We start from the raw sequence: 57671 nt of genomic DNA, 5'->3' as shown, positions 1-57671 counted from the left end.
TCGCACGGAGTAAACTTCAATGAACGCACGCGAACGCTTCCACGCAACTATGCACTACCTGCCCCGGGACCGAAGCCCCATCATGGATTTCGGCTTCTGGGACGAGACTTACGTCGTCTGGCGGGAACAGGGATTACCGAAGGACATCGATCCCAGCGACTACTTCGGCGCCGATCCCCAGTGGATCGACGTGGGCATCAACCCCGGTCTGTTCCCCGCGTTTACGTATGAAGTCGTGGAGGATCACGGCGATTCCGAGCTGGTCCGCGATGAGGAGGGAGTGCTTAAGGAACGCGGGAAGTTCATGGGTTCCATTCCCCGCCAGATCGGGCACACGCTCACCGACCGCGAGTCCTGGAAGCGGGAGTTCCTCCCGCGGCTCGACCCCGCGACGCCCGGGCGATATCCCGCCGATTGGACCGAGCGCGTGAAGCGCTACTCCGATCCGAATCGCGACTACCCGATCGGCCTGAACTGCGGATCCCTGTATGGCTGGATCCGGAATTGGATGGGCATGGAGAACCTCTCCATGCTCGTCTATGATGACCGGCCGTTTTTCGAGGAAATGGTTGAGACCGTCGCGAATTGCATCATCGCCACGATCACGCCGGTCCTTGAATCGGGTGTCCAGATCGACTACGCTTCCTGGTGGGAAGATATGTGCTACCGGGGCGGGCCGCTGCTGTCACCAGCCATCTTCAAGCAAGTGCTTGTCCCGCACTACAAGCGGATTACCTCCCTGCTGAGGAAACACGGAGTAGACGTCTCCGTGCTGGACTGCGATGGCGAGATCACCCATCTGCTCCCGCTGTGGCTCGATGCGGGAGTGAACTGCATGTTCCCCATTGAAATCGGCGTCTGGGGCGCCGATCCGGTCGCCTTCCGGAAGACCTACGGCAAAGAACTGCTGATGATCGGCGGCGTTTCCAAGGTTACGCTCGCCCAGAGTTACCCGACGATCTCCGCTGAGGTGGAGCGCCTGGCGCCGCTTGTCGAAGAAGGCGGATATATCCCGCTGCCGGATCACCGCGTGCCGCCCGACGTTTCACTCTCCAATTACGCGTATTATGTAAATGAGGCGCGTCGCGTCTGGGGCAAGGGTCTGCCGAATATGCGGCCGTTGCTGGCGGACAGGAAACCGGATTCCCGCGTCCCGGGGGAGATTCTGTGAAAGAAATGACATCGAGAGAGCGTTTGCTCACCGCGCTGGATGGAGGCGTTCCCGATCGGGTGCCCGCCAGCGTTCACCAGTGGCAGCCGTACCACCTGAACCACTATCTGGGCGGCATCAGCGACATCGAGGCATTCCGAAAATTCGGGCTCGATGCTTCGCTCGGCCGTCTGCCGTATGTGGACAAGCCGAACCCCAAATGGGCGGTGGAAGCCCACAGCCTTGACGCGCCCGCGGGCGAAACGCTCACTCAGTACGTTGTCACGACGCCGGGCGGCAAACTCGACTACACCCTCGGCAGCAATGAGATTACCGGATTTATCACTACACATCTGGTAAAGCGTGAGGAAGACCTGGAGCTGATCGAGCGCTATATGCCGGCTCCCAAACTGGACGTGGCATCGCTTCAGCGCGACTTTGACGAGATGGGTGATGACGGCATCATGCGTAGCAGCGTGTGGGGCGATCAGGCCGGCCCATGGCAGCACGCCGTGTGCCTCATGGGGACGACAGAGATGATTATGGCCGCGGCGGACAGCCCCGGCTGGGTGCACGAGTTCCTGGAAGTCCTTTGGAAGAAGAAGGAGAAGTGGATCCTGGAGAACCTGGATGGCGCCCCGATTGACCTGGTCGAAACCGGTGGCGGCGCCGCATCCTCCACGGTTATCTCGCCGAAATACTTCAAGGAATTCTGCCTCCCGTATGACCGCAAGATGCACGATTTGCTCCACAGCCTAGGGCATCGGGTGGTCTACCACACCTGCGGCGGAATGATGCCGATCCTGGAACTCATCGTGGAAACCGGCTGCGACGCGGCCGAGACCCTGACCCCGAAAACAATGGGTGGCGACGCGCGCGCGGCGGAAATGAAAGAACGAATCGGCGACAAGGTGGCGCTCATCGGAGGCATTGACCAGAGCAACGTGCTGGAAATCGGCACGCGCGAGGACATCTTCCGACATGTGCACGAACAGTTCGACGCCTATGGCCCCAACGGGGGCTACATCATGAGCCCCAGCGACCATTTCTTCCATATACCGGTCGATAACCTGCAGGCCTATGCGGATGCCGCGAAGGAGTGCGTGTACTCGTGAGGGGTTCGGGGTTCAGGATTCGGGATTGCAAAACCATAAGACTACCCGGAACAATCGCGACATCGCTCTCGGTTCTCTCTCTGCTTCTGGCGTTCGGCCCGGCAGGCGGTGCTTCGCCGATCAAGTGGCAGCCAATGGGCGAGCCCGGAAGCGGCGGCGCTAATACATCGGTCGCCATCAGCCCGTTCGACGCCAGGCGCATGCTCACGGGCGGCGATATGCTGGGTATCGGACTGACAACTGACGGCGGGCAGACCTGGCAGGCAACTTTCGGCCTGAAGTCATATGAGATCGGCGATATCACGTTCAGCCCGACTGACCCCAACACCGTTTGGGCCGGCACTATGGGCGGACCGTGGCTCTCCACGGACGGCGGGCGCAACTGGCACGAACGCCGCGCCGGGATGCCCGGGCCACAACGCGACTTCGGATACACGGCGCCGATAGAGAAGGTGCTCTTCGACCCGCGCGACTCCAGGCACCTGCTGGCCTTCGGCGGTTCGTCACGGCGATGGGATGTTCACGGCGCCGACGTATGGGGCGCCGTATGGGACAGCGCCGACGCCGGCATGAACTGGAAGCGCCTCACCACCCTTACCGGGGACGGGACGAGAGGACTCAACATCGTAGGCGCGGCTTGGGGCAGACAGGCCCCCCCCTTCCCCCTCTATGCCACCACGGATGCCAACGGATTCTGGGCCAGCACGGACGGCGGCAAGTCATGGGAGCGGCGGAACACCGGTCTCCCCCATCTCAACGTAGAGCGCGTCTTCGTCGATTCGAAGAACAAAGACACCGTGTTCGTCTCGCTCTCCCCGTCTCCTGAAACCCCGGGCGGGAAATGCATTCCCGGCGGTGTGTTCAAGTCGCCGGACGGGGGCCGGCACTGGTCGTCCATTTCGAACGGACTTCGCCAGGTCGCCCACGCTCAAAGCGTCTTCACCTCAAGTTACAAGGGGTTCGCCGTCGCCGAAAGCAACCCTGACATCATGTACGTGTCGGACACGGCGTGGGACACCGGCACGCTCTACGCCACCAGGGACGGAGGGCGGAACTGGAAAGCGGTCGCCACGAAGATGAATGTTGGCACAGAGAGCGGCGATCCGGCTCGCAAGTCCCTTTTCCAGATTCGCGCTGCATACCCCGCCGGCATTGGAGAGCCCTGCCTGACAGTGGACCCGAAGAACCCGAACGTGTGCCTCGGCGCCGGCGCCGAAGAGATGATCATCACGCGGGATGGCGGCAATACGTGGGCCTCCGCCTCGTCAGATCCTGCGGGAAACGGCGCTTTCAAGGGTCGCGGTTTCTCCGGCCTGTGCAGCATGAATTTCCGGTTCGACCCGAATCTGAAGGGACATGCCGTTCTGCTGGCGATGGACGCCGGCAAGTGCTGGGAATCCACGGACGGCCTGAGGACATGGACCTTTCGCGGCGCCGAGCCATCGCCGTGGGGCGGCGGCAACGACGCGAGTTTAGCTGGCAGACACGTCTACGTTACCACCGGCCAGTTCGGCCGGAACGTCAGCGTCGTTCGAACCAGGGACGGGAAGACGTGGGACACGGTGACGGGCAAGGACCACGGCCTGCCCGAATTCAGCGACCCCGGTACCACCGGAGGCATTTATGCCCGGCCCGACAAGCCGGAGAAGGTGTGGGTGGTGATCAGCGGGAGCCTGTACCACTCCGCAGATAGCGGCGACCACTGGAGCATCGTTCACCGCGGTCCCGGCCTGGCGTGGATCGCCGCTGATCCGCGAAAGGCGAGCGTTTTTTTCGTCTCCGGCGAGAAGGACGTCTACCGCACCGAGGACGGAGAGCACTTCAGCGCGATCGGCGGTCCGCACCAGGCCGGACGCATGGTGGTCGACGGTCTGGGCCGCCTCTACGTCGCAGCAGACAAGGGTGCTCGCGGCGGCCTCTGGCGTTACGCCGAGGGAAAGTGGACCCGGCTCTGGGACGACCAGTGGATCAAGAACGTGGCCGTGGACCCGACGAACCCGAAGCGCATCGCATTCACGACGAGTACAGATCCGTATGTGGAGTACGGACACGAATCTGGCGTGTGGGTGAGCGGCGACGGCGGCGCAACGTTCGAGCAGGCGAACAACGGCCTCGCGATGCTGCGCGGACACGCGATCGCGTTCAACCCCTTCGCTCCGGAATATATGGTCTTCGGTTCGTTCGGCCGCGGCTTCTTCACCGGCAAGTGGCCCAAGGACTACATTCCGAAAGGCCGCCACTATCAGAACACGGCTGAGGACTCGCGCTTCGCTGCGGTTGACGGCACACCGGAACCGGTCGATCCTGCCAAAAGGCCGATCGCGCTGCAGAACGGCTCTATGACCGACGGGCAGGAGGTTCCGACCTCGTGGAATACCCAGTGGGTCGGCCGCGGCAAGATCAGGGTGTCGCGGGACACCAAAACGTTCAAGATCGGTCCAGCGGCCCTCTGCGTCGCGAGCGAGGGCGGCGATGCGATGGGGCAGACGGCCCAAACGCTGGACGCCGGCGCCGGCGCGAGGTTCACGCTATCCGGATACGCCAGGTCAGCCGGAAACGTCAAAGTGAACGTCGCCGTGCAAGCCTACAGCACAATCTGGTCGCCGATCCAGTTCATCCAGGCCCAGGTCCTGCACGGTTACGCCGACTGGACCGCTTACAGCAAAGAAGTGGTGCTTCCGCCCGCTACCGAGCATATCGGCATAGTGCTCTTGCTTGACGGTACCGGCGAGGCGTGGCTGGACGAAGTCGCCATAGCACCGGCATCCAACCCCTGAACCACAAACCCTGAATATGCGATACAAACTCATCAGTTGCGAAGTGTTCTACCGTGAGATGTGCGCCACCGTGGCGCGAACGTCCAATATGGTCGATGTGGAGTTCATGCCCAAGGGCCTCCATGACATCGGCGCGCCCGGCATGCTCGCCCGCATGCAGGAAGCCGTGGACCGCGTGGATGGATCGAAGTACGACGCCATCATTCTAGGCTACGGCCTCTGCAACAACGGCCTGAACGGGCTGGAGGCGCGCGACATCCCCATTGTCCTGCCCCGCGCGCACGACTGCATCACCGTCTTCCTCGGAAGCAAGGAACGCTATCTCGAGTACTTCAACAGCCACCCCGGCGTGTATTTCAAGACGACCGGCTGGATGGAGCGCGGCGAGGCGGCCGGCGAACTGAGCCAGTTGTCGATCCAGCACCAGACGGGGATGGACAAGACGCTGGCGGAACTGGTGGAGAAATACGGCGAGGAAAACGCGCAGTACATCTTCGAAACGCTGAGTCAAACCCACAACTACGGCCAGTTCACGTTCATCGAGATGGGCGTTGAACCCGATGCCCACTATGAGCGCGAAACCCGCGCCGACGCCGAATCGCGCGGCTGGGTCTTCGAGAAGGTCCTGGGCGACATGGGTCTCATCGACCGCCTCGTGAACGGCGACTGGCGTGAAAACGAAGTGCTGGTAGTCCCACCCGGCGGCAAAGTGGAAGCGTGCTTCGACGAGGGCATCGTGCGGGTGGAGGCTGCCTGACCGTCATCTGGGCGGATAGCCGACAGGCATAGTTCTTAAGTCTGGTTGGCAGGGTAACATTACCTATTGCCCCCCCCCCCCCCCCTCATTTCTATTCATGATTCCTGTGGAAGCATCACATTGCCGTTGATATCCTTTCCACCAGGGTTAGAACCCTCAAAGACTGAAAGATGAGTCACCGGTAAGTCACACCGAAACGATGCTCCACGTTTCTCGGGCAGAATGCGCGAGAGAAAGGACCGGATCATGTCTTGGAGGAAAGCCCTGCTGGCGATTGCCTGCACACCCCTCTGCGCGGTCTATTGCAATGCCGATCCAATAGACGCTCAACTGGATTCCGTTCGAAACGTCTTGGCCAAGGGGGACTCCGCTGCCGCATTGGTGGCGCTCGACCAAGTCGTCAACCCAACGCCCGCACAATTGCTGCGAGCACGCTATTACCATGCGTATGTTCGCTACCAACAGAAGGACCGAGCGGCAGCTGAAGCCGAGTTGATGGCGCTGTTGCCCCGTGCTGATGGCCCCCTCAGCGACCGAGCGGCGTTCGTAGCACTTGGCGGCGCATATGGCGAGAAGGCTAGTGCGTTACTGGGTGCGGTCTACAACGAATCTGGGCGGTTCGATTTGCTGATTCCTCTTTACAGAACGATGCAAATGGACTATCCGACCAACGCTGAGTGGCCATATGTGGAGGCGGATGCGCTCTTTGCGACCGGTCGGTATAGCGAGGCAGCAGCGCGATACCGGAAATGCGTGAACGAACGTCCGGATTATGCGCGCGCCAAAGACGCACGGTTTCGCGTGATTGAGTCCCTTCGTTCCGCCCAGCGGTATCAGGAAGCATACGACGCGATTTCGGATATTCCTCTGACCGACATCGATTCTGAGATTCGCGCGGCCGCGCTCAAAGCTGAACTCCTGGCAAAGTACCTGCACAAGGACTATGACCTAGCCCTTGAAATCTGTACGTCCATGGTCGCGAAATACCCCGATGACCCAAGCATCTTTCATTGCCGTTGCCAGCTAGCGTGCCTCTATCTTACCGATCTACCGCCGGGGCGACGGGATTACGCCAAGGCCCGTGGAATGCTTGAACAGATCATTCGGGACTATCCGAAGGATGCCATGGTTTTCGAAATGAAGCTCGGAATAGCCAACGCCTATTTCTACGAGGGAAACATGGCAAAGGCTATTGCCGAATACCGTGCGCTGCTTGCGGCCTATCCGGACAACTACCCCAAGGATAACTGGCATGCCTTCACGCGGTTCATGATGGCATGCGCTTACCGTGCAGGCAACGATTCTGAGGCAGCAGCATCAGTGTTCAATTCGATCATCAACGATTACCCTGGGGATTGCTGGGCACAACTCGCCAAGACCCACCTAACGATTAGCGCAAAGCAGTAGCCCCAAAAGCCTGCTCAACATTGCTCATCACATAGCGACGGAGGATTACTAATTGAAGATCACGAAACGTTTGGCCTACGTGATAGTCCTTGTAGCCGGTGCATGCCGCGCACTCGGCGAACCTGCGAGTTGTACCACCGGGCCCTGTCAGGCTGGCGCGCCCATCACGGTGACAACCCAAAGCCCTAGTAGTGGCGCCCTAACGCTCGGCGTGGGCCAAACGCACACGAGCAGTGCGTCTGGCACAGACACAGATGACTGCGGGGACCCCACCGCATGCAATGACCCTGTCCCAACGGTTTCACAGGTGATAGGACCGTTTGATTGCCCACAGACCATCACATAATTTGTATCTCTACGACACGCACAATGCACCCCTTGTCGCAGATGATCCCAAACAGGTACCTTTCGAAATCACCGTCCAGCGGACCGCAAAGATCGCCAGTTATAGCCTATCGCCGACCGGAACGATCTACGCCGATGGGAGCACGGTTACCGTTACGTTCAATGTAACCGATTGCGCAAATCGCCCATCGAATACATGCAACTTTACCGTTGGATCGAGTTTCGTGGGTTTCATGCAGAATACCCTATGTGACACAGTCTTAGCCCAGCCCGCTGTCATATCCAAGACTGCGAGTGACGGTCACGTCACCGTGCAACTCAGCGTTCTCAATCTTGAGACACCGGATGGCGGTGGTGAAACCGAGCTAACGCAGTATATCAACACGGACATTACGTGTGGTGGATATCGGTACCTGGAGATTAGGATTCCGCATCCGGCCGAAGGCCAACTGTAGAGGCAGATATGAAACTCTTGCTCGTTGGGTTACTTACTGTCGCGTCTCATCCAGTCCTAGCACAAGACGGGGTACCGACAGTTGGCAACACCCTTCTCCAAACAGGACAGCCGTCCAATGCCCAGGCCGGCCAGGCCGAAATCCGACCTGCGCCAAAGATGCATCAGCCTGCCTTCTATCCGGAACCAGGCGTTACGATTGGAGCTTGGCTTGTAGACCGTGCGCCTTCCGAGACGAAGGCGAGGCGGATGCTTCTTGACTACACCTCTTCGATGGCGCATCAACTGAAGTACAATAAGGGGAACCTCGCCGGATGGGGTTTCGATACTCCCACGGTGGTAACCACCGCCACGAACAAAATTCTCAGCCTAGAGGGCTGGGATGAAACCCTTCGACAACTTCACCTGCTGCGTTTCCCGGCGCCCGCAAATGAGCATTTTATCGTGACGTTCATCGCGCGGGCAAAGTATCGCCTAGATAAACCGCTTCCGGTTCACGTCGAACTACATCACGACAAGCTGTTGTTACCTGCAGGCAGCCTTCTGGGTGAAGCACTCGTTGATCCTGCGACCCTTCCCCGAGAATGGAAAGATGAGGATGTCGGAACCGCGGGTGCGAAACGCGCAGCCGATGGCGCTCGAAAGACGGCGAAAGCCATCGGGGTGGCAGAACCCTACGCGTCCGGGCACGTAGGAGTGGGCATGGTTGAACTGAAAGCATTAGGGGCGTTCCTCAAGCGGGCGACCCAGCCAGTACGGGTGTCACTCTACTCTCGAAGTCCAGTCTGGCGTTACAGCCGCCTGGGTGCCAACGTAAAGTTTTCCACAGTCTGGCCATCACGGTGATTCGGTAATTGGGGTTGGGCGGCCTCCTTGTTTGCCCGCCCGTTAGTGAGTGGCCCTTACGCGACCGCAGGGGCCACTCGCGCCCCATATGCTGTCGTCTAGCTCAACGTATTGCAGTGATTCTGCTTCATGAAGTGCTGAAGGCTGCCCAGAGAACCATCTTTGTCCCCGAAATATCCCGCGCGGGAAACTCGACCCGATGCAAGCCCGCGCTATCATTTCCATGTGTTGTCCATATTCGTGTTGGGACACCGGAGTATTCTCAAGGCCGCACCGTTACCAAGGTGTGGCGGCACCCGTAAAGAAAACTCGTCGGTCCCCAAGAGCGCCGAATGGGTTCTGGGAGGCAGGCAAACAGGTAAAGCAATGCCGTGTATTCGATGGTATGGCAGCGATGAGCATTCCCGCGGATTCGTCGAATGGCCCGGCCCCACATACAATTAGAGCGTTGGCCCAATGTTGCGAAAGCTGATTGACGAATCCTGCATACGGAACGAGATCGCACGCCTCGTGCTGGTTGTCGTTTGCTCATTGTTCATTGGACACAGACCCGGTTGCACCTACGCTGTTTCAGGAATGAGGTATCTTAGCGGCGACACATCGGACGCTCAGAAGCCTTTTCCTCCCCGTTCTACTATAATCCAGCTGTCCACTGAATCGCCGCACAGAGGTAGCCTGTTGGTCTCGGGGAGACGCCTTCTCTACATCCGGGGTGGCACGATTCGAACCGCCTTCAGTCCGAAACCGAAAGCAGTTCAATCGTTCGTAGAGCGTGGACTCGGCTGCGGCGGGATAAACGGGGGATTCTTCACTGGAATCAGTCAATCGGGTACAGTTTGTCGGATGATTGGCCCCGTAATGTGCAGTGGAAACGGGTTCTATTGCGCAGCGGACCCCTACGATGTGCCACGCTGCCTGGGCCGCCCGCTATTGTTGCTTGGGCAACATCAGGCAATGATTGTACCGTTTGAAGCTTGGATGGGGGAGAGTGCGGTCGCGCTTCGACGCCTTTTTCCAAGCACGAGAGACGCTTTTCTAACCGGGGGATGGCTTATTCACAACGGAATTGCGGTCAGCGCGGACAGTATTAGGCTGAGATGCATTCCGGACGCAATGGGCGAGCGACGGCGCACATTCCTCGGTATCGACCGGAACGGACGATTAGTGATCGGGGCAACAGACTACCGCGTAGACAGTCTGAACTTGGCAAGGTCTTTGGCCCCATTAGGAATCTCGGAAGCAGTGCTACTTGACGGCGGATTCAGCACATCCCTCATGTGGAAGCGACGTATCCTCGTGAGTGGAGACTCACGTCGGTACTGGCGAAGCCGCGCCGTACCTCATGCGCTAGTGATCCGTTAAGCACCCGTCCAACGGTCGCACCCGGCGGCAAGGTGGAAGCCTGCTTCGACGAGGGCATCGTGCGGGTGGAGGCGGCCAGGTAACCTGGACGAAAGCGACACAACCCACCATGGATCGTGACGAAGCGCTGCGCCATCTCAACGAACCGTTCGATGTCCTGATCATCGGCGGCGGCGCCACCGGGCTGGGGATGGCGGTCGATAGCGCATCCCGCGGATACTCCACGGCACTGGTGGAGGCCGGCGATTTCGCGCAGGGGGCCAGTTCGCGCAGCACGAAACTGGCGCACGGCGGCGTGCGCTATCTCCGCCTGGGCCACATCAGCCTCGTCCGAGAAGCGCTGCGCGAGCGCCGGTTGATGATGCGCAATGCGCCTCACCTCGTCCACGAGACGCGCTTCCTGGTTCCAACAACGTCAGTTTGGGAGCGCCTCTACTATGCCGTTGGCCTCAAGCTCTACGATGCGCTAGCCGGACGGCTGAACCTGACGCCTTCCCGCGTCGTGGACGCCCGCACCACTCATGAACTGGCTCCAACGCTTTCATTCAAGGACTCCTCCGGCGGAATCGTGTACAGCGACGCCCAGTTCAACGACTCCCGGTACGCCATGAGCCTGGCGCGCACGGCGCACGATTCGGGTGCGGTGCTGGTCAACTATGCCCCCGTGACCGCGCTGACTCACGACAACGGAAAGGTGTGCGGCGCCCAGGTCACGGATCTGGAATCGGGCCAAACGCACACCGTCCGCGCGAAGGCCGTGGTAAATGCGACCGGCGTTCAAACGGATACCGTGCGCTGCATGGACCACGCGGACGCGCCGCCGATGGTCAGGGCGAGCCAGGGCATTCACGTGGTTCTGGACCGGTCGTTCCTGCCGGGCGAAACCGCCATCATGGTACCCAAGACGTCGGACGGGCGCGTGTTCTTCCTCATCCCCTGGGAGGGCCGGGTGCTGGCCGGAACCACGGACACACCGGTGGATATCAACGGCAATGAGCCAACCGCGCTGGAAGAGGAGGTGGAATTCGTGCTCTTCCACGCCGGCCAATACCTCACCCGCAAGCCGCAACGCTCCGACGTACTGTCCGTGTTCGCCGGTCTGCGCCCGCTGGTGAAGGATGGCGCCGCGAACACAGCGAAAATGAGCCGCGACCACACGATACTCGTGAGCGATTCCGGCCTTGTTACCATCACCGGCGGCAAATGGACCACCTACCGGAGGATGGCCGAGGAAGCCGTGACCCGCGCCGCTGCGACGGCCGGCCTACCGGCACGGAAATGCGTAACCGAATCGCTGACGCTCCACGGAGCGGCCGGTACCAACACTCCGTGGCGGGAGTTCAGCGCGACAGACGAGGAGATCACCGCGTTCGAGATCCGCTACCCCGGCTGCCTCCACCCGCGGATGCCGTACAGCAACGCCATGGCGGCTTACGTCATCGTGAACGAAATGCCTCTACACCTCGCCGACGTGCTGTCCCGCCGGCTCCGCGCGCTCCTGCTGGACGCCCGTGCCGCGGTGGAATCCGCGCCGCGGGTCGCCGCACTGATGGCTGAGATTCAAGGGCGTGACAGCGGCTGGGTTGAACGGGAACTGGCCGGGTTCGCCAGCCTCACACAGCACTATATGCTATCACCGGAGACACCTGATGCCTGATTTCATTGCGGCGATAGACCAGGGGACCACGAGCACGCGGTGCATCATCTTCGATCACGGCGCCCGCATCGCCGGTCTTGCACAGCGCGAACACCACCAGATCATGCCTCGGGCCGGCTGGGTGGAGCACGATCCGGTCGAGATCCTCTCGAACGTGGACACTGTCATCCGCGAAGCGCTTGCGGCGGCGGGCATCGGGACCGGCGACCTGGCCGCGGCGGGCATCACCAACCAGCGGGAAACGACGGTCGCCTGGAACCGGCGCACCGGCAAGCCGCTGTGCAACGCCATCGTCTGGCAGGACACGCGGACGGACGCAATCTGTGATGCACTGGCCGGCAGTGTTGGCCAGGATCGCCTCCGGTCTCAGACCGGATTGCCGCTGGCGACGTACTTCGCAGGCCCAAAGATGCGCTGGATGTGGGACAACGTGCCGGCTGTGGCCGAAGCTGCGAATCGCGGCGAACTGGCCTTCGGAACCGTGGACTCCTGGCTCGTCTGGCATCTCACAGGCGGCACGTTCATCACGGACGTGACCAACGCATCGCGAACGCTTCTGATGGACCTTCAGACCCTCGACTGGGATCACGGTCTCCTCTCGGAAATGGGCCTCTCCCGCGACTGGCTGCCCGATATACGGTCGTCCAGCGATGTGTACGGTACGGGTACCGGCATCCTGGAGGGAGTTCCCGTGGCGAGCGCGTTGGGCGATCAGCAGGCGGCGCTCGTGGGGCAAACCTGCTTTCAGCCCGGTGAAGCGAAGAACACCTACGGTACCGGCTCGTTCCTGCTGATGAACACGGGTACGGAGCCCGTTGTGTCCCGGTGCGGGCTGATCACAACCGTCGGCTACCGGTTCGGAGACGCGCCGCCAGCCTATTGCCTCGAGGGCTCCGTTGCGGTAACGGGCGCGCTGGTCCAATGGCTTCGCGACAACCTCGGCCTTATTCGGAGCGCCGCCGAAGTGGAGGATCTGGCCAATACGGTGGCGGACAATGGGGGCGTGTACATAGTGCCCGCGTTCTCCGGGCTGTTCGCGCCGCACTGGCGCAGCGACGCGCGCGGCGTAATCGTTGGACTCACACGTTACGCCAACAAGGGCCACATCGCCCGCGCGGCCCTGGAGGCCACCGCCTATCAGACCCGGGAGGTTGCAGAAGCGATGGAGGAGGACTCCGGCATCAGGCTGAAGGCGCTACGCGTTGACGGCGGAATGGTTCGAAACTCCACGCTGATGCAGTTCCAGGCGGACATGCTTAACGTTCCGGTGGAGCGGCCCAAGATGTGGGAGACAACCGCGCTGGGCGCCGCCTACGCCGCCGGTCTGGCGGTCGGTTTCTGGCGCACGCAGGACGAGCTGCGGGCCAACACGGTGATAGACAGTACGTGGACGCCGGCAATGGACGCCGCGGCCCGCGAGCGCCTTTACCGCGACTGGAAACGCGCGGTGGAACGTTCACTGAATTGGGTGGAGACGAACACAGGATGACGAGCAGAGAGCGAGTACTGACGGCGATGCGGCGCCAGGCGCCGGATCGCGTGCCGCACGAGATCGGCATCAGCCTCACGCCGCAGAAATATGAGGAGTTCCGCACGCGGACCGGCCAAGAGGATGCCGCGGCCTATTTCGGCTGTGACACGCGTCCAGTGGGAATCCTTAGGACTTCCCACCCGCTTGACCACGCCAAGTACCACACCGATTCGCCTCCGGGAACGACGTGGGATGAGTGGGGCATCGGATATCTGAAGACCCGGAGCGACGCGCCGGAACACGCCCACCTCCAGGCGTTCGTTCACCCGATGATGAAACTGAGCAGCGATGCCGATGCCGCATCGTATCCCCTGCCCGACGTCGAGGCAGACTACCGATACGCAGACCTCCCCGGCCGCATCGCGTCGATCCAGGGTGAAGGCCATGCGGCGATGGCGTCTTCAGAGTGTTCTATCTTCGAGATTGCCTGGTATATGCGCTCAATGGAACTGCTGCTGCTGGATTTCGTTGAGAACCCCGGCTTCGCGGAAACGCTCCTGGATCGGATTACGGCGAAACGCGAGATACAAGCTGCCCGGTATTCGGCGCTCGGCGTTGATGTGATCCGCCTCGGAGATGACGTGGCTTCCCAGCACGGGATGATGATGAGCGTTCCGATGTGGCGTCGCTGGCTGAAACCGCGCCTGGCTCGCATCATCGCTGCCGCGAAGGCGGCGCGCCCGGACGTCCTGGTTTTCTACCACACCGACGGAAACGCGACCGCCATCGTCCCAGACCTCATCGAGATCGGTCTCGACATCCTGAATCCCATCCAGAGCGAGTGCATGGACCCCGCTTGCCTCAAGCGTGAATTCGGGCGAGACCTGGCCTTCTGGGGCACCATCGGCACGCAGAGCACGCTGCCGTTCGGGACTCCGGAGGATGTTCGCGCCGAGGTCAAGCTGCGCATGGAGACGGTTGGCGTGGGCGGCGGACTGCTGTTGGCGCCAACGCACATGATCGAACCGGAAGTCCCCTGGGAGAACATTGTGGCCGCCGTGGACGCCGTGAACGAGTTCGGCTGGTACCGCTAGAAGGGAAATGAGGAAATGGGGACATGGGGAAACGCCCCAGGTTCTTCATTTCCCCATTTCCTCGTTTCCCCTCCGCTAGGGGTTCGTTTCGAGGCCCGCCGCCTTGCGGGTGATGCGGGTCGCATCCAGCAGGTCAACCCGTCCCGCGCCATCCACATCAAGCCGAGTAATGTCTCCGTCCGTGGCCGAAACGAGGCCGCCGGCGATGGTCAGTGTGCGGATCACCTCGGCGAAAGTGTAGGGACCGCTACTGACGACTTCGAAAGCGGCGCTATCAACGTTCGGTAGCGGCGGACTGCTCATGGTGAGCACGTATCCTGTCGCCGGCTCGTTTATGGCCAGGTCCGTGAAGGCGCCGATGCCTCCGGCCATGGCGATCGAGACGGTACCGTCCAGCCAGGCTGTACTGGAGCCGGCGCCTTGTTTGATTTCGACGTACAAGGGGCCATTGTAGTCCGTCGCGATTTCGCCGGACACGTTCAGGGCTACCACAACCGGCTGGCGGGCGAACGGACGCCCGGCCCTGGCGCCACCGGGCTGCGCGGTAAGAGCCAACCTCGTCGCGGACGTGCGAATATCGAACGCGTACGAATCCGTTGCGATCAACGAACCGCTCACAGCGTGCAGGCGGTATGCGAAGCCCACCTTGTCGATTGTTAGGCCGTCGAACGTGGCAACTCCGCTCAATGCGTTCACGGTAAGGGTTCCATCGAGCGCCGCGCCCGGAACACCGGTGCCCGCCGCGATCGACAGCGTCACCGGTCCGCTGAACGAGAGAGCCGTGTTGCCGTCGTCATCGGTCGCGACGACGACCGGACGTGGCGCCAGCGGCTGCCCGATGACAGCTCCGGAGGGATACGCCGAGAACGCCAGGCGCGTGGGGACGACCGCCACGGCAAAAGCATCGCTCTCGCCGGACGACAAACCCGTGGCGGCAGCCGTGAGCACATATCCGGCGCCCGCTTTGCTGATCGACAGGTCGCTGAAAGCTGCTACACCGCCTACGGCGGACCGTGAAAAGGCGCCATTCAGGGCGGCTCCGGCAGCTCCGGTCCCGGCCTTGATCTGAAGCGTAACGGGCCGGGAGAAACCCGTCGCCACATTGCCGAACACATCCATTGCCGCCACTGTAGGCTGGGTTGTGAACGGAACTCCGGTAGAAGCGCCGCCTGGCTGCCGGCTGAATACCAGGAGAGTCGGCACCACTGCAACCTGGAAAACACTGCTGTCTGCAGACGCGAGACTTCCGGACGAAGCCGTCAGCGCGTAATCCGATCCCGGCCTGTTGATGGAGAGGCCGGAGAACGATGCGACTCCGTTCACGGCGTTCACAGTAGCCGTCCCAACAAGAGCGGCGTCCGGTGCGCCGGCTCCGGATTTGATCGCGAGTGTAACCGGTCCGTTGAACCCGCTGATAAGGCTTCCCGCGGAGTCCCTGGCCACGACTACCGGCTGCCTGGTGAACGCAACGGATGTGGCCGCGCCACCCGGCTGAACGCTGAAGGCCAGTTGCGTTGCGGGAAGCGGCCCGGCGAGAGTGAAGTCTACGGTGGACACGGCCGCAGATGTCACGGAGACCGCTTGGATCTGATCCTCATGGTTTGCGGCGTGGACCTTTACGTAGTAAGAGCCGGGCGGCACATCCACAAAGCCGTAGAATCCCGTACCGTCTGTCTGCATGGTCCTCACGGGATTTGAACCGTCTGCTTTGGCGGACAGGTACACTGTGGCGCCGTCAACCCAGCCAGGTGAAGCCACCAGCGAACTTACCACCGTTCCCTTGATGTGCCCCTTACCGTTGGTAAGGCGGGGCAGCGCTGGGACCACAGCCGGTTGCGCATACAAATCGGCCTTGAGGGCGTTGAACCAGCCCACTGGGTCGGCCACGGATGCGGTTGACTTCCCGCAGAGACTCGCATAGGGGTATGCATACGAGTAGTTGTTCTGGCCTGCCCCGTACTTCCCCATCGTTGAGCTGGGCTGCCGCGTGCGCGCGTACTGTGCCAGGTTGTCCGGGAGGAGATTCAGGTACCCGCCAGTCCCAATAACACACTGACGGCCGAACTGGTTGTCCTTGGTGAAATCGCACCACTTGTCAAACGTAGTCCTGTAACTGCACTCGTAGAGGTAGGCCATGGGCATCGCGATATCCAGAATGCCCTCTTCCATCCAGGAACGCCAGTCCTGCAGCACGCTGGTAAACGCGGCCGACGTGGATTCGAAGTTGGTCCTCCACGTCTGCAGCGGGTTCGGATCGCCGACGAAAGGCCTGGCGGGGCTGGGAGACCACATAATGGTGTCCGCGCTGATCTTCACGTTCGGCTTGATCGCGATCACGCTCAGGTAGATCTTGCGGATCACGTTGGTGATCTGATCGCGGCGCCACTGCTTGAACTCAGCATCATCGGTTGTCGGCGTCCCGCTCTTGCCCTTTATGGCGTTGTATCGCCGAACGCTTATGGCGTTGAAACCATCGTTCGCATTCGACAGCCTGATGTAATCGAAGTTGAGCCCATCGACATCGTAGTGCTTAACGATGTCCATACAGTTATTCACGAGTTGCTGCTCGGAACCGGGATGTCCCGCATCAAAGTCGGTTGACGAAAGCCCGCCACCATTTACTGTGATCCACTCCGGATGGTTCACCCGTATCGCGCCGGCGGAGCGGAACGCAACCATCCAGGCCCAGACGTCCAGGCGGGCTTTCCCACCCGTGGTATCGTGGCACTGCGCGATAGACTCACCCAGGGCGTCATAACTACCGCCTGAATTGGTTTCCGCCTCGCTGCTCAGATCGCATTTGATCGACACCCCGTTCGATACAATCGTACCAGGGGAACCAAGGCTGGGATATTCAGCCGGGGTTGGACTCCAGTAGATATGTTGGTACCCGCTGTTGACGTACACCTCCGGCACGAAGACATTGACGTTTCCGGCTCGGAGGTTGCCGATCGTGCTGGTCAGTTCGTCCTGCGACATAAAGCCGGGATGGAAGGCGTCTACCCAGGACGCGCGGTATTCGGGGGTTTGGGCGCCCGCCTGGTGACAACAGGCGAGGAGAGATAGGAAAAGTGCGATCCGCAGTCGACGGCTGACCAGCATATGGACTCTCCGCAATCCTTGGGTTGCGCCGGCGCGAGGCGCGGGCGCCAGTTCATTGTACCATGAATCGCCTTGTGCCGGCTCGCTTGCCGGCCTCCATTCGAGGAGTCCTCTCATCACGGAACCTGGACGCGCTGCCCCGTTTCGAAAGATCGGATGGCTGCATGGGCTACGGCGAGGGCGCGGCGGCCGGCGCGGGCGTGGACGGGCGGTTGGTTGCCGGCGCGAAACGCCGCAATGACCGCATCCAGGTGCGCGTCAAACGTACGGTGGAACTCGCGGTCGCGATCGTTGAAGTATCCCGCTTCCCAGATTTCGGCAGTCTCGTTCCCAGCTTTCTGATACGTGTACCGGCGTACCGTCTCCTCGATCAACAGCCTGCCTTGGGTGCCGTTGACCTCCAGCACATGTGTGTCGCGATATGCATATGAGGAGTCGTACGAACCCAGAAGCGTGCCCACGGCGCCATGTGCAAAGCGGAGCGCCAGGGCGAGGGTGCGGAACCCGCCTCCGGTCATGTCCGTCATCTGCGCCGCCACCGATTCGATAGGCCCGCACAGGTGCTCCAGCATGTCGATTCCATGGCATTGCGTTTCGATGAGATTGGCGTGCGGGTGATCGCTGCTGCCGTCTCCTCCGAAGCGCCAGTGCGCGAAGACGATGTCACCGAGCCGTCCTTCATCGATGGCCGACTTCGCCATCCGAACCGGTCGAGCGTAACGGTGGTTGAAGTTGATCGCGAAGAACAGGTTGCGCTGTTCCGCCTCGGCCAGCAGCGTATCGGCTTCCGAGAGGTCGAACACCAGCGGTTTCTCGACAAGCAGCGCAAATCCACGCTGGATGACATGGAGTGTCGGCTCGAAATGCGCCTGGTTTGGCAGGCAGACGCTGACCAGGTCCGGGCTTTCGCATTCAAGCATTTCATCGATGTCAAGATACGCCGTGGTCCCAAACTCGGCCGCGCGATGCTGTGTGCGTTCCGCCGACCTTCCGGCAATACCGCACAATTCCACGTCCGGGTGGGCCGAAAACACACGGGCATGCTGGTAGCCCCAGCCGCCGGCGCCTATGATGGTGACTCGCACTTTTGCGTCTTTCATTGTTCCACGACCACCTTTCCTGTCTGGCCGGCGAAGAAGGTCGTGAACGCCTCTTCGAGCCGCTCGACCGGAAATCGGTGCGTGATGATCCGGGAGAGGTACTCGCGGTTGGCGCGAAGCCTTTCCAGGTTGGCCGGCATTTCGTTGAACCGGAAGTATTCGCTGCCCAGCACAGCCCTCTCGGGCCCGATCAACTGACTCGAGACATCGAGTGACAACCCCTCGCCGTGCCCAACGCAGACCAGAATGCCACGTTTGGCGACCGCTTCGAACGCCGACTGCCTGGCAGCCTGCTTACCACTCGTATCGATTGCCAGATCCGGCGCCGCGTGACTCGAAAGGGCGCTTTCGACCGTCCGCGAACGCAGGTCAACAGGAATGCCGCCCAACTCCTCCGCGAGAGACAGGCGATACGATGCGACGTCCGTAATATGAACGGGCACTTCGTGCCCGAGAACGATCCTGCACATCGCCAGCACACCGAGCCCGATCGGCCCGGCTCCCATCACGAGGACCGATTCCACCAACGGCTGAACCAATCGCCCGCGCTCTATCGCGTGTGAGCCGGTACCCACAATGTCCAGGAGAAGCGTAGCCTCCGCGCCGTACAGGTCCGGCCCGGTGGGAAAGAACAGGCGCTCCGGCACGATCTCGTACGGACCGTATCCGCCGTCTCGGCTGAAGCCCATGTCGCCCTGTTTGTTGAGGCATTGGTTGGTGAAGCCCTGCCGACAGTTGCGGCACTCGCCGCAGTACACCATAAGAAACACCACTCCGTGTGTGCCGACAGGCACCGTGGCGCCCTCTCCGACAGCAGTAACAACGCCCGCGGCTTCGTGTCCGGGGGTCGTCCGGCAGCCATCGTAGAATTGGCCCCGCTCGGATCCGCACAGTGCGTTTGCTTCTACTCGGATCAGGAGTTCCCCCGGGCCGGGGATCGGCGCCGGTCTTTCAATGTATTCGATCCTGCCTCCGCCGACAAAAACCGGACACTGCACCATATCGCCCATCACACCGCCTCCTTCCAGAGCAATGAATCCTCGCGCACGTTCCACCTCTCCGAAGTGGCCTCGAAGGTTGCGCTGGCGATGTAGCCCTGCTCGGAAAGGCGCATTTCGGGTTGGGTAACACCTTCACATACCGGAACAGCCAGATCGGACATATCCCCCGCCCAGCGACCGTTCGCCTCGCGAAAGGCCCGCTGCGCATGGTATACGTCCATCAGATACATACGGATAGGCTCGGCGGGGTCCCGGCAAAACGCGTCAGAGCCTGGCGCCGCGGTTGAGAATTGGACGTAGCCCCACGTTTCGGGACGATGCATGTCGATGACGCCCTGCGGGCTCCATACCCAGTTCTCCTCAGGAATTCCCTTGCGCTTCTCATAGCGGCCGTCCAGGATTTCCACGTGCCACTCGACCCTTGAAAAATCCACGCGCCATTGGTCGCCGGGACGCGGCGGACAAGGGCATTTTGCGAACTCTCCCAGCACAACCCACGGAATCGCCATTTCCACCGACCAACCCACATCCGTGTCCTCGGGATCGTTGATTGTACCATCAACATGGACCGCCGAACGGAAACCGGGTATCTCCCACTCGTCGATCGCCGGCCCCCCGTCGCGATACGGCTTGGGCAAGCGGAGGTCCCACTCCGTGTTCAGCGCGTTGATCTCGATCTCGTAATACTGGTGGTTGTCGCCGTCCGGATCGATGAATACTTCGAAGTCCGGATCCTGGTAGATGACCGAATCGTGCTCCGTGAGAGTGGCCCAAACGTGAGGCTCCTCGAGCTCGGCGCCGATATACAAATACTCATCGTCCCACAGCATCTTCGCGCGGGTGCGAAGGGGTGGACGCGGTCTCAGGTCCCCCTCGATATCCACGAAATCCTCGGTCCAGGGCGCCGCCTGCCAGACGCTCTTATCGAGTCGGCCGTCGATATCGAGAGGCGCTTCGGCCCGGTAGCAGACGTAGCCGCGCGGGATGATCCTCATTTCGCTGCCTCCTGCCACTCGATTTCGCCGTTGCGCGCCGACCAGTCAGACCCGAGGAATCCCGCGGCCACCACGTTGGCCCGGCCTTCCTGTATGGCCCCGGCGGAAAGTAACAACACGTCCGGGTAGCCGGTCATGGGCTGAAGATAGCCGAGCGTGTCTGCCAGCCGCATCCCCCGGATTCCGGTCGCGGAGACGGCGGCCACGCACGCAACGGCGCTGCCCGGGCGCGGCTGAAGAAACAGGCACGCCAGTCCGTCCCCCATCACTTCCTTATCGCCCATATGCACGCCGCCGGGACGTACCTGGACAGGCGACCCGCCGAGCAGCGGTCTCCACGCGGCGTTTGTTGTTGCGTTTCCATAAAGGATGACGCCTCGGTCCGGCTCTCTCGTCGGATCGAAGGCCGTGTCCGGGATCACGTCCACGGAGCCGTTCCCTCGATACCACCAGCACTCTGCGTCGTATCGCGCCTTCGCGAACGCCCAAGCATTCTCTTCCGGCGTTCCGGCGGTGCCGTACACCATCTGGAACCGGTTGTCGAACGCCGCCCGGAACGGTCCGTATCGGGCCGGATTCTTGTGGTCCGGTGATGTGGCGGGGCCGACGCCCCACCCGTCGCCCGCGCGGTAAAGATGGATCGTCGCCCGCCCCTCAACATCCGGCAGGTTCAACTTGGTGCCATCGATTTCGACGGACACTCCCTTTCCCGGCATAAGGGCCCGCAGTTCTATCGCCAGGCTGGAAACATTGATGGTAGTCCCTTTGTATCTCCGCATCTGCGGATCGCAGTGAAAGTGAACCTCCGAGGGAATGCCTTCGCGAGTTTGTCCTTCCACGGTCAGCCACTGACAATGCGCCGAAACGCCGGGGTTAACGGTGACGAAATCGACCTGGCGCACACTTTCGATCGGCGGCAGGGTGTGTTTCGCCAGGAAATCCCACATCGGCGGCCAGTCCACGCAGTCGGCGCCCGGTTCGTCGGAAATGTCCCACCAATGTCCCTGTCCGGGCTCTTCGTGGAAGAGGAAGTCCTTGTGGAATCCGGACAGTACATCCCGCATGCGCCGCGCCTCGGTCACCGGCACGTTGTCGTCATCGGTTCCATGGAGGATGTATACGCCCTCCCGCGCGTAGTTCTGCGCCAGCGCGAGGGTGTCCATGGCCGCGCCCGACCGGCGCAAGATGTCTTCAACGGGCGTTGATTTGTTGGTGACCTTCGCGCCCGTGTACGTGTAGGCGCTGATCCAGCCGGCGCTGGGGGCGATCGCCGCGAAGCGATCCGGGTATAAGGCGCCAAGCTGCCAAGTTCCATGCCCTCCCATCGAATGGCCCACAAGATACGTCCGGCTGTTGTCCAGCCCCATCGTACGCTGGGCGATGTCCAGCACTTCCATCGCGTCGATGCGGCCCCAATCCTCCCAATCGTAACCGAACGGCCGACGGTTGGTCGGCGCGACCAGAGTCGCCCAGGACTTGGGACCGTACGCGTCGGCCTGCCCGATCGCCTGTACCGACGCGCCATGGAGGCTCAACACGAGTGCGGGCCGGCAACCCGACTCAGGGCCTGGCTGAGCCGGGTTGACGGCGAAATACTGCACGCTCCCATCCATGCGGCTGACAAACGTCTGCTTGAAGGTCTGGCCGGCCTTTCTAACCCGCAAGTCTACTGTCGCGCGCGGCGTGGCGCCCGCACCCTTCACGGCGACCATCAACCGGGCATTTTGCGCCCCATTCGGCGGTGCGGGCCCCGCGATTCGAAATCCAACCTTGCGGATGCTGAGCGGTTCAATGCGTGGCGCCGGGGTTACAACCGGCTGGCCACCCGGAAGCTGCGAGACAATGCTCAGGCCGGTCTGAGCTTTCTCGGACGCATTGATGACCACCACGGCGCCCCATGTATCGGACCGGCTACCGGCGTGGAGGTCCGGAAGCGTCGCGTCGGTGGTGTCGATCGATACCGGCATCGGAGCGCGTCTCAACCGGACGTGGAGGTCGCCACGCCCGGCTTTGAAGAGGAACCCATTTTCGCCCTTGCGAAGCAGCACCGGCAGCCGTACAAAGCCGTCGCTATAAATGTCACCCGTCCTCGGTTCGCCGTTCACGAAGACCATGGAATGACCGGACGCCTCGAGGATGGCAACACCACCGTCCGCCTCGGTCACGCTCCAGAACGCATATCCGCCAGTAATGGCCGATTGCGGTACGGTATTGTCCTTACCCGGCGCGACCGCTTCCCATTTCGCCTTCTTCCCGCCCGAAAGGGCCACTTGGTCGCCGGCTTGGGGCGGCGCGAACGTGCCGGCGATCCGGGCGGCGTCAACCGGGTCCGGCGCGAACTGCCCGTCGCCGAGCCTGCCAAGTCGCTTCACACAGACGAGCTTATCCGGCGTGATCCAATCCGAAGCCACAACTGGCTGCGCAGTCAACGGTTCATTCGACATATTTGCCACTGCAATCGCACACAATAATAAGGTCCTCCGTTTGAGCATCAATGTCCCTCCCGCGTCATTATGTCTCGCGGAGCGTAAAATCGTTGAGGCGCCGCGCGCCGAAAGACGAAAGAGAGACCCCATGGCCGCCACAGCACGAGAACTTGTTTATCAGACGGTTCGCCGGGAAAAGCCCGCCCGGGCGCCGCGCCAACTTTGGCGCCTGCCTTGGGCGGAGTGGAACTATCCGGCGGAGTTATCCGCCATCCTCCGCGATTATCCCGACGACATCGTGCATATCGATGGTCACGTCGCCCGGCCGGCGCCCACTTCAGGCGATCCGTACCGCGTGGGCTCATTCGTGGATGAATGGAACTGCACGTTCCGTAATATACAGGACGGTTTGATCGGAGAGGTCAAGGAACCGCCCGTCACTAACTGGGACACCGACGCTCAAAACGTTCACATCCCCCGTGAAATGCTGGCGATCGACCGCGACGCCGTCAATCGGGACTGCGATTCCACGGACAGCTTCACGATAGCCGGCACTTCGGCCAATCCCTTTGAACGGCTACAGTTCATCCGCGGAACCGAAGCGCTCTACATGGACCTGGCGGACCGGACGCCGAAAATGCTCGATTTCCTGCATGACATGCATGCCTACTACTGCGACGTGTTATCCGCCTGGGCGAAGACCGACGTTGACGCCCTGATGATCGGAGACGACTGGGGATCGCAGCGAAGCCTGCTCATACGGCCCGCAATATGGCGCGAAGTATTCCGGCCGCTTTACCGGGACTACATACAGATTGCCCACGGCGCAGGCAAAAAGCTCTTCCTGCACTCCGACGGCCATATCCTCGCTATCTTCCCGGACCTGATCGATCTGGGCGTTGACGCCGTCAACTCACAGATCTTCTGCATGGGCGTGGAAACGCTGAGACCGTTTGCCGGCCGGATCACGTTCTGGGGAGAGATTGACCGACAGCATCTGCTTCCGCACGGAACGGCTGCGGACATCGACCGGGCGGTGAGAAGCGTCCACAATGCGCTCTGGGCGGATGGCGGGTGCATCGCACAATGCGAGTTCACAGCGGGATCTCGTCCCGAGAATGTGCGTCAGGTGTTCGCCTCCTGGGACGCCGTGACGGGACAGCCGTAACGGCCCGATCTATCGAGTCAATAGCGTCAGGCCGCCGAACTGAACGTGCGCCGAATGCGCGCGGGTGCTGGCGCTGTCCAGCAAAAACACGCTGTCCCACTTGATCGGCCGGTGGATAACGCCATCTTGTGGGCCGCCCCATGACCCGACCGACGGGTCATCCAGTCGCATCGTGATCCAGCGCCACCCTTTCCAACTCACCGCCCCGAACGTCGGCTGATATGTCTGCCCCTTGCTGTCCCAGTAACGGGCGCGGATGTTGTCTCCGCAGCCATCACCGTTGACCCACATCCCAAGTGCAACGGCGTTATCCGGAATCGCTGTCCGCTCGGGCGTCACCACGAAGTAACGCCAGCCGTCAGGGAATTCCGCCTTGAGATCGGCCACGATGCCGCGTGCGCCGGCTTTCGCCGCTCTCAGCACCACCGAACCACCGGGCTCTCCCTTCCCCTCAGGGTGAACCGCCAGGCCCTTCGGTTTAGCGCCAGGAATCGACTTTGCGAGCGGACCGACAGGGACCAGTCTCAGCGGGGGCATCGAAGCGATCTCGCGCCCGTGCTGATTGGTCACCGAGACGCCAAGTCCCCTGAGGGCTGGAAAGTCGATGTGCAGTTGTGTCGCGTACCTGTAGGTTCCGGGCCGTACCTTGACGGGTCTGGCGGCGCCGACCGGTCGGCCCGACGCGTCCGTGATCCTCACCGATAGCGTCTCGCCGGTCCGAACACCGGGGGTTCTCAAGTCCACGGTCACCATATCGCCCAGAGGCGCCGCGCTGACCGTAACCGGGTTGGCGACTATCAGTGGGATAGCGGTGCGCCTGCCGTTGACGGTTACCACCACAGCCGATGCCTCGGCTCGTTTCCAGAGGTCCAGCGTCACAGGAATCCTGGCAGTCTTCCCCGGTGCGACCGCCGCAAAGGCGCGCGCCGGGCGGGCGGCGCCGCCAGCCACACTGATTGCGATGGCGTATTTGCGCGTCGCCTCGCCCGTGTTTCGAAGAGTTAGAGTCGTCCTGACCGGTTTGCCGGCAACGACAACGGTGTCCGGCGGGAGGTAGGACCAGTCCGCCATGACGTCCATTTCCGCCGACCTGCCAAGCAGCACATAGCGCGGGGACGGGCCATAGGGAATCGATCCCAGATGATTGCCATCTGTGGAGATCGACTCCAGATGTCGACCGTCCATCTCCACCCCGTCCAGCCGATCTACCAAACGGCTGAGTTTGTACGCAGCTGTCGGTCCGATGGTCCACAACGCGAGCGCGGACTCACCTTTGGCGTTGCGGAGAAGCATCACGTACTTGTCCGGTCCGTCCTCCAGCATGCGGACGAACTTGTAGCCTGCCAGCGTCTTCGTCATCGTCCGAGCGGCTATGTAAGCCGGCTTGGGCGAAAAGTCCTGGTGCGTGCTGCCGAAATGGTGCTCGTTTTCGTCGGGGTCCGGCCCATCCTCCTTCCAATCGTACCAGATGGATGTGAGGATACCACAGCGCACATTGTTGAGGCGCTGGCGAACGAGGTACTGGGCCTGGCGCAACTCCGGGATGCCGGTCTTCCGGTTTGTGCTGTAGCCCCACTCTCCGCTGATGATCGGAACATCCCGGTTCGGCGAATATTGCGCGATCAGCCGCCGAAGGCGAGTGTAGTCCTGTGTGGCGGTTTCAGGGTAGCCGCTTCGATACGGGTGAACGCTCACCGCGTCGGCCCATCTCAAGCAGCCCCGTTTGAACACAGTTTCAATGTAATCCCACGGGAAGCCCGCAAACGCGCCGAGGAGCAAAGTGGCATTTCGATCGGCTTTGAGGATTGCCGGAGCGGCCGCGTTCACCATTGAGGCGTACTCCTCCGGATCCGGGCGGCCGCCCCAGAACCCCGTGCCGTTCGGCTCGTTCCAGAACTCCCACATGATCTTGCGGCCCTTGAAGTGCCTCGCGGCTGCTACGCAAAATGCCGCATATGCCTTGCGCTGCTCCGGAGTCCGCACAGGACCTTTGCCGTACAGATCATTGCCATAATCGAGGATGAACAGCGGGCGGACGCCGTTCGCCTCCAACTCGCGCGCCAGCCCATCGTAGTCAGCGAAATCGTACTGTCCGCGCACCCTCTCAATGCTGCCCCAACCGAAATCCATGCGGGCGACCTTGTAGGCCTGCGACAGGGCCTCCACTTCCCCGGGTGCGCCTTTCGTAAAATGGATGTTCACACCGAAAGCATCGGGAAATGTCTGAGAAGGGATGGAGCGGGGGTTCGCGTCGGAGCGACCGTCCAGCAGGGAAACGGCCGCGAGCACGAAAATGATGGCACGAAACATGGGCAGTATCCTCCTGACGGCAGTATAGACACGGTTTGCGCCGCGGGCTCATCGCATAAACGAACGTTGACCGGCCGGCCCGGAAGCCGCTCACAATGGCGTAACTCGCCGGTTCGGAAAGGACTCAACATGAAATACTGGTTGGCTGCGATTATGCTCGCGCTCAGCTCCACCGCGTTCGCGCAATCGCCGATCGCCCAATGGTCCGCCTCCTCCACCGGCGATGAGGAAAGCGGTCTGCGCCTCCTCACGGGGGACGACGGCGTCGTGGCGCGCGTCACGCGCGGGGGCGCACCTTGCGTGACGACGGAGCCGGCATCGGCATTCCTCTACTTTGGCGTAGACGCCGCCGCCGGACTCCGCGGTCCGCTGTACCTTACCGTCGAGTACTTCGACGATGCCGCGGGGGGCGCACTCACGGCCGAATACGACGCCGGCCCGGGAATCCCCAGGTCATACACAAAATCCGAGGACGGAGTGAGCGGCATGGCGTACGGACGCCGAAAATGGGTGAAGTGCGGGCTGCTCCTTCGCAACCCGGATTTCGCCGGACGCCAGAACAACGGCGCATCGTTCCGCCTCACCGGCCTGCCCCTCTTTGTGCGGAAAGTCCAGTTGCTCGATAGGAAGCCGGCCGATTGGGAGAGTTTGAAGGAGTCTGTGCCGATGGACATCAAACCGGTCGTCAAAATCGGCAAGGGCGGTGAGCTGATCGTCGGCGCATTCGACCCGGCCAGCAAGAACGATGTGCCCGGCCTGACCCGCGCGCTGGAAGTCAATCTCCCCGGGATGAAACAACTGGGTTTTACCAGCAACGAAGTGTACGTTCGCTGGAATCTGTGCGAGGTGGCGCCCGGCGTGTTCGACTGGAGCGTGTACGACCCCTACGTTGCCCTATACAAAAAGTACGGGTTCAAATGGGTACCGTTCCTTATCGTCGGTTCGCCCTACAGCCTTCCCGATTGGTACTTCAAAGGAAGCCAGCGGCAGGGGTACGTGTGTCTTGAGCACGGCATCGAGAGCCACGTTCAGTCTCTCTGGAACCCAGCTATGCGCGAGCACGTGAAGACGTTCATCCGGGCATTCGCCGACCACTATCGGGACAGCGGGGTGATCGAGTCCATGCTGCTAGGCGTGACAGGAAACTACGGAGAGGCGATCTACCCGGCGTCGGGGAACGACTGGACGAACTCGGTCCACGGGGAGTACCACACGCACGCGGGCTTTTGGGCGGGCGACAAGTACGCGGTTGCGAGTTTCCGGTCGGCGATGAAGAAGAAATACAGGAACATCGGCCGTCTGAGCGCAGCCTGGAAGAAGGAGTACGCTTCGTTCGACGACGTGAAGCCGTTCATCCCCCGTGGAAACGAATGGGGGAATCGGGCCAGACTCGACTTCATCGACTGGTACATAGGCAGCATGACCGACTACGCGCGGCTTTGGCTCACGGAAACACGGGACGATATGCCCAAGATTCCGATATACCTCTGTACCGGCGGACACGCTCCGGCGGAGCACGGCGCTGATTTTGGCGAACAGTGCAAGGCCGCCGCGGCCGTCAGTGGCGGCGTTCGCATCACAAACGAAGCCAGCGACTATAGCCTGAACTTCGCACTGACGCGCTGGGTCGCTTCGGCCTCGCGTCAGTATGATGCGTATTTCAGTTTTGAACCGGCCGGCAATGTGGATCCGGGCGGTGTGGTGGCACGCGTTTACAACGCCGGCGCCTCGGGAGCGAAGGGCCTCCATTACTACATGCCAAACGTTTTCGGCGCGGCCTCCGCGCGCAACTCGTTCGTGGCGAACGGCAGCGAGTTCCAGCAGCGTAAACCGATTACAGAAGTCGGGCTCTACTACCCCGAAACCGACATCCGGCTCACGGGCCAGTTGTTCTTCGAGAAGGTGATTCCGCTCCGCAGCGTGTTCGATCCGTTCTTCCTCAGCGACGGCCAGATCGCCGACGGCGGCCTCAAGCGCATCAAAGCACTGGTGCTCCTCTCCGGCAGCGTCGCCGAAGCGAAAACATGGGACAGGATCTCTAAATGGGTACGTGATGGAGGACTGTTGCTTTACGCGACCGGCATCGGGACGCCGGTAACGGTGGACGGGGTTCCAGGCGCCCTCGCTCCTCTGCTAGCGTCCGGCGCGAACACCGGCAAAGGACGCGTGGCGGTGTATGGCGGTGCGCCCGAAACAGAGGGCTATCGCACCTTCATCAAGATGACGTTGTCTAAGGCCCCGGAACTGACCGCTAACGCCCGCAAGGCCATCGAAGCCGGCTCTGCCGGGGTATTCGTCACTCTCTGCGGACCCGATGCGACGCATGCCGGTCCGTACGAGCTCTGGTACAACTCAACGGAAAACACTGCGGAGCGCATCGGGCTGGATGGCAGGACGGTACGCGTGCCGGCGCACGGGATCATGTAAGGGCTGCCAGGCGATCTCAATTCCTGTTACAATAGGGGAGGAAGGAAGACCCCAATGGACCAGACTTTCATGCACTCACAGGTTGCAGGGCAAGCGCTTGGCCTTATCGCGCGGTGCGCCGGAACGGCCTCCTGGCTGATTACTGCTTTCGCCCTCCTCGCCGGTATGGCGGTAGCCGCTCCGCCGGCGGGATACACGCTTTCGTGGGCCGAGGAATTCAACGGCGCGGTTGGCTCAAAACCGGACGCCACCCGGTGGAATTACGACTTGGGCGGCGGTGGATGGGGCAACAGCGAGCTTGAGACCTACGTCAGCGACGCTACCCATGCGCAGATCGTGGACGATCCCGCGGCAGGCGACTCCCGCGCGCTTCAAATTCAGGCGACGAAAGACGCGCAGGGCAACTACACATCCGCCCGACTGCTTACTAAGGGAAAAGTCTCCGCTCAGTATGGGTACATCGAAGGCCGAATCAAGATACCCTACGGGCAAGGTGTGTGGCCGGCGTTCTGGATGCTGGGTACGGACATCGGGACGGTCGGCTGGCCGAGTTGCGGCGAGATCGACATCATGGAAAACATCGGGAACGAGAGATCTACCGTGCACGGTACGATTCACGGTCCCGGATATTCCGGCGGGAGCAGTCTCGGAGCGCCCTACACGCTGCCGAATGGGCTGCAATTCAAGGATGCATACCACACTTTCGCGGTGTGGTGGCGCCCGGACGCCATCACCTGGGACGTGGACGGCATTACCTACGAGACGCGCACCAAGGCTGCTATTCCGTCCGGCGCAACCTGGGCGTTTAACAAGCCGTTCTTCCTGCTCCTCAATCTGGCCATCGGCGGCCAGTGGCCCGGTTACCCGGACGCCACGACCGTATTCCCCCAGAACCTCCGAGTGGATTACATCCGGGTGTACACGCATAACCCGCCGTTCGGCCACACGGTGACGCTCAAGTCCCTCGCAAACAACAAATTCGTGTCCGCCGGCGCCGGCGGAACGTCCTCCCTTATCGCCAGCCAGACCTCGGCAGGGACGTCGGAGCAGTTTCAGGTCATCGACGCCGGGGGCGGTTCGGTGGCTCTCAAATCGCTGGCAAACGGCAAGTACGTCACCGCGCCGAACGCCGGCGCCAGCGCGCTGATCGCAAATATGCCCACCGTAGGGACCTCGGAGCAGTTCCTTTGGGTCGAAGCGGGCAGCAGCATCATCGCCCTGGAGGCGCTCGTGAACAGCCGTTACGTGACGGCGGAGAACGCCGGTGCAAGCCCGCTGATCGCCAACCGAACCGCCGCCAGCACATGGGAGAATTTCACGGTGGGAAGCGTCGGCCCACCGGACCCCGGCGTGCTGGCGGACGCCGGGTCGGCGCTCCAGGCGGCGGGCGGCGGCCTGTCGCTCACCGCTTCCGAAGCCCTACGCCTGAACGTTGAGAAGACCGGGGGCTCTGCCTCCGCCCTGGACCTTTCCGATGCCGTCCGCCTCGTCCGCCGCGCGAACGGCCTCGACACATTCTGAAACGCATCCGGCCCCGGCAGGTTTACACTCTGCAAGGATTGGGCGACAACTTTCAGCAAACGCCCGCCCGCGACCGCCGTCCAAGGAGTCTCCCAATGCGCATCGCTCGTGGTCTGCGGAACACGGGTCTCGCCGATTGACTGGCTCGCTTCTGCCGGACCCAGACTGATGGCGGCAATTACCGTCTCCAGGAGGCACACGGATGGACTTCACATTTCATATCCCGACCAAGATCAACTTCGGACCTGGCACGCTCGAAACGCTGGCGAGCGAGAAGCTGCCGGGCAAGAGGGCGCTGCTGGTAGTCTCGGCAGGGCCAACGATGCGCAAACAGGGCTATCTCGACCGCACGATTGAACTGCTCAAGCGGAACAACGTAAGTTGCGTGGTCTTTGACAAGATACTGCCCAATCCGATCAACAAACACGTGATGGAAGGCGCCGCCATGGCAAGAGCGGAAGGCTGCGACTTCGTCATCGGTCTCGGGGGCGGCAGTTCCATCGATGCCGCGAAGTCGATCGCCGTCATGGCCGTGAATCCCGGCGATTATTGGGACTACATTGGCGGGGGCACCGGTAAGGGCCTGCCCGTGCCGAACGGTGCGCTGCCGATCGTCGCCATCACCACCACCGCCGGAACGGGCACCGAGGCAGATCCCTGGACAGTTATCACCCACGAAGAGCGCAACGAAAAGATCGGCTATGGCCTCATCCCCGAGACGTTCCCAACGCTCTCCATCGTTGACCCCAAATTGATGCTCAGCGTCCCTCCACACCTCACGGCATACCAGGGTTTCGACGCATTTTTCCACGCTGCGGAAGGGGTTCTCGCCAACATCGCCACCCCGCTCGGGGACGCCCTCGCGCTACAAAGCATCAGCCTGATCGCCAAATGGCTTCCTACAGCCGTCAACGACGGGGCAAACCTGGAAGCGCGCACGCAAATCGCCCTGGCCAACACGTTGTCCGGGATGGTCGAGAGCGTTTCGTCGTGCACGTCGGAGCACTCGATGGAACACGCCTTGAGCGCCTACCATCCGGAACTACCGCATGGCGCCGGCCTGATCATGTTATCGCGGGCGTATTTCACGTACTTCGCCGGCAAGACCCCGGAGCGCGTTTCCCGCATGGCTACGGCTATGGGCGTTGACACTCACGGTCTGGATGACGCACAGGCCGCTACGGCGTTTGTGAACGCCATGGTCGCGCTTCAGACCGCCTGCGGGGTGGGCGGTCTCAAGATGTCCGATTACGGCATCGCTAGAGATGACGCACCCAAGCTGGCGGCCAATGCCTTCGCCAACATGGGCGGCCTGTTCACGCTTGATCCATACACGCTGACGATGGAGGACGCGACGCAGATTATCGCGGACGCATGGCGATAGCGCGGACAGGTATCAGTGGTCAGGAGCGGACTGCATTGAACGGTTGTAGGCTGCTATCCATTGTGATTTTCGCCGTGCCGGCCGTTGGCGCCGCGGCTCAGCCCGTGGATCCTCTGGCGGGCTCGGCGCCGTTTCGAAGGCTGTTCCTGGACGCGATGGTCGTAGAGGAATCGAATAACCTCGCCCGGGTGTTTCACGCTGCCGAGAAGTATCCTGGCAACCCCGTTATCAGGAAGGACAAGCCGTGGGAGGGCTGGGGCCCGTATCTCTACGGAACGGTCCTACCAGACGGCGGGAAGCTGCGGATGTGGTATCAGTGTATCGGAAACGACAGCGCGGATGTGTGCTACGCCGAATCGATGGACGGTATCCATTGGACAAAACCCGACTTGGGCATAGTCGACTACAAGGGCTCGACGAAAAACAACATCGTCGCTCCAAATGGAGTGTGCCACATCCCGAGTGTCATCCGCCTGACGAACCCGGCCTCCGCGGACAAACGCTGGGCGATGTACGGTTACGCAGGGAGCGCAGGCTCGGCGGTTGCTTACTCTGCGGACGGCCTCCACTGGAACTGGGACCGATCGCCGGACCAGAAACACCTGTTTGCTACTTCCGACGTTACCAACTTCTTCCACGACCCGTATACCAATCGATTCACGGCCACGTACAAGACCATGAACCGGCGGCACCGCGCCGTGGGAGTCGCGATTTCCGACGACGGCTTGAAATGGCGCAAGCCTGTGGATGGCGCGGTCTTCGGCGCGGACGACCTCGATCCGGACGCGACACAGGTCTACGGCATGCCGGCATTCCCTTATCAGGGGCTATACGTCGGCATTCCGTGGATCTACCACGCACGGTGGATCAAATATGGCAAGTACACCAAGCCTGAGGTAATGTATGAAGCTCAGGAGGGCAGCGCGCGCACGGTAGATGTGCAACTGGCATGGAGCCACGACCTCCTTCAATGGACCCGGACGCCGGACCGTGCCCCTTTCATCCCACTCGGGCCCGAAGGCTCCTGGGACTCGAAGATGGTCTATACGGCACGCGCACCCGTCCTCGTCGGCGACCGCCTGTTCTTCTACTTCTCGGGCTACGACACGATTCATGATGACGATGCTCAGGCAAAGGGAGCTATCGGGCTGGCGACGCTGCGCCTCGATGGATTCTGCTCGATGGAGGCAGGCGACACGGAAGGTTGGCTCATCTGCCGGCGCGAGGTGTTCAACACGCCAACAGTGACCGTCAACGCAAAGTGCGGGAAGGGCGGCTACGTCACGGCGGAACTGCTGGACCGCAGCGATAAGGTGATCCCGGGATTTTCACGATCCGACTGCGCCCCGTTCACCGGTGACTCCGTGCGACACGAAATGACGTGGAATACGAAGGCATTCCCGAAAAGCCTTATCGACAAGGACAAGAAGGTCCGGTTCTTCCTCAAGAATGCCGACCTCTATGCCTACCTCCCAGCGGGCATCAATCCGGCGGTTGACGACGGTAAGCCGGATTTCTGAGCCAGGGTTATCAGTCAGGGATGTTGGGCTTGGCGGCGTGTCGAAGCAGCTCCAGTTCAATGGAGAGCGGCTTCCAGTATTCCCTGTCGCTCCTTCGCTCCTCGTCCTCCTCCGAGCGGAGCAGGTTTTCCACTCCCCGAACGTCGCCGGCAATGGCCCGTGACAACAACGGCCGGGCTTCGAGCATGAGACCAGCGCTGTCGCGATACCGCTGCGCCACCTCGACCAGGAGGTCCGGTGTGCGGAGTTCCTTCAGCCAGAAGTCCACCTTTGCCGGCGACGCCGCCTCCCGATTGGCAAAGTAGTGGGCTTCGAGCAGGCGGCGGAGCATTGGCCAGTCTTTGTCGCGCTGCGTCTTCTTGGCAGTCACGAGGTCCGGGAGAGAGAGAACGTCGCAAGCGAATCCGGGATCGAGGTCGAGGGTTGTGCGCCGGAGCCAAAGCTCCTCGAACGGGGCAACGCCACGCATGACCGACATGATGTCGATACGAAGACCGGCGGCATCCGGGTGAAAGCATCGAAAATGGACTGCGTGCCCGCGGACGAGGTATTCCAGTGATAATGACGGGACCGCGATCTGTCGGGCCTCTAGATTGTCGAGGGCAGAGCGCAACCGAACGAGGTTCGCGGGATCGGCAAGGACCGCCAGGTCCGCGTCACGGCTAAACTCCGCCGCGCCGTACAATATGCAAGCCTGGCCGCCCATGAGCAGGCAACGCACCTGGCGCTCCTGCATCGAAGAAAGGACTCTGTGTATCGGGTTCATCATCGAGGCTGCCACCTAAAATCAGATAGGTATCCCAGAGGCGCGTGGTTTCGCGCCACCTTTCAGCCGGCGTCATGCGATACCATTCCATCCACTCGTCGTCAATGCCGCTTTCGATCATTGCCGTTCCACCTACTCCATGATGCTCGGAGCCGGTAGGACATGTCCATCCGGAGACAGGCATCAGGATTCAGAAAGCGGTTGAAAAGCCCAACTTCCTCCGAGCCGATTCCGTGCTCATATACCGGATGGCCCCAAATATCGGGCGCTGGGGCCACGGACGGTCGTGACGACCACCGATTGACCAGGCGATTCCGGTATATCCATTGGGGTCACGTCCGTCCAACTGGTACCTGTCGTTCAAGTACACAGCCGTGGCGTGGGCATCTTCGGGCGTTTCGCTCCACTCCAGGATCTTCTTCGCCCAGACCATGCGCGTATACCCGTGCATGAAGCCGGTTTCGACCATTTGCCGCTGGACTGTGTTCCAGAACTCATCGTGCGTATCGGCGCTTTCGAGCTGTTCGCGTGTATAGACTACCGGCCGCGGATCCTCCGCGTGGGCAAGGAGTGACGCTTTCCCCCACTCGGGACAACCATCGAAGCGATCGTAGGTGTCGCTGTACCAGCAGAAGTTATGGGCCAACTCGCGGCGTACAAGCAGTTGCTCCAGGAAGGCATGCTTTGCATCCTGAGGCGAATCCGCCTGCATGACGGCCCGGGCGATCGCGTGGGGAGCTATCTGGCCGAAATGGAGGTAGGCGCTCAGCCGGCTGGTTTCGGCGCGGTGGCGATCGGAAGCGTAGCGTGGCAGGCGTTCGGTGATGAAGGTGTTCAGCGCCGCCGTTGCCGGGGAGGAACCTCCATGTGCAGTCGCGACACGCGGCACCGATCGATCGCAGCCAAGTAGACGAAGTAATTCGTCGGTCGTGTGCTTCGCCAGGCGAATCCGCGGGACGTTCAAATCGTGGATCGGCGTGTTTATGGCAGGGCGCGGGTGCTCCCAGACAACATCGGGCAGATGGCGATGCACAAATGGCCGCAGGATGCCGGCTGTCGCCGCCAGGCGGCCAAACGCATGTGCAGGTAGTACGGTGTTGGTCGTCACCTGCATAAAGGGGACCGTCAGGGTCGCCGAAACCTTCTCGCGCCACGCCCGCTGATGCCTCAGAGCCCCAATGTCGGCGACTACCTCGAGCGCATTCAGTTCCCGCGCCAGCACCGAAATCCCTTCTTCGGGTAAGACGCGCCGGAGGATAAACGGTATTCCGGAGCTGTCCAGGATGGCCTCGGTTTCGCGAAGGCCGTCCAGCATGAAGGCATAGTGGCGCGCATTGGCCGAGGGATACGCCGGATCGAGGGCGAAGAAGACAACGACCGGCGCGCCAAGGGCGTTGGCGCGCCGGATCGCTTCGTTCAGGGCCGGGTTATCGTCCGCTCGCTGTGCTGCCTGCATCCAGTAGATCACGCAGCGACTGAGAGGTGAGCCAGCATATCTCACTTGCGGATGAAGTCCAGAACCTCGGCGCGGCTCTTCGGATCGTCGCGGAAGCAGCCGCTGAGGTAGCTGGTGACCATGCTGCTGCTTTGCTTCTGGACGCCCCGGATCATCATGCACATGTGCTGCGCCTCCAGCACCACCGCGACGCCCGCCGGCTGGATCGCTTCCTCCAGCGCCAGTCCGATCTCCTGGGTAAGGCGCTCCTGCACCTGCAAACGGCGCGAGAACATATTCACAAGCCGGGCAATCTTGCTGAGCCCGATCACCTTGCCCTGCGGAAGGTATGCTACGTGGGCCTTCCCCATGAACGGAAGCAAATGGTGTTCGCAAAGGCTGTAGAACTCGATGTCGCGGACGAGGACGAGGTCGTCGTAGTCCTCGTGGAACACGGCCTTATTGAGGACCGTTCGAACGTCCTGCAGGTAACCCTCGGTGAGGAATTCGAATGCCTTCCACGCACGTTCGGGTGTCTTGATGAGGCCCTCACGGGTTGGGTCCTCACCAATCCGTTCGATGAGGCTGCGATAGAGATCAGCGCCGTCCTCACGCGGGTTGCGGCGCGCCCAGCAAAGCTCGCACTCCAGCTCGTTACCGTCGTCGTCCTCCGCTGTCAGGGGCATCCTGGGGAAAGTTTCTGTCATTTCGGGGCCTTCCTTTCGCACAACCGCGAAGCGGTTCTACGCATGACAAACACTGCGGGACGGCGACGCGGTTCCGCACAATATGGTCGACTGCCGGATACAGGCCACTGTGCGGCGGTGCGAATGGCCTCTCACTTCAATTTGCAACACAATATACTGCAATGCAATCAGCGACCCCGCAAGCCTCCAACCGGATCATCAGCCCCACTGCGCGCAGGGCAGCCCGCAGACGCCTGCTGATGGGCCTCGCATTCGTCAGCCCGTGGCTGCTCGGATTCCTCATTTTCACTCTCTACCCTGTCATCGCATCGTTCAGGTACAGCCTCACGGATTTCCCCGTCCTCCATCCCCCGCGCTACGTAGGCTTTGAGAACTATCGCCAGCTGCTGACTGGCGACGAGTATTTCTGGCGCTACGCCGTTTTCAACACGGTATTCATGTTTCTTGAGCTGCCTTTGGGGATCGGCATGGGGCTCGCGCTGGCAACACTGCTGAATCAAAGGTTGAAAGGCATGGCCGCGTTCCGCGCGATGCTATATCTGCCCAGCGTCGTCCCCGCCGTGGCCTCCGCCATGCTGTGGATGTGGATCTTCAACCCGCAATACGGGCTGGCAAATTCCGTTTTGGCCGCGGGCCACATTCACAAACTCAACTGGCTCGTTGACCCGCGGTGGTCGAAACCCTCGCTCATCATCATGGACGTGTGGAGCGTTGGCGGGGGGATGATCATCACCCTGGCGGCGCTTCAGGGGGTGCCCAAGCACCTCTACGAAGCCGCTACGCTCGACGGCGCTTCCGCGCTCGGCCGCTTCCGCCACGTCACCATCCCGATGATCTCCCCGGTGTTGTTTTTCCAGTTGATTATGGGCGTTATCGGGACGTTCCAGTATTTCACCAACGCCCAGGTTATGACCAAGGGCGGCCCTCAGATGTCCACCACGTATTACGCCTACTACCTGTTCAACAACGCGTTCGTCTACTTCAAGATGGGCTACGCGTGCGCCATGGCCTGGATCCTGTTCGCCATCACCCTGTCGCTGAGCCTCTTGGTTATGTGGAGCGGCAAGAAATGGGTGCACTACGGATGAGCTCGGATGCGATGGAACAAGGAAATGATGAAATGAGGGCGTGATATGAGCGATGTCTCTTGGACGAGCGTGGACGACATGGAGATGTTTCGATCTCTTGAACGCCTCATCGACCGGATCTGGACCAACGTGCTACGATGGGGTCCGCTTCCACGCGATACGGTTGGTAAGCAACTTGTCCGCGCGGCGGATTCTATTGGGGCGAATCTCTGTGAAGGGGACGCGCGATTCCATCACAAAGACAATCTGAACTACTGCTATATCTCCCGAGCGTCCCTAAGGGAAACGTCCTATTGGCTCCGAAGGGCCGAAGCGCGTAACTTGATGAGCAATGAGGACTCGCTGCAGATGCGGGAGGAACTTGATTCTACCAGACGCTGGATTAACTCTCTGATCACAGAACGGCGAAAATGGCTGACTGAGGTGCGCGAAGAGCAGGCAAACTATGATGCGTAAGAGACTACCATCCCTTCGCCCGCATTTCCCCATTTCTTCGTTTCCTCATTTCCAGAGGGCACGCCGATGCGTGTAAAGGTGACAGGAATCGCGGCCCGATACGCGTTTCTATCCGTCGTGTGTTTGGCGTTCCTGGGACCATTTTTCTGGATGGTCAGTACGTCGCTGAAATCGGACGCGCAGACGTTTTCATTCCCGCCGATCTGGTTTCCGACGCCGCCGGTATGGGGAAACTACTCGCGCGCCACGCAGGCCTTCCCGTTTCTACACTACACCGCCAACACCCTGTTCCTGTGCGTCACCACGATGATCGGCGTCGTGATCTCCTGCTCGCTCCCGGCGTACGGATTCGCCCGGCTGGAGTGGAAGGGGCGCGATCTGCTGTTTGTGGTGATGCTGGCAACGCTGATGCTGCCCGGGCAGGCAACCATGCTCCCTGTGTTCCTCATCTTCCGCTGGCTCCACTGGACCGGCACGTTCAAGCCGCTCATCGTCCCGGCATTTTTCGGAAGCGCCTTCAGCATCTTCCTGCTCCGGCAGTTCTTCCTCACCATCCCGAAGGAACTCAGCGACGCCGCGCGCATCGACGGCTGCTCGGAACTCGGGATCCTGGCACGCGTGATCCTGCCGCTGGCGAGGCCGGCGCTCGCCACGGTAGCGCTCTTTTCCTTTATGGGAACGTGGACCGACTACCTTGGGCCCCTCGTCTACCTGCACGATGAACGGCAATACACGCTGGCGCTCGGACTGACCGCGTTTCTGGGCAGACACGGCGCGGACTGGAGCGCCCTGATGGCCGCCGCCACGCTGGTGACCATTCCGCCCGTCCTGTTGTTCCTCTTCGCCCAGAAGACGTTCATCGAGGGCGTGGCGGTCACGGGTTTAAACGCCTGATGGGCGCAGATCACCGGCTGGCGGTATAATCCCTCCAAAGGAGATCCAAAATGCCGAAGCGGAACCGTGATCCAATCGTCGGCGGATTCACCTTGATCGAGCTTCTCGTCGTAATTGCGATCATCGCAATCCTGGCCGCCATCCTCTTTCCCGTCTTTGCCAGAGCGCGTTCGAGGGCGCTGTCAACGGCGTGTCTCAGCAACACGAATCAGATCGGGCGGGCGCTGATGATGTACGCCGACGACAACGAAGAGCAGGTGATGTGGAACTGGTGGGATTGGCACCGCCCCCTGGACAGCTACGTCAAGAGCGGCGACGTCTTTGGATGCCCAGCGTCCCGGGCGCCGAAACCGTACAGGAAGACTTTCGCGGCCGGCGCCTTCCCCCGCGTCAGCAGCTCGTACCCGGCCGGAGATTACTGGACCAACCAGGCGGGATACCCTTACATCTGGGGGCACTACACTCTGAACGTCGAGTTTCTGGAGAACTTCGGGGACAGCAGCCAGTCCTATATCCCGTCTTCCCACCGGATCTCGAAGTGGAAGACCCCTTCCGGCGTGATCCTGGTCGCCGAGTGTCAGGATTTCGTAAAGACCCCCAGGAGCGACTCCAGCGCCCCGTACATCGAGCCTGAGGGTACCACTTGGACCGAAGTCTGGAACGAGCTGGCCTCACGCCATAACGGTGGCTGCAACTGCGTCTTTGGCGACGGCCATTCCGCCTGGAAGAACCACGACTGGTTTCTCACGCAGGAAGGCAAGCACGCGATCTGCCCCGCAAGGGAGTTCCTGACCCCGACGCAGCCATTCTGACGGGCCGCCTGCGGTAAGGGTCAGGGGTGCGGAACTCAGCGGTACTCAACGCCCGTGTCTGCGCTGCTGTCCCGGGGAGCCGACGACGGGGTCGGCAAAGACGGTCCCTCGCTTTGAGGTTCGGAGGACAGTGGCCGCGGCTCCACCGGCGGCGCCACCTGTCGCGCAGATCGGACGGCATCCTTGAGGGTGGCGACTTCCCCTTCCAGGGCCGTTACGCGCGATTCAAGTTCATTCACGCGGGAAACGTCCACTGCGTGGGCCACCGGAGCGACCGCCTGGGTGCGGAACGCGGCCTCCCAGGTTCGCGGAAAGCCTCTGCCCGCCCAGAAGCCGAAGCCCACCAGCCCCACCGCAAGGATAAATATCAGAATGGCCTTCGGCCCCGGTCGCATCTTCATCGCGTCCCCTCGCTTTCATGGCATATCGAACGGGGCTGGAGCCCCGCGTCACAATGGTGATACGCCGATGGAACAGGAGAGGTTACGTCAGCAGAGCGGAAATAGAGAAACGGGGGAATGAGGGATCATTTCCCCGTTTCTCTATTTCATTCCGATCAAACTCCGACGATCTTCTTGCCGGCTTCAGTCCAGATGGTCTGGTCCCGGCCGGGGCCGACGCTGGCGACGGCAACCGGGACGCGCACGATCTTCTCGACCGCCGCGATGTAGGCGCGGCACTGCGCCGGCAGATCCTCGACGCACTTGGCGCCGGTGATGTCGCCGGTCCATGGCTCGAACTCCTCGAAGATCGGTTCCGCGTGGTTCAGGAGGGTACGGTCGGCGGGCAGACGCGTGTATTCCTTGCCGTTGATGCGGTAGCCGCGGCCGATCTTGACCGAGGGGAAATCGCTCAGTACATCCAGGCTCTGGAGGGTGATAGCGGATACGCTGTTGGCGCGGGCGGCGAACTCAAGGCACGGCCCGTCGAGCCAACCCACGCGGCGCGGTCGGCCGGTCGTGCTGCCGTACTCGCGACCCTTCTCGCGCAAATGCACGGCCATATCGCCGCTTAGCTCCGTGGGGAAAGGCCCTTCGCCAACCCGGCTCGTGTAAGCCTTGACGACGCCCATCACAACACTGATGTCGCGCGGGCCGATGCCGGTGCCGAGACAGGCGCCTGCGGCAATCGGATGGGAGGACGAAACATAGGGGTATGTTCCCATGTCGATATCCAGCATCGTCCCCTGCCCGCCCTCAAACACTGCGAGGCGCCCGGCTTCCACGGCGTCCTGCAGCAGCATGGCGGTGTCGGTGACGTACGGGGCGATCGTATTCGCGTATCCGCTGTACTCCTCAAGCAACGAAACCAGGTCAAGCGGTTCGTAGCCGAACAGGCACTGCAGCATCTCGTTATAGTGCTTGAGGATCGGAGACAGGCGCTGTCGGAAGAGGTCCGGGTGGATCAGATCACCAACCCGGATCGCGCTCCACCGCGAAGCCTTGTCCGCGTAACAGGGACCAATGCCGCGTAGAGTTGTGCCGATCTTGCCGCCGTCATTCCTGGATTCCAGGGCCCGCTCCAGCATCTTGTGATACGGCATGATTACGTGCGCCGCCTGCGAGATCTTCAGATTGGTCAATGCGACCCCACGCTTTTCCAGGCCGGCGATTTCGTCCGTCAATTCCTTGGGATCGATCACCACTCCGTCGCAGATGAGGCAGAGTGTGTTCGGGTTATGGACCCCGGACGGGACAACGTGATGAACGTACGTCTGTCCGTCGAAAACGATCTTATGCCCCGCGTTCGGGCCGCCGTTGTAACGCGCGCATACGTCCGCGCGGCGGCTCATTACGTCCACGATCTTGCCCTTGGCTTCATCGCCCCATTGCATACCCACTACCACAATCGTCGGCATCTTCTTACCTCACAAAGCGCTCCCGGCCGCGCGACAACAATGAAATGGGGAACGGCCGGAGGCCGTTCCCCGCAACGCATGCTAGCACATCGAGGCATTGGTTTGGAAGCATTACGTATTAGCGATACCTTTTCAAGATCGGCCTGAGGACGCTATACGCGGAAGAGAAAGTTGTTGATGTAGCGAGGGTCGGTCGGTGAGAACGGGGTTTGGTGTTGCGCCACGGAAAACTCCGAGATGGGGTGCTCCTGGCCCTCGTCGAGGTAGAAGCCCTTATAGCCCCAACCCAATGGGATGCTGAAGACTTCGGTCACCGGGCAAGCCATGTGTCGCTGCTCAATCTCTATGAGGAGCGCGGGCATCCACCGGCGAAGGGTTGCTTCGCCGCCCTTCAGCACTTCGGCCTCGTGCCCCTCCACGTCGATCTTGACGAAGGAGATATCGGTAAACCCGAAGTCATCCAGTCGCTTCACCGGAACTGTGAAGCGCTCTTCCGATGCGCCGAATACCTGTGAAAGGCTGCCACACCCGTATCGCGGGATCCCATTTACAATGGGGATATGGAGCTCGGCAAACCCTTCCGAGCTGGACAGACCCACGATATGGACGCGGATATTGTGGGCGCCGTGCGATTGCAGTACCTCCGCAACGAGCGGATTGGGCTCAAACGCCTCAACGTTCCGGCATATCTTCGACAAGGCGTATGAATAGCATCCGATATTCGCTCCGATATCCAACGCCACCTTGTCCGGTCGGACCCACTTCTCCAGAAAGTAGGGGTGCATCTCGATCTCGAGCTCACCCATCCATTTTCGCTTGGCATAGACGACCGAGAGGGCGAATCGCCGAGGGCGGAAGGTGTACGGATTCGGGAAACCGTCGAGGAAACGCCACGCGGCGTTGCGAAGGGGTTTGGGAACCATTCGCTTGATTGCTGATTTCATGGGGTCGGACCCCTCTTATCGCAGACGCGCAGTTGCAGTGCTCGGACGCGGTTAGGCCTGGCAGCGTATCGCTGTGTGGCAACGCCGGACTGTGTCAGGCAGACTTGATGTAAGCCCACGTGCGACTCCAGACCGGTTGACTAACCGGGGGGCCATCCCATCTTGCGTCCCCCCAGCACGTGAAGGTGCAGATGATCCACGCTCTGCCCTCCGTCCGGGCCGATGTTTGTGACGATGCGGTAGCCGTTCCCGTCGATGTGCTCCCCCGCAATCTGGGCCGCCGCGGCCATCAGAGCGCCCAGCACATCCTCAGACGCTTCGGCGGCGCTGGCCACGTGCCGAGTGGGGATGATCAGGATATGGACCGGCGCCTGCGGGTTCAGGTCACGGAACGCCACCACGTCCGCGTCGCGATACACTTCGTCCACGGGTATCTCGCCTGCGGCAATCTTGCAGAAAACACAGTTCATAGTTGCACCCTAATAGAGTTCGAGATCGTCAACGTGTTCCGGAGCGCTGAAACCGTCGTAGGCCGCTCCGCCGGTTGTATACGACTGATACTTCGTCGGAAGCTGCTCTCCGCCCAGTCGTTCTCCCAGCTTGAACCCTTTGTCAACCATCTCCTCAGGCATGCGCTCCATAACCATCGCCCGCTTATTCTTGCCCTTCAAGACCCGGTCACCTTTGCCCCACATCTCTTGTCTACCCCTCTTCCCTTTACGCCTGTCCCACGGAACGCGCGGTTTTTCGAAGCGACTGCGCCTAGTCACGCCTGAGCGCGCGGCGGATCCTCCCCGCCAGACCCCTCGACCCCTCGGGCGGCGCTTTCCGCGAAATTCGAGCGATCTGAATCGGATTGCCCTCCAGCAGGGCCGCCGGATTGCCCCGGCACATGAGATCAGCCGCCTCTTCGCCCAGTTCGCCCGCCAGCATCGCATGGGCCGAACCCAGGCGAGGGCGCCGATGTTCCACTCCATGCCCGTCTGACGCGATCACGATAGGGCGCTCCTGCCTGACGATCTCCCACGCAAAACCTCCCACGCTCTTTCCGTATGCGCCGAGCAGGCTGCCGGCCGTAATCTGCACCGGTATGCTTTCATCAATGGTAGCGCGGAATAGATCGTGATTCTGAAGGAATGGCGTGGACCGTTCCGGATGCGCCATCAGCGGTGTAAGGCCGGTCATCCGGACCTGGAAAATCAGATCGGCAAATCGAAGGGGGTGCTGGTGAGACGGTACTTCGAAAAGCAGCGCGCTCCCCTCGCCCAGCGTAAGAACCTTCTTGTGCTTGATGAGGTTGAAATGGTCCCACAGCGCCGGGACCTCGCACCCCACCACGATACGAATATCGATCCCCTCCTGGGCGATCCTCTCGTTCAGTTGCGCAACCCGGTCGCGGATAGTCTGCGGATCGACCGTCACACCGGACCAGACGAGGTGTGGGGTTGCGGCCATGATCCTCGTCCCGTTGTCGGACGCTAGGCGCGCCATCGCGACCGAGTCTTCGATCGTCCCGGCGCCATCGTCCCAACCGAACATCACGTGTGTGTGCAGATCGACCATAGGGTTTGGAGTGGCGGGTGTCCGGCGCGGCACCGCTCTCTTCACACATCATAGCGTTTGGTCCGCGCCCACCGGCGGGGTTACAATGCCTGCGGGACAGCCATTGGACGAAACGAGGTAATCAAGTGAGCGAATTGAGAAACGCGGCGGAAACACTGCTCTTGAAATGCATGGGCGCGCATGCCGGCGAAAGCGTACTGGTGGTTGATGACGTTCGCAGTAACGTCGTCTCCATTGCGCTGATCGACGCCGCGGCCGCCCTGGGCCTTGAGGCGATCCGTATGACGATGCCGCCGCGCGAGAGAAGCGGCCAGGAACCGCCGGAAGCCGTGGCGATGGCGATGCATGGCGCGGATATTGTGCTGATCCCGACAACGTGGTCACTCTCCCATACCCGCGCCCGTACCGCGGCATGCACGGCCGGCGCCCGCGTCGCCAGCATGCCGGGGATCACGGAGGCGATGTTCGCCCGTACGCTGACTGCCGATTACGAGCGGGTCGCCGAGCGCAGCCGGTCCGTGGCCGCCATCCTCAATGCCGGGAACAACGTTCAGATTTCCTCACCGCTGGGAACGAACCTCTCATTCAGCATCGCCGGCCGGTCCGGGACGCCGGACACGGGACTGTATCACACGCCGGGCGATTTCGGGAATCTGCCGGCCGGTGAAGCGTACCTGGCGCCGGTCGAGGGCACGGCCGAGGGCACGCTGGTGGTGGACGCCTCGATGGCCGGCCTCGGCGTTCTGGCCTCCCCGGTAACGTTCACCTTCTCAAAGGGGAAGGTGGTGGCCGTCGAGGGCGAGGGCGCCCAACAGTTGCGAGACAACTGGGCGGCCGCCGGCAAGGGCGCCGACTGCGTCGCCGAGCTGGGTGTGGGAACCAATGATCGGGCCATCATAACAGGCAAGGTTCTCGAAGACGAAAAGGTGTTGGGCACTGTGCATATCGCATTGGGCAACAACGCCCATTTCGGCGGCACCTGCGATGTCCCTTACCACGCGGACGGCGTCTTTACGAAGCCGACCCTGACCGTAGACGGGACCATCGTCATCGAAAACGGGGTTCCAAAGTTCTGACAAACGTGGGCAAAGGCATTCGGGCGGTGGCATAATCCCTTCGTCTTCTGGACGCAACTGTCGCAGATACGCGGCAGAACCTGGAGAGGAGGGATTATGTGCCGTTCCGTCCTTCGCCTTGGTGTCCTTAGCGCCTTCATTCTGGCCGTTTGCGCCGCCGTACCGGCCGCGGTCATCAACTTCGACGACCTTCCGGCCAATGGTCACGGCAGCGGCCTCGCCGTCCCCGTGACAACACAGTACTCCTCCCTGGGGGTCACGTTTAACAGCCCCACCGTGTTCGACTATACCAAACCGACACCCATCCTCAACTTCGCCCACTCGGGCAACAATGCAATTGAGCAGTGCTACGGCGCCGAGTTCTGCACCACGCCAATCCAGGCCAACTTCACTACCGGGCAGGCGCGTGTCGGCGTATGGGTTGGATGCTCCGGCGCGCTTGCCGCATCACAGAATGTGACGCTCAAAGGCTTCAACCAGTTCGGTGACCTCGTGGCCACCGCATCGGCCACGCTCTCGGCCAGCACGGGCCCCACACTCATCCGCACAAATCTGGTGATCAGCACCATCAACCCGGTGATTCGAATGGTACAGGTGGCGTTCGATCCATCGACCCTGGACATGAATGGTCTGGCGGTAGACGACCTGGAGTTCGACACTATCGGTCCGCCACCGCCGTGCACCGCGACGGCGTTCCCCAGCGTATCGCTCCTCAATCCGGCGCCGGGCGCCACCGTGCGCTGCAACCGGTTTCTGCTGGAGGACAACGCCACATCCGACGATCCGGCAGCCATGCGCACGATCTCCATCTACGGACCAAGCGGAGGCGGCCCGTATTGGGTCACCACCTTCACCGGTTCCAGCCGGCTCGGGCCCACCTGGATCTACGAGGCCCTCACGCCTGGCGTCAATACCATCCTTGACGAGGTCCGCGACTGCAAGAGCACCGCGCAGGCCTCCCGCACCATTACCTACAGCCCCATCCCGAACACTGTGCGGGTAACCGTCCTCGGCGGTGAGGTGACGCAGACGATCCAGGACATGAATCACCACGTTCCGCTCATCGCGGGCAAGCGGACGGTCCTCCGCGTTTATCTCCGATTGGATGGGGCGACATCTCTCGCCAACATCTCGGGGCACGTCTACGCCAACCGCCCCGGCGCGCCTGATTACCTCTTCCTCGGCCCCGGCATACCACCGTACAACCTCGCGTCATCAAACCGCATCACGCTTAACAGCACCGCGACACTCGACTCGCTGCGGCGCGACGCAACCGCATCCCTGAATTTCGATCTCCCCCCGGAGTGGACCACCGAGGGACGGGTTCACATTTCACTCCAGGACGCGAACACTGACGATTGTGAAGGCTCACTCGCAATTAAAGGCGACCTCTTCGAGGAGACAGGCAGTGGCTTTTTCATCTACGCAAACTTCGTGACCGCGCCGACCGTGCGCATCCGCGCGATATCGGTACCATACATGCCGAATGGAACCACCACTGTGTTCGCCCCCACCCAGACCGATTTTGATCACCTCAGTTCCTGGCTCCGCCGGGCATACCCGACGGCGAACGTGAGTTTTTTGCAAGGAGTCCTGGGTGTTCGCAACGGCGCTCCCGGCAATTTCGACGCCGATGACATCAACTCCCAGTTGCAGGACGTCCGCAGTATGGAAACGTCCGGTAACGGCGCCGTGGACAGCCACACGCATTACTACGGGATGGTCGCCGATGGTGGCGGCTTCATGCGCGGCAAGGCCGACGGCATTCCGAGCAAGGTAGCCTCAGGGCCGACCGGGCCCAACTGGGGCTGGGACACCGACGGTTCCTACGGGGATTGGTACGGCGGCCACGAGATCGGCCACACATTCGGCCGATTCCACGCGAAGTACTGCGGCGCGAATGAGTGTTTCACCTTCATCTGGACGTTCTGCCCAAGCGGATACGTGGCATACCCCTATCCTAACGGTCTCCTCGATGGACCCAACTACTTCTCCCTGTTCGGGTATGATGTGGGAGACCCGAGCCTGAGCATCGCCCCCGCAGTATACCCATCGGACATCTGGACGGACGTGATGACTTACTGCGACCGTGAGTGGATGTCCGATTTCACCTACAGCGGCATCCTCAATCGACTGAGGGCTGAAAATCCCTCCGCGGGGCCAGTACCGCGGTCGATGGCGGCGGGCGATTGGCTGCTCGTCAGCGCCACGATGAACCTCACGAAGGAGACGGCCGTACTGAGGCCGTTCTGGAGACTGCCGTGGCTGGCGGCAAGGCGATCGCCGGACGTCAGCCACTACTACATCGTGATGGTCAACCGACTTGGCACGGTCCTCGCCAGATACCGTTTCGAGCCCATGGTGGACACCGAAGCTGTCTCCGGTGACGACTTCCACGCCTCGATGTCGGAGGTCGTACCGTGGGCGGAGGGCACGGGGCGGATCCTGATTCTGCGTGACGACGTGGTCCTGGCCTCCCGCGAGGTCTCTCGCAGCGTGCCGCAGGTGCGGGTCATCTATCCAAATGGCGGTGAGTGCCTCGGGTGCGTCAACTCGGCAATCGCCACCGTCACATGGACCGCCACCGACGCTGATGCCGACAGCCTGACCTACGCTTTGCATTACAGCACGGATGGAGGCGTCACTTGGAGAGTTGTGGACTCCAGCATCACGGCAACCTCTTACGAGGTGAACACGGACACCCTGCCGGGCAGCGCGACGGCTCTGTTCAGGGTGATCGCAACAGACGGCGTCAACACTGCCTGGGACGATTCAGACTCCGTCTTCACCATCCGTGTCAAGGCGCCCAACGTCCACATCACTACGCCAGGCAACGGTGCGAGCTTCACAACGGACCAGACCGTTGCACTGAACGGCGAAGCCATCGACCTTCAGGACGGCGACCTTTCCGGCGCGTCACTGGTATGGCAGTCTTCCGCCGTCGCAACCCCTATCGGCACTGGGGGTTCCTCCAGCGCATCCCTGCCCCCGGGCGACCAAACCGTCACACTCGAAGCGACAAACATCGCCGGGCTGAAGGGCTCCGCCAGCGTCGTCCTCAACATCCGGCCGGCCGTGCTGGTGGCCGATGCCGGACCGGACCATGCGGTGGCGGTGTTTGTGCCGGCGATGCTCAACGGAACCGCGTCACACGGCGTCGGAGCGCTCGCCTATCTGTGGGTCTTCGTCTATAAGCCGGAGGGTAGCCAGGCTGTCCTGAGCGGCGCTACTACCTCAACACCATCCTTCACCCCCGACCTGCCGGGAACTTACCTGGTGCAGCTCATCGTGGCGGACCGCGGCAGCCAGACCGCCACGACGCGCGTGACCCTGATCGCCGAGGGTATGATCGAGGTACTCCGCATCGCGGGCGGACTTGCCGGGACCAACCCCGACATCGTCGCCTACCTGGACGCCGTGAATACGGGAAGCTCCGCCGGCCGCATCGACATCCTCGATGCCGTCCGCCTGGCGCGGAGCGCGCTCATCCCTCACGCAGGAAGTGGAGCGGTAACACGCAACGTAACGAACCGGTTCTCATGGTTCGGCGTCTTCATCGATGATCCTCGACTGAACAACTGGGCGGACGCCCACCTGGTTGCCACCCACCGGTTCGTGGGCGCATACAACGGCCCGACGGCTGTGTGGTATTCGCCGAACGACCACAAGTGGGTCATCGCCAACGACGACGCAGGGATTATGGCCGACGGCGAGACGTTCAACTATTCATTCGGTCCGCAGGTCCATACCGTCACACGCTCCGCCGAGTCGTCGCCGTTCCCATGGGGCGTTCTTCTCGCCGCGCCGGAACTCAACCACAACGGTTCCGCCAACGTCCTGGCGACGCACCACTTCGTCAGCACATTCGGCAGCACAGCGCTCGGAGTACGCTACGACGGTTCATCGTGGAGCGCCTACAGCGAAAACGCGTCGGACATGCTGAACGGGGAAAGGTACTTCTACGTGGATGCCGACGGGTCCGGCGGGCGGGCGGTCCATTCCGCCGGCAACGACTACCACGGCTATGGTCTGTACCTCGACGATGCGCGGCTGAACGGAAATCCTTCAGCCATCCTGCTTGCGCAGCACGATGGGATCTATTCCGTGAACCCGTCTCCGATGGGGGTCTGGTACGACGGCTCGCGCTGGGTTGTGTACAACGAGACGCGGGCGCAGTTCCCAATGGGAGAGGCGGTGAACTATCTCATTGGTCAATGACGCCGGAAGGCCCCGTCCCCGCAGCCCATCCTAACGGGACGGGGCTCCGACGAGTGCGGCCTCCGCCCTCGCGCGCAGGCTTTGAACCGCAGCGAGTTCCCGTGGGTCGTCCTTGCCGGTCGCCCTCCAGATCATCGGGTACTTTTCACGGTTCGACAGATACCGATCGGCGAGCGCGATGAGCGCGCGGCGATAGCGTTGCGCGGTCGCGACGTCCTGGTGATGGTCTGCGTCGGTGGCAAGCGCGGCATAGGCGTAAAGCGGTTCATCGTCCACCAGTTCTGGGGTCGCCGGGTACTGTCCCACCGGCCCCTCTGCAACCGATACGAGGGTCCTGTAATCGTTGAGCGCCGCTTCATGGTTTCCGGCCTGCTCCTCAAGCGACGCAAGGTCGAGCAGGATCTTCAGGCTGTGCGGCGACACAGCGAGCCCGCGGGCGAACGCCTTGCGCGCCTCATCCGGTTGACCGAGTTGCGCTTCGCCGTACAAGCGCCACGCCACGGCGTCAAACGGCGACAGCCGGGTGGCCTCGCCGAGGGCGCCAAGGGCGTCCTGCCGCGCACCGGTTTGTGCCAGCGCCACGCCCATTTCACGCGCCAGAAGCCCATCCAGAGGATCGAGCGCCCGCGCCGAACGCAGCGCAACCACCCGTTGAATCGGAGTCATATTGCTGGTCCGGTCCAGCGCAGCTTCCGATAAGGCGGCGGCATTCGCCACCAGGAGGCCGCCGACGAGGGTCGCCGCCATCGCGATGCCGATCGCAGCCGTCAGCCATCTGGGGGACTTCAGGGCGCCGGTTGACCCCAGTCCGAGGCCGATGAGGCCCCACATGGCCGCACTGGGGCCCCAGAGCGACCAGCCGTAATCCACTCCGTTGTGCAGCGCGGCCGCGACGAGGCCGGCGAGAGCCCCGGCGGCAACAAGCGAGCCTCCGCGCGCCCTGGTGAGCAGGCCCGCCGCCGCACTGCACAGCGCCACGAGAAACAGGACCAACCCCGGAACCCCCGTCTCGGCCGCGGCCTGCAGGTAAGCGTTGTGAGCGGCTTGCGTCCAACCGGCGATGGCATAGCGATTGAATGCGGCGCCGAAGGTGCCAATGCCCGTCCCTATGAGCGGATGCGCGGCTGCCATACGGGCGGCGCCCTTCCAAGTGAGCACGCGGAACTGTGTTGAATGTACTTCGGTCGTTCCGGCGCTCTCGACGCGACCCAGGAGGGTTCGCCCTCCGATGCCGGTGGCAAACACCAGGACAAGGACCGCCATGCCTACCATCGCGCCGCGCAACTGCCGCCACGGTCGAGCGATGGCAAACACAACAACGACGGCCGCGACGAGCGCCCCTACCGCGCCCTTGGACCCTGTCAGTAAAAGCGCGGTGAATCCGACCGCCATGGCCACGATGCCCAGCATGACGGATGCCACGTTCGCGGGTGTCCGCCGGTCGCCTGGAAGCGAAACGTCCTTCCGCAGCGACCGGACGGCCATAAGGAAGGCCACAGGCAACAGCGTCACGAGGTAGGACGCGAAGAGGTTTGGCGTCGCGAACGGGCCGAACTCACGCCACCCCGGCCCGCTATCGACCGAGTGCGCGATGCCTATACCCGCTGCGACGGCGCACCCCGCAAACAGCGCGCAGAGCGCCAGCGGACGCAGGAGGTCATCGTCCGACGCATCGGCGGCCAGCACGAAAAGTACAGCGTACGACACAAGATCGCTCAACGCAAGAAGGCTGGCATGAAGGCTCGTCTGACCGACCACAGTCACCACCGACCAGGCTATGAATCCCCAGAGCCAGAAGGCAGGACGGGGAAATCTCAGGTCACGGCGGCGATCAGCCAGCCATGCCAGCCCGGCCACGGCTGCCAGCGACCGGCCGACGGCTGGGCCAACGCCGCTCCACTGCCCGCCGAGCCACGGTGCAAACCCCAGGTTGGCGCATAACAGCCCAAACCACAGGTATTTCAGCAGGGAACGGTTCATTTCCGATCCTCTTGCTGCTCCGGCGGAATCGATGCCTTTTCGGGTCCCTTCCCGGTAAGGTCCTTCCAGTAGCCCAGAGCGATCACAAGGCCCACCCGTACTGTCAGCCCGACCGCCACGATGGGAGTGAGCCAGCCGGGATAAAGCGTGCCGAGATAGTGCTTGCGGAAGAACCGGAACATGCTCTTATGGAAGGCGATGATCATGGGGCGGGGGTTCTTGTCGCTGCTCTGGGCGATCGCGTGCGTGATTACCCCGGCCGGCGCATACCACGTCTGCCAGCCAGCCTGCTTGGCCCGGTAGCACAGATCGACATCTTCCACATACATGTAGAATTCCTCGTCGAGCGTTCCTACCGCGTCGATCACCTCCCGCCTGATCGCCATTGCCGCGCCGCTCACCCAGTCCACGACCATCGGTTCATCGTGGGGCGCATCCTTCATCAGGTAGTCGCGCGTCGCGCGGTTCCGCGGAAACAGTCGACCCAGCGGCGTGTTTCGAAAGAACCCCGCCTCAAGCCTGGCAAAATGGCGGCAGGAGTACTGGAGCGTCCCGTCCTTGTTCAGGAGTTTCGGGCCCGCGATTCCGCAGGCCGGGTGCGCCTCCATGAAATCCAGAATCGCCGCGAAAGCGCCCGGGTGGGAAATCGTATCCGGGTTCAGCAACAGAACCACATCGCCACGCGCGGCGGCCATGCCGACGTTGTTTCCCGCCGCGAATCCCAGATTCTCGTCAAGGGCGATGATCGTGAGCTGCGGGAACGAGTCCTGGGCGAATTGAACGCTGCCATCCGTACTCGCGTTGTCCACAAGGATCACCTCGAACGTGCGCGCGCCGATGTCCTGGGCGAGCGCGCTGCCCACGCTGCGCTCAAGCCACTCTCGCGCGTTCCAGTTCAAGATGATGACAGACAGGTTCATTGTTGATAGTCAGTAGACAGTAGGCAGTAGTCAGTAGACAGTAGGCAGTAGACAGTAGTCAGTAGACAGTAGGCAGTAGGCAGTAGTCAGTAGTCAGTAGGTCGGGCCTCCGTGCCCGACACCGAGCATCCCAACCTTCGTCGGGCACGAAGGCCCGACCTACCGCGAATATCTGTACCAGAGATATCGGACGGCTCCAACCGCCCGGATGACGGCCACGCAAATCGCCAACATCAGCGGCCCGAGGCGTTTGGAATAGTGCTTTCGGTAGAAAGCCGCCATCGCCCGGTGCGATTCCCACGTCGCGCGCGGCTTCACCTGGCTGGTGCTGGCGCCGCCCCGATGCTCAACGCGGGTATCTGCTACGTACCAAACTTCCCAGCCCTTGTCCAGTGCGCGCAGGCACCAGTCCACGTCGTTAAAGAACAACGGAAACGCCGGATCGAACGGTCCGACGTCCTCCCATGCCGCGCGCCGCACCATCCACGCGCTCGCCATGGGTTGCGGCGCCTGTTGGGTCAGGTCATAATCGAATCCCGGCAGGCGGTACGACGTGAACGCCTCTGCGCGCGAGAAGAGACGGTCCAGATGCAGCCACGCCGCGAACATCGCCACCGGCGTTGGCATCCCGCGTATCGATGCCTGCGTGCTGCCGTCCTTAGAAACCAGCCTCGGCGCAGCGATGGCCGCGCGCGGGTGCCCCTCCAGAAACCGGATCAACGCGGCAGGGGTATCCGCCGGCACCACCGTGTCCGGATTCAAAAATAGCAGCCAATCAGAATTGGCGGCTTCGGCGGCCAGATTGTTCCCTCGGGCGTAACCCAGATTCGTGTCGAGCGCCAGCACTGTGACGTTCGGGAAACTCCGGGCGAGCATCTCCACGCTCCCGTCGGTACTTGCGTTATCGACGACTATCAGTTCCGAGTTTCTAGTTCCTAGTTCCGAGTCGGGCTCCGAACCAGGAACCAGGAACTCGGGACTCGAAACTCGGAACGCGGAACTGGTCAGGCACCGTTCGAGGTCATCCCGCGTATTCCAATTGACGATGAGGACGCTCAGCCGCATACTTCATTACCCGTGCATGAGGATAGCACCCTCGAAGCCTGTTAGAACTTGGGCGGAACGTGGCACAAGGAATCAGGAGATCGATGGCGGAAACGGAGGGGCAATGAACCGTCTAGTCACATACACAATCGCGAGTTCGCTGGGCCTGGGCATCGCAGCGCTCATGTCCATTCCCACATTCAATGCGATGCGCGACTTCAAGCCGCATCAGGCTACGACGGTCCCGGCGCCTACAGAAATCGCACCCGCGCCCGTCGCAAATGCGGCGCCAACCGAGAACCAGACGCTCCTATCCGCCGACATTGTGATGGGGCAGTTGACCGTCACCGTGAACGGCGCTCCGGCCGGATCTCTGCAGGGGACGACTCAGCTGGATATCTCCCGCTTCTGCCACCCGGGGGGCAACCCGGTGCGGCTGATGTGGGTTGGTCCCGCCGAGGGCAAGGTTAAGGCGAGTCACACGACGGCCGGAGTAACCCGCGATCTCACCGAGGCCCACCTCGTCCCGGCGGACACTCAGACGGCCGGCGTTCAGGAGATGACCCTCTATCTGTAGCGCAGAGGCTTGCGCCGAATTACGCCCGCAATCCGCGGTACGCCCCGGCGCCCTGCGGTCTTGCTCCTGGCCCGGAAGCCGGCGTCCCGCCGCTCGTTCCGTGCTGGCCCTTGCTGCCTGACCACCGAGGCGATCCCACACCAACGCCTTCCGCTCCCTTTCCGCCCGCGATAAGTGATAGAATATCATCGTGAGAAGACATCTCTTCCTGATTGCGCTGCTGAGCGTGCTCCTGCCGGGCACGGTATTGCACGGCTCTCGCGACTCCGTCGCGCCGCCTCCGTTCGTGTCGTCCCTCCGGGCGATGCCGGGCGCCGGGCGCGCGATGGCGCGTACGCAGCGCAGCGTGACCGCCTGCCGCCCCGTGCGCGGAGTTTATATCGTTCCCGCGCGCCGGCCCAAGGCCACCATCGCCTTCCGGGAAGACACCCCCCTCCAGGACCGCATCCTCGAACGGCCCACCGGCCTCCGCGCGCCACCCGCGATCGGCTGATCCCCCGTCAACACATCCACCCGCGGCCTTATGGGCCGCCCGCACGCATATTTGCGCGTCGGCCTGCCGTTCGGCTCGGCTGACGACGATTGCCATACACAGGGAGCCAACCTATGCAGAACCTCTTGAGGAAACTCTGGGACAGCAACGATCGCGAAGTCCGAAAAGTTCAACCATTTGTCGATCAGGTCAACGCCATGGAAGCGCAGACAAAAGCGCTGACTGATGACCAACTGCGCGCCAAGACGGTCGAGTTCCGCCAGCGCGTCCGAGATGCCGCGGCCGCCGTCCCACCGCTGCCGGACGGCGTCGACACGCGAGACGCCGTCGAGGCTCACGCCAAACAGGTCTTCAAAGCGGAACAGGCCGCGCTAGAAGAGATACACGCCGAAGCGTTCGCGGTGGTCCGCGAGGCCGCCAGGCGCACCCTTGGCCAGCGTCCGTACGATGTTCAGGTCCTGGGCGGAACGGTCCTCCACCAGGGGCGCATCGCTGAGATGAAGACCGGTGAAGGCAAGACCCTTGTCGCCACGCTTCCGATATACCTGAACGCGCTCGCCGGGCACGGTGTCCACCTTGTGACTGCGAACGACTACCTGTCAAAGCACGGCGCCCAATGGATGGGCCCGGTGTACCATTTCCTGGGCATGTCCGTCGGCCTGATCCAGGGCGCGTCGTCCACGGCGGAGCAAGGAATGAGCCCGTCGTTCATGTTCGACCCCTCCCAGACGCACGAACAGCGCCTCCTCCACCTTCGCGTCTGCAGCCGACGGGAAGCCTACTTCGCCGACATCACCTATGGCACGAACAACGAATTCGGGTTCGACTACCTGCGGGATAACATGGCGTTCAGCCACGATGAACTCGTGCAGCGCGAACTCTATTTCGCCATCGTAGACGAAGTGGACAGCATCCTCATCGACGAAGCCCGGACGCCGCTCATCATCGCCGGCATGCCGGAAGACTCATCCGAGATGTACTACCGTGTGGACCGCGCGGTTGCCCGCCTGGAAAAAGGCAAGAAAGTCGAAGCGGAGGATCGGGACCGTCTCTCGGATGAAGAGAAGCGCGAGCAGGAGAAAGACTTCGTCGTAGATGAAAAGGCAAAGACCGCCACGCCGACCGACGCCGGCATCGCCAAGCTCGAGATGCTGCTGGGCGTGAAGAACGTCGCCGACGACATGGCCGTGATGCACCATATCGGCGCGGCCATGAAGGCCAGGGCGTGCTATCGCAAGGACATCGAATACGTCGTGAAGGAAGGGGAGGTCGTCATCGTTGACGAGTTCACCGGCCGCATGATGTTCGGGCGCCGTTACTCCGACGGCCTGCACCAGGCCATTGAAGCGAAGGAAGGCGTGAAGATCGAGTCCGAGACGCAGACCATTGCCACCATCACCTTCCAGAACTACTTCCGCCTTTACAACAAGCTGGCCGGTATGACCGGCACCGCAAAGACCGAGGAGACTGAACTCCGCAAGATTTACGGCCTGGACGTTGTGCAGGTCCCCACCAACCGCCCGATGATCCGCAAGGACATGGCGGACGTCATCTACAAGACGGAAGAAGCCAAGTTCCGCGGCGTCGCCGCGGAGATTCTGAAACTACACTGCGCTCTGCAACCGATGCTGGTCGGCACCCGCAGCATTGAAGTGTCCGAACGCCTGAGCGAGCGCCTCAAGAACGAGCGCCTGCAGACGCTTGGCCTCATCTTCGTGCTTCAGGATGCCCTTGCCAAGGCGAAGGGCATCGACAAGAGCAAGAAGCAGGAACTCAGCGCATTACTGAACACCAAATTCGACGATCTGTGGGTCGCGAAACTCAGCCCGGCGGCCAAGGCGCTTGGTATCAAGCTCGATCCGATGGACCCGGCCAATTTGAAGGAAATGAGCCGCATTTTCGAGGTGCCGGACGTTGACCGGCTCACCGAAGTGCTGAAGAACGGCATCACGCACAACGTGCTGAACGCGAAATACCACGAAAAGGAAGCGTCCATCATCGCGGAAGCGGGACGGCCCGGCGCGTGTACCATCGCCACGAACATGGCCGGCCGCGGCGTCGATATCCTGTTGGGCGGCTCCGATGTAGAACTCGTTGACGAGGTCGAACTGGATGAACAGGGCGAGGAGATCGTTCACGAGGCGCAGGTGCTGACGGCCGAGGAGAAAGCCGCTCTGGACGCCGACCGTCGGCGTCGCGCCGAGGAGGTCCGCAGGCTCGGCGGCCTGTACGTGATCGGCACGGAGCGTCACGAATCACGGCGCATCGATAACCAGTTGCGGGGCCGTTCCGGCCGCCAGGGCGATCCCGGCGGAAGCCGCTTCTTTCTGAGCCTGGAAGACGAACTATGGCGCTTGTTCGGCGACCGGGGACGGTGGCTGCTGAATGCCACGTGGGAAGAGGAGGCGCCCATCGAGGCCGGCCTGCTCACCTCGGCCATCGAGAAGGCCCAGAAGCGCGTTGAAGAGAACAACTTCGCAACCCGTAAACACGTTCTCGAGTACGACGACGTGATGAACGAGCAGCGCAAGGTCATCTACGGCGCGCGCCGCCAGGTGCTGGACGGTCACGATATGTCCGAGACAATCAAGGGCTACATCGAAGAGACCGTCGGCCTGGGCGTCAACGTCCACGCCAGCGCCGAATTGCCGGTGACCGAGTGGGATCTCGACGAGCTATTCGACTACCTGAACGGCTACTTCCCGCTGGAATTCAAGGCGTCTCACAAGGATCTGAAGGGCAAGACCCACGACGAACTTCTGGCCTTCCTGACGGAGAACGCGCTGGCGTTGTATGCCGAGCGCGAGCAGGAACTGGGCAGCGAACTGATGCGGGACATCGAGCGGTGGGTTGTCCTCCAGGTCGTCAATTCCAAGTGGGTTGAGCATCTCTCAAATATGGACCACTTGCGCGAGGGCGTCAGCCTGCGCGCATACGGCCAACAGGACCCTCTCGTGGCCTACAAGAAGGAAGGCTTCGAGATGTTCCAGAGCCTGAAGGACAGCATCGCCGACGACGTGGTGAAATACGTATTCCACGTTCAGGTGCAGCCCACTCCTCCGCCGCCGCCGCGCCTGTTGAACCCGATGGAGATCGGCTCCGACGGGATGATGGACCCGATGCTGGTCGGCGCCGATCCCGGGGTGATGCAAACCATCGCAAACGCCGCCGCAGTCGCCGGTCTCCCCCACCCCGCCAGCCTTGGCATGGGTGTGGACCCGGGCACCCTCGGCCGAAACGACCCATGCTGGTGCGGCAGCGGCCTGAAGTACAAGAAGTGCCATGGATCTTAGGCAGGGCTGAGGGCTGAGATCGGGTAGGCGGGGTCGTTACCGGCCCCGCCTCCCACACCACCCGGCATGCGGGTCCGCACCGGGCGGTTCACTCAGACTTAAGCGCGTGGTATCTCTCCGCGAGAGACGAGAATCCCATCTGGATGAGCTTGGCGTTA

42 protein-coding genes (1 of these 42 running past the window's edge) are annotated in these 57671 nt (G+C 61.9%); 24 read left to right on the top strand and 18 right to left on the bottom strand.

Annotation, left to right across the window (positions count from 1 at the left end; translation table 11 throughout):
* From VGM51_03540 to VGM51_03495, 10 genes are all read left to right on the top strand, one after another.
* Positions 1-13, top strand: partial view of a homocysteine S-methyltransferase family protein gene (locus VGM51_03540; protein ID HEY3412113.1) — the end only. The gene continues 875 nt to the left of window position 1, outside the view; only the last 13 of its 888 coding nucleotides appear in the window; its start codon lies off the left edge, out of view; the stop codon is at positions 11-13.
* Between the two features lie 6 nt (positions 14-19).
* The gene (locus tag VGM51_03535) at positions 20-1171 is read left to right on the top strand and encodes a uroporphyrinogen decarboxylase family protein (protein HEY3412112.1); all 1152 of its coding nucleotides are present in this window, start codon (positions 20-22) and stop codon (positions 1169-1171) included.
* A 5-nt stretch (positions 1172-1176) separates the two neighbouring features.
* Entirely contained in the window at positions 1177-2265 is a 1089-nt protein-coding gene (locus VGM51_03530; GenBank protein ID HEY3412111.1) for a uroporphyrinogen decarboxylase family protein, read from the top strand.
* A gap of 134 nt (positions 2266-2399) precedes the next feature.
* The gene (locus tag VGM51_03525) at positions 2400-5042 is read left to right on the top strand and encodes a hypothetical protein (protein ID HEY3412110.1); all 2643 of its coding nucleotides are present in this window, start codon (positions 2400-2402) and stop codon (positions 5040-5042) included.
* Positions 5043-5058: 16 nt separating this feature from the next.
* Positions 5059-5799 (top strand): DUF1638 domain-containing protein, encoded by a 741-nt coding sequence (locus tag VGM51_03520; GenBank protein HEY3412109.1) that lies wholly within the window; start codon positions 5059-5061, stop codon positions 5797-5799.
* Between the two features lie 246 nt (positions 5800-6045).
* On the top strand, positions 6046-7206 hold the full coding sequence (locus VGM51_03515) for a tetratricopeptide repeat protein (protein ID HEY3412108.1): 1161 nt from the start codon (positions 6046-6048) through the stop codon (positions 7204-7206).
* A 1048-nt stretch (positions 7207-8254) separates the two neighbouring features.
* Entirely contained in the window at positions 8255-8851 is a 597-nt protein-coding gene (locus VGM51_03510; GenBank protein ID HEY3412107.1) for a hypothetical protein, read from the top strand.
* A gap of 1471 nt (positions 8852-10322) precedes the next feature.
* Positions 10323-11870, top strand: a complete 1548-nt coding sequence (locus VGM51_03505) for a glycerol-3-phosphate dehydrogenase/oxidase (GenBank protein ID HEY3412106.1) — start codon at positions 10323-10325, stop codon at positions 11868-11870.
* Entirely contained in the window at positions 11863-13359 is a 1497-nt protein-coding gene (gene glpK, locus VGM51_03500; GenBank protein HEY3412105.1) for a glycerol kinase GlpK, read from the top strand. The genes VGM51_03505 and glpK overlap by 8 nt, the downstream gene beginning before the upstream one ends.
* Positions 13356-14435, top strand: coding sequence for a uroporphyrinogen decarboxylase family protein (locus VGM51_03495; protein ID HEY3412104.1), 1080 nt, complete (start codon positions 13356-13358; stop codon positions 14433-14435). The genes glpK and VGM51_03495 overlap by 4 nt, the downstream gene beginning before the upstream one ends.
* 75 nt (positions 14436-14510) lie before the next feature.
* Here VGM51_03495 and VGM51_03490 read toward each other — a convergent pair whose 3' ends face one another.
* The 5 genes from VGM51_03490 to VGM51_03470 all read right to left on the bottom strand — a co-directional run bounded on the left by VGM51_03490 (position 14511) and on the right by VGM51_03470 (position 23005).
* On the bottom strand, positions 14511-17537 hold the full coding sequence (locus VGM51_03490; GenBank protein HEY3412103.1) for a family 10 glycosylhydrolase: 3027 nt from the start codon (positions 17535-17537) through the stop codon (positions 14511-14513).
* Positions 17538-17653: 116 nt separating this feature from the next.
* A complete protein-coding gene (locus tag VGM51_03485; GenBank protein ID HEY3412102.1) occupies positions 17654-18637 on the bottom strand; it encodes a Gfo/Idh/MocA family oxidoreductase in 984 nt (327 codons plus the stop codon).
* The gene (locus tag VGM51_03480; protein HEY3412101.1) at positions 18634-19647 is read right to left on the bottom strand and encodes an alcohol dehydrogenase catalytic domain-containing protein; all 1014 of its coding nucleotides are present in this window, start codon (positions 19645-19647) and stop codon (positions 18634-18636) included. The genes VGM51_03485 and VGM51_03480 overlap by 4 nt, the downstream gene beginning before the upstream one ends.
* Positions 19647-20633, bottom strand: a complete 987-nt coding sequence (locus VGM51_03475) for a carbohydrate-binding family 9-like protein (GenBank protein HEY3412100.1) — start codon at positions 20631-20633, stop codon at positions 19647-19649. The genes VGM51_03480 and VGM51_03475 overlap by 1 nt, the downstream gene beginning before the upstream one ends.
* A complete protein-coding gene (locus VGM51_03470) occupies positions 20630-23005 on the bottom strand; it encodes a prolyl oligopeptidase family serine peptidase (protein ID HEY3412099.1) in 2376 nt (791 codons plus the stop codon). Before VGM51_03470 ends, VGM51_03475 begins: the two co-directional genes overlap by 4 nt.
* 202 nt (positions 23006-23207) lie before the next feature.
* Between VGM51_03470 and VGM51_03465 the strand changes: the two genes are divergently transcribed.
* Positions 23208-24227, top strand: a complete 1020-nt coding sequence (locus tag VGM51_03465) for a uroporphyrinogen decarboxylase family protein (GenBank protein HEY3412098.1) — start codon at positions 23208-23210, stop codon at positions 24225-24227.
* Between the two features lie 9 nt (positions 24228-24236).
* Here VGM51_03465 and VGM51_03460 read toward each other — a convergent pair whose 3' ends face one another.
* The gene (locus VGM51_03460) at positions 24237-26537 is read right to left on the bottom strand and encodes a cellulase family glycosylhydrolase (protein HEY3412097.1); all 2301 of its coding nucleotides are present in this window, start codon (positions 26535-26537) and stop codon (positions 24237-24239) included.
* Positions 26538-26666: 129 nt separating this feature from the next.
* Here VGM51_03460 and VGM51_03455 point away from each other — a divergent pair, with 129 nt between their 5' ends.
* From VGM51_03455 to VGM51_03440, 4 genes are all read left to right on the top strand, one after another.
* Positions 26667-28964: a family 14 glycosylhydrolase gene (locus tag VGM51_03455; protein ID HEY3412096.1), complete on the top strand. Its 2298-nt coding sequence runs from the start codon at positions 26667-26669 to the stop codon at positions 28962-28964.
* A 54-nt stretch (positions 28965-29018) separates the two neighbouring features.
* Positions 29019-30485, top strand: a complete 1467-nt coding sequence (locus VGM51_03450; GenBank protein HEY3412095.1) for a family 16 glycosylhydrolase — start codon at positions 29019-29021, stop codon at positions 30483-30485.
* 202 nt (positions 30486-30687) lie between these two features.
* Entirely contained in the window at positions 30688-31869 is a 1182-nt protein-coding gene (locus VGM51_03445) for an iron-containing alcohol dehydrogenase (protein HEY3412094.1), read from the top strand.
* Between the two features lie 35 nt (positions 31870-31904).
* Positions 31905-33389 carry a hypothetical protein gene (locus VGM51_03440; protein HEY3412093.1) on the top strand — a complete coding sequence of 495 codons (1485 nt, stop codon included), beginning with the start codon at positions 31905-31907 and terminating at the stop codon, positions 33387-33389.
* A gap of 10 nt (positions 33390-33399) precedes the next feature.
* Here the strand turns inward: VGM51_03440 and VGM51_03435 are convergent, their stop codons facing one another.
* From VGM51_03435 to folE, 3 genes are all read right to left on the bottom strand, one after another.
* Positions 33400-34110 carry a hypothetical protein gene (locus VGM51_03435; GenBank protein ID HEY3412092.1) on the bottom strand — a complete coding sequence of 237 codons (711 nt, stop codon included), beginning with the start codon at positions 34108-34110 and terminating at the stop codon, positions 33400-33402.
* 235 nt (positions 34111-34345) lie between these two features.
* Positions 34346-35611, bottom strand: a complete 1266-nt coding sequence (locus VGM51_03430; protein HEY3412091.1) for a deoxyribodipyrimidine photo-lyase — start codon at positions 35609-35611, stop codon at positions 34346-34348.
* A gap of 41 nt (positions 35612-35652) precedes the next feature.
* A complete protein-coding gene (folE, locus tag VGM51_03425) occupies positions 35653-36297 on the bottom strand; it encodes a GTP cyclohydrolase I FolE (protein HEY3412090.1) in 645 nt (214 codons plus the stop codon).
* Positions 36298-36458: 161 nt separating this feature from the next.
* On the opposite strand from folE, the gene VGM51_03420 reads away from it, so the two are divergent.
* The 4 genes from VGM51_03420 to VGM51_03405 all read left to right on the top strand — a co-directional run bounded on the left by VGM51_03420 (position 36459) and on the right by VGM51_03405 (position 39547).
* On the top strand, positions 36459-37385 hold the full coding sequence (locus tag VGM51_03420) for a sugar ABC transporter permease (protein HEY3412089.1): 927 nt from the start codon (positions 36459-36461) through the stop codon (positions 37383-37385).
* A 45-nt stretch (positions 37386-37430) separates the two neighbouring features.
* Positions 37431-37841, top strand: a complete 411-nt coding sequence (locus VGM51_03415) for a four helix bundle protein (GenBank protein ID HEY3412088.1) — start codon at positions 37431-37433, stop codon at positions 37839-37841.
* A 66-nt stretch (positions 37842-37907) separates the two neighbouring features.
* Complete coding sequence (locus tag VGM51_03410) at positions 37908-38735, top strand: carbohydrate ABC transporter permease (GenBank protein HEY3412087.1); 828 nt, start codon at positions 37908-37910, stop codon at positions 38733-38735.
* A gap of 50 nt (positions 38736-38785) precedes the next feature.
* Positions 38786-39547 (top strand): prepilin-type N-terminal cleavage/methylation domain-containing protein, encoded by a 762-nt coding sequence (locus VGM51_03405; GenBank protein HEY3412086.1) that lies wholly within the window; start codon positions 38786-38788, stop codon positions 39545-39547.
* Between the two features lie 35 nt (positions 39548-39582).
* On the opposite strand, the gene VGM51_03400 is transcribed toward VGM51_03405, so the two are convergent.
* The 6 genes from VGM51_03400 to VGM51_03375 all read right to left on the bottom strand — a co-directional run bounded on the left by VGM51_03400 (position 39583) and on the right by VGM51_03375 (position 43945).
* Entirely contained in the window at positions 39583-39948 is a 366-nt protein-coding gene (locus VGM51_03400; protein HEY3412085.1) for a hypothetical protein, read from the bottom strand.
* A gap of 155 nt (positions 39949-40103) precedes the next feature.
* Positions 40104-41405 carry an adenylosuccinate synthase gene (locus VGM51_03395; protein HEY3412084.1) on the bottom strand — a complete coding sequence of 434 codons (1302 nt, stop codon included), beginning with the start codon at positions 41403-41405 and terminating at the stop codon, positions 40104-40106.
* A gap of 152 nt (positions 41406-41557) precedes the next feature.
* Entirely contained in the window at positions 41558-42349 is a 792-nt protein-coding gene (locus VGM51_03390; protein ID HEY3412083.1) for an FkbM family methyltransferase, read from the bottom strand.
* A 140-nt stretch (positions 42350-42489) separates the two neighbouring features.
* Entirely contained in the window at positions 42490-42819 is a 330-nt protein-coding gene (locus VGM51_03385) for an HIT domain-containing protein (GenBank protein ID HEY3412082.1), read from the bottom strand.
* 9 nt (positions 42820-42828) lie between these two features.
* Positions 42829-43020 carry a hypothetical protein gene (locus VGM51_03380; protein ID HEY3412081.1) on the bottom strand — a complete coding sequence of 64 codons (192 nt, stop codon included), beginning with the start codon at positions 43018-43020 and terminating at the stop codon, positions 42829-42831.
* Between the two features lie 91 nt (positions 43021-43111).
* On the bottom strand, positions 43112-43945 hold the full coding sequence (locus tag VGM51_03375; protein ID HEY3412080.1) for a CpsB/CapC family capsule biosynthesis tyrosine phosphatase: 834 nt from the start codon (positions 43943-43945) through the stop codon (positions 43112-43114).
* Between the two features lie 92 nt (positions 43946-44037).
* On the opposite strand from VGM51_03375, the gene VGM51_03370 reads away from it, so the two are divergent.
* A complete protein-coding gene (locus VGM51_03370) occupies positions 44038-44988 on the top strand; it encodes an aminopeptidase (GenBank protein ID HEY3412079.1) in 951 nt (316 codons plus the stop codon).
* A gap of 96 nt (positions 44989-45084) precedes the next feature.
* Positions 45085-49206 carry a hypothetical protein gene (locus VGM51_03365; protein ID HEY3412078.1) on the top strand — a complete coding sequence of 1374 codons (4122 nt, stop codon included), beginning with the start codon at positions 45085-45087 and terminating at the stop codon, positions 49204-49206.
* Between the two features lie 30 nt (positions 49207-49236).
* On the opposite strand, the gene VGM51_03360 is transcribed toward VGM51_03365, so the two are convergent.
* The 3 genes from VGM51_03360 to VGM51_03350 all read right to left on the bottom strand — a co-directional run bounded on the left by VGM51_03360 (position 49237) and on the right by VGM51_03350 (position 53171).
* Positions 49237-51186, bottom strand: a complete 1950-nt coding sequence (locus tag VGM51_03360; protein ID HEY3412077.1) for an O-antigen ligase family protein — start codon at positions 51184-51186, stop codon at positions 49237-49239.
* Positions 51183-52106: a glycosyltransferase family 2 protein gene (locus VGM51_03355; protein HEY3412076.1), complete on the bottom strand. Its 924-nt coding sequence runs from the start codon at positions 52104-52106 to the stop codon at positions 51183-51185. The genes VGM51_03360 and VGM51_03355 overlap by 4 nt, the downstream gene beginning before the upstream one ends.
* A gap of 159 nt (positions 52107-52265) precedes the next feature.
* A complete protein-coding gene (locus tag VGM51_03350) occupies positions 52266-53171 on the bottom strand; it encodes a glycosyltransferase family 2 protein (protein ID HEY3412075.1) in 906 nt (301 codons plus the stop codon).
* A gap of 103 nt (positions 53172-53274) precedes the next feature.
* Here VGM51_03350 and VGM51_03345 point away from each other — a divergent pair, with 103 nt between their 5' ends.
* The 3 genes from VGM51_03345 (at position 53275) to secA (ending at position 57513) form a co-directional block, all read left to right on the top strand.
* The gene (locus VGM51_03345) at positions 53275-53727 is read left to right on the top strand and encodes a hypothetical protein (protein HEY3412074.1); all 453 of its coding nucleotides are present in this window, start codon (positions 53275-53277) and stop codon (positions 53725-53727) included.
* A gap of 190 nt (positions 53728-53917) precedes the next feature.
* Positions 53918-54220 carry a hypothetical protein gene (locus VGM51_03340; GenBank protein ID HEY3412073.1) on the top strand — a complete coding sequence of 101 codons (303 nt, stop codon included), beginning with the start codon at positions 53918-53920 and terminating at the stop codon, positions 54218-54220.
* 113 nt (positions 54221-54333) lie between these two features.
* Positions 54334-57513, top strand: coding sequence for a preprotein translocase subunit SecA (gene secA, locus VGM51_03335; protein ID HEY3412072.1), 3180 nt, complete (start codon positions 54334-54336; stop codon positions 57511-57513).
* Positions 57514-57671 lie beyond the last annotated feature (158 nt).

Source organism: Armatimonadota bacterium (genome assembly GCA_036504095.1).
Taxonomy (GTDB): domain Bacteria; phylum Armatimonadota; class DTGP01; order JAKQQT01; family JAKQQT01; genus DASXUL01.
The sequence above is the reverse complement of the archived record's forward strand: the minus strand, read 5'-3'. Positions and strand labels throughout refer to the sequence as shown.

Coding starts and splice junctions, on each gene's coding strand:
- VGM51_03535 (HEY3412112.1), top strand. CDS start 20: ATGAACGCACGCGAACGCTTCCACGCAACTATGCACTACCTGCCCCGG.
- VGM51_03530 (HEY3412111.1), top strand. CDS start 1,177: ATGACATCGAGAGAGCGTTTGCTCACCGCGCTGGATGGAGGCGTTCCC.
- VGM51_03525 (HEY3412110.1), top strand. CDS start 2,400: ATGGGCGAGCCCGGAAGCGGCGGCGCTAATACATCGGTCGCCATCAGC.
- VGM51_03520 (HEY3412109.1), top strand. CDS start 5,059: ATGCGATACAAACTCATCAGTTGCGAAGTGTTCTACCGTGAGATGTGC.
- VGM51_03515 (HEY3412108.1), top strand. CDS start 6,046: ATGTCTTGGAGGAAAGCCCTGCTGGCGATTGCCTGCACACCCCTCTGC.
- VGM51_03510 (HEY3412107.1), top strand. CDS start 8,255: ATGCTTCTTGACTACACCTCTTCGATGGCGCATCAACTGAAGTACAAT.
- VGM51_03505 (HEY3412106.1), top strand. CDS start 10,323: ATGGATCGTGACGAAGCGCTGCGCCATCTCAACGAACCGTTCGATGTC.
- glpK (HEY3412105.1), top strand. CDS start 11,863: ATGCCTGATTTCATTGCGGCGATAGACCAGGGGACCACGAGCACGCGG.
- VGM51_03495 (HEY3412104.1), top strand. CDS start 13,356: ATGACGAGCAGAGAGCGAGTACTGACGGCGATGCGGCGCCAGGCGCCG.
- VGM51_03490 (HEY3412103.1), bottom strand. CDS start 17,537: ATGCTGGTCAGCCGTCGACTGCGGATCGCACTTTTCCTATCTCTCCTC.
- VGM51_03485 (HEY3412102.1), bottom strand. CDS start 18,637: ATGAAAGACGCAAAAGTGCGAGTCACCATCATAGGCGCCGGCGGCTGG.
- VGM51_03480 (HEY3412101.1), bottom strand. CDS start 19,647: ATGGGCGATATGGTGCAGTGTCCGGTTTTTGTCGGCGGAGGCAGGATC.
- VGM51_03475 (HEY3412100.1), bottom strand. CDS start 20,633: ATGAGGATCATCCCGCGCGGCTACGTCTGCTACCGGGCCGAAGCGCCT.
- VGM51_03465 (HEY3412098.1), top strand. CDS start 23,208: ATGGCCGCCACAGCACGAGAACTTGTTTATCAGACGGTTCGCCGGGAA.
- VGM51_03460 (HEY3412097.1), bottom strand. CDS start 26,537: ATGTTTCGTGCCATCATTTTCGTGCTCGCGGCCGTTTCCCTGCTGGAC.
- VGM51_03455 (HEY3412096.1), top strand. CDS start 26,667: ATGAAATACTGGTTGGCTGCGATTATGCTCGCGCTCAGCTCCACCGCG.
- VGM51_03450 (HEY3412095.1), top strand. CDS start 29,019: ATGGACCAGACTTTCATGCACTCACAGGTTGCAGGGCAAGCGCTTGGC.
- VGM51_03445 (HEY3412094.1), top strand. CDS start 30,688: ATGGACTTCACATTTCATATCCCGACCAAGATCAACTTCGGACCTGGC.
- VGM51_03430 (HEY3412091.1), bottom strand. CDS start 35,611: ATGCAGGCAGCACAGCGAGCGGACGATAACCCGGCCCTGAACGAAGCG.
- folE (HEY3412090.1), bottom strand. CDS start 36,297: ATGACAGAAACTTTCCCCAGGATGCCCCTGACAGCGGAGGACGACGAC.
- VGM51_03420 (HEY3412089.1), top strand. CDS start 36,459: ATGCAATCAGCGACCCCGCAAGCCTCCAACCGGATCATCAGCCCCACT.
- VGM51_03415 (HEY3412088.1), top strand. CDS start 37,431: ATGAGCGATGTCTCTTGGACGAGCGTGGACGACATGGAGATGTTTCGA.
- VGM51_03410 (HEY3412087.1), top strand. CDS start 37,908: ATGCGTGTAAAGGTGACAGGAATCGCGGCCCGATACGCGTTTCTATCC.
- VGM51_03405 (HEY3412086.1), top strand. CDS start 38,786: ATGCCGAAGCGGAACCGTGATCCAATCGTCGGCGGATTCACCTTGATC.
- VGM51_03400 (HEY3412085.1), bottom strand. CDS start 39,948: ATGAAGATGCGACCGGGGCCGAAGGCCATTCTGATATTTATCCTTGCG.
- VGM51_03395 (HEY3412084.1), bottom strand. CDS start 41,405: ATGCCGACGATTGTGGTAGTGGGTATGCAATGGGGCGATGAAGCCAAG.
- VGM51_03390 (HEY3412083.1), bottom strand. CDS start 42,349: ATGAAATCAGCAATCAAGCGAATGGTTCCCAAACCCCTTCGCAACGCC.
- VGM51_03385 (HEY3412082.1), bottom strand. CDS start 42,819: ATGAACTGTGTTTTCTGCAAGATTGCCGCAGGCGAGATACCCGTGGAC.
- VGM51_03365 (HEY3412078.1), top strand. CDS start 45,085: ATGTGCCGTTCCGTCCTTCGCCTTGGTGTCCTTAGCGCCTTCATTCTG.
- VGM51_03360 (HEY3412077.1), bottom strand. CDS start 51,186: ATGAACCGTTCCCTGCTGAAATACCTGTGGTTTGGGCTGTTATGCGCC.
- VGM51_03355 (HEY3412076.1), bottom strand. CDS start 52,106: ATGAACCTGTCTGTCATCATCTTGAACTGGAACGCGCGAGAGTGGCTT.
- VGM51_03350 (HEY3412075.1), bottom strand. CDS start 53,171: ATGCGGCTGAGCGTCCTCATCGTCAATTGGAATACGCGGGATGACCTC.
- VGM51_03345 (HEY3412074.1), top strand. CDS start 53,275: ATGAACCGTCTAGTCACATACACAATCGCGAGTTCGCTGGGCCTGGGC.
- secA (HEY3412072.1), top strand. CDS start 54,334: ATGCAGAACCTCTTGAGGAAACTCTGGGACAGCAACGATCGCGAAGTC.